The organism is Natrinema sp. CGMCC1.2065 (assembly GCF_051225675.1).
Classification (GTDB): Archaea; Halobacteriota; Halobacteria; order Halobacteriales; family Natrialbaceae; genus Natrinema; species Natrinema thermotolerans.
Genome location: NZ_JBPJSJ010000023.1, coordinates 1 through 54,412 on the forward strand (window position 1 = coordinate 1; position 54,412 = coordinate 54,412).

Here is a 54,412-nt window from a genome sequence, read left to right on the forward strand (position 1 = left end):
CGGTCGTCGGCGCGGGTGCCGTCGGCGCGACCGCGGCCTACGACCTCGCACGCGAGGGTGCCGACGTGACGGTCTACGACCGCGGGAGCGTCGCCAGCGGTGCCAGCGGCCGGGCGGCGGGGATCTGTTACGACGCGTTCGCGGACGGGCTCGACGCCGAGATCGCCGGCGACGCCATCGAGCGCTTCCGCGCGCTCTCGGGCGACGACACCTTCGAATTCGTCGAGTGTCCCTACGTCTGGCTCGCCCGCGAGGACGATCCCGAACGCGCTGACGCGATCCGAGAACAGGTCCGACGAATGCAGGAAAACGGCACCGTCGCGCTCGAACTCGAGGGCGACGCGCTCGCGGACCGGTTCCCCGCCCTGCGGACCGACGACGTTGCCGTCGCCGGGATCGCTGGCGCGGCGGGCTATGCCGATCCCGCCGAGTACACCGCCTGTCTCGCGGCCGCGGCCACCGGTGCGGGCGCGACCCTCGAGACCGAGACCCCGGTCGAGGTCCGGGCCGATCCGAGCCGGGTGATCCGTCCGGACGGCGACGTTCACGAGGTCGACGCAGTCCTCGTGGCAGCCGGGGCCCGGACCGGCGGATTGCTCGCGGACGCGGGTCTCGAGTTGGCCGTGAAACCCTATCGCGTCCAGGCGCTGCTCGGGGACGGCGACCTCGCGGAGCCGATGTGTTACGATGCGAGCGGTGACTTCTATCTGCGACCGCACGCCGGCGGCATTCTCGCGGGCGACGGGACCGAAGAACGCGAGGCGGATCCCGACGGCTACGACCGCGAGGCCGATCCCGAGTTCCGGACCGATCTCCGCGAGCGGGTCTCACACCGGGTTCCGGCGATCGATCTCGGAGGTGAGAACGCTATCACGCGCTCGTGGGCCGGTCTCTGTACGGCGACCCCGGACCGGGATCCACTGGTCGGTGCGGTTCGGGACGGGGTCTACGCCGCGACCGGCTTCCAGGGTCACGGGTTTATGCGCGCGCCGGCGATCGGGCAGCGACTCGCGGCCGAGATCCTCGGCGGCGACGGGATCGACGCGTTCGACCCGACTCGGTTCGACGGCGACGAAGAATTCGAGATCGCGGAAGGAATGTCGACGGAGCCGAACTGACTTAGTCGTCGACGGTGACCGGTTCGGTCTCGGGGTCCGTCTCCGCGGATCCGGTCCGGTCGGTCTGCTCGAGCGACTCGGGACTCGGCTCCGTCTCCTGTGACGGCTCTTCGAGCGACGATCCCTTCGGGATTTCGACGCTCAGCGTGCCGGTTTCGGTGAGTCGGGCGGTCCCGGCGTCGGGATCGACGACGGCGTCGCCGGGCAGTTCGGCGGCGCCGGATAACGACATCCCCCGGCCGGGGAACCGCATCTCGTAGCCCTCGTGGAATCCCCGGAAGCGATCGATCCGGATCTTGACGGTGCCATCGAGATATCGGACCTGCACGTCGTCGGGTTCGGCACCGGGTGCGTCGAAGACGACCCGATAGGCGTCGTCGTTCTCGAGGATGTCGACGGGGAGCGAACGGTGGTTCTGGACGCGGCCGCTCGCGCGCCCGATCTGTCGATACAGCGTGTTGCCGACCGATTCCCCGAGGTCTTCGAGGCTCACGGGACCTCACCCCGGGCGAGACGGCCGGTGCGGGCGGCGGTCGTGGGGACCGAGAGAAGGGACTGACAGTACGTGGGAGACATGGCCGTACGAACGGATACGTGAGCCCGTTTCATATCTCTTTTGCCCATGCCAAAAGAAACGTCAGACGCGCGGCTCGACACCGTCCCAGCAAGGCGACGGACGGACGCCACTCCCCCGTCAGAGTTCGACCCGCTCGAGGCAGTCGGTCCCCCCACAGACCGGACACGACAGGTCGGTGACCTCGAGGTCGTCGGGAACGTCGTAGGTGTAGTGGTTCTCGAAGATATCGAGAAAACAGTCGTCGTCGGTACACACGATCTCTTCCGTCGGCGGCATACCCGTCCGTTCGGTCGGGAAACTAATCAACATTGGCTTCACCCACGACGACTGCAGGCTCCGGTGGCTCAGTCCCTCTCGAGGGCCGGCCCGACGCCGGGCGCGAGTCGCGTGATGGCTGCCGGCCCGTCGGGGTTCCCGAGGACGAACCGCCCTCCTCGCGGACCGGCGGCGGTAGCGATCCGGCGGCGGCGACCGTCGACCGAGGGCGTGTAGTCACCGTTTTACCCCTCGAGGCGCTACCGGGAGCCATGACTGACCCCGAGACGCTGTCGGTGACGATCGTCGACGGCTACGTCGACGAGCCCGCACACTTCGGGGTGCCGCCGTACATCTCGACGTATCCCCGGTACGCGGCGGGTGCGCTCGTCGACGCGGGCGTCCCGCGCGAACAAATCACCTATCACACGATCGACCGACTCCGCGACGAGCCCGATTACTGGCGGGACGTCGACGAGGCCGACCTCCTGCTCTATCTGGGCGGGATGACCGTTCCCGGCAAGTACGTCGGCGGGACGCCGGCCGAACCCGACGAAGTCCGCAAACTGGCCTGGACCGCCACCGGCACGAGCCTGATGGGCGGCCCCGTCAAGTTCGGCGTCGGCGACGAAAACGCCGGTGCGACCGAGACCGAACGGCAGGACCTGGACTTCGATTTCGTCGCCAAGGGCGACGTCGAGGCCGCCGTTCACGACCTCGTCGAGAGCGGCCTCGAGGGCTTCAACAACCGGATGCGAGACATCGAGGAGGTCTCGCGGTGGGCACGGGAGGGCGCGTTCGTCGTCGAACAACACCCCAACCATCCCGACCATCTCATCGCCGAACTCGAGACCTCGCGGGGCTGTGCCTACCGGTGTTCGTTCTGTACGGAACCGCTCTATGGCAACCCCGAGTTCCGGCCGCCGCCGACCGTCGTCGGCGAGGTCGACGCCCTCTCAGACTACGGCGTCAGACACTTCCGGCTCGGCCGGCAGGCCGACATCCTCGCCTACGGCGGCGACGGCGAGGCGCCGAATCCCGACGCCCTGCGCCAGCTCTACGGCGGCATTCGCGAGGTCGCGCCCGACCTCGAGACGCTGCACCTGGACAACATGAACCCCATCACGATCGTCGAGTGGCCCGAGAAGAGCCGCGAGGGGATCCGGATCATCGCCGAACACAACACGCCCGGCGACACGGCCGCGTTCGGTCTCGAGTCGGCCGATCCGGTCGTTCAGGAGGAGAACAACCTCAACGTCACCGCCGATGAGTGTTTCGAGGCGGTCAAGATCGTCAACGAGGAAGCGGGCTGGCGACCCGGCGAAGGCCCCGGGGACGGCCCGAGCGTCGGTCGGGACACCCCGAACCGGCTCCCCAAGCTCCTGCCCGGCATCAACCTCCTGCACGGCCTCAAGGGCGAGCGCGAGGAGACCTACGAGCGCAACCGCGAGTTCCTCCAGCGGGTCTACGACGAGGGCTACATGCTCCGTCGGATCAACATCCGGCAGGTGATGGCCTTCGACGGCACCGACATGAGCGACACCGGGGCCGAGATCGCCAACGACCACAAACAGCTGTTCAAACGCTACAAGAAGCGGGTCCGCGAGGAGATCGACAACCCCATGCTCGAGCGGGTCGCCCCGCTCGGGACCGTCCTCCCCGACGTTCACCTCGAGTACCATCAGGACGGCAAGACCTTCGGCCGCCAGCTCGGCACCTACCCCCTGCTGGTCGGGATTCCGGGCGAGCGCGAACTCGGGCGGACGATCGACGTCGCGGTCGTCGACCACGGCTACCGCTCGGTGACCGGCGTCCCCCACCCGCTGGATCTCAACGCGGCCTCGATGGACGAACTCACCGCCATCCCCGGCATCGGGGACAGTACCGCCGGCGACATCGTCGTCGACCGCCCCTACGAGACCCTGTCCGATGCCGACTTCGGTACCGAGGTCGACCTCTCGCGGCTCGCGACGGTTCGCCCCCTCGAGCGCGCGGACTGATTCCGTGCGTCTGGGACCGTCACACACTCGCATGGTCCCTCGAACCCGCCGGTCGAACGGGTACACAAGCCTCTTTCCCCGTCAATCGACGGCTCGGTGTCGGTAGTTCTATTATGGATGGGTCTCTGCAATGAAATAGAGGGTCTACCTGTGGAGATATCTGAAAAGCTGCTGTGTCTGTTCAGTACGGACGTTTCGGAGGAAGAGGATCGCTACGTCATCGAAGTACCCCGTCAGGAGGTCGAAACCGGCGACATCGACCCCGGCGAGGTCTACCGCGTCGCGCTCATTTCGCGGGACGAGGCGGCCACCGAGGACGACTCGGGGACGGCGAGCCAGCCCCAGAGCGCACCGTCGGAGCCGCAGCCACCGGTCGACGTCGGGGAAACCCGCTACGTCGAAATCGAGGACATCGGCAAACAGGGCGACGGCATCGCCCGCGTCGAACGCGGCTACGTCATTATCGTGCCGGGTGCCGACGTCGGCGAACGGGTCAAGATCGAAGTCACCGAGGTCAAGTCGAACTTCGCGGTCGGCGAGATCATCGAGGACACCTTCTAGAAGCCACCTTTTTGTCCGGGTCCTCTCGCGCCTTCGGCGCGCTCGAACCCGGACAAAAAATCTGGACCAAAAAGGCCGAGCGCGAGCGCCGCTCGCGCTCGGTGAAACGGCGCGCGGAGCGCGCCGTACGCTCGAGCCATGTCGACACCGGTTTCGCTCCCGTTTGTCCTGTTGGCACCGTCCTTTCTACCGAGACGATTCTGGATTGCTACCGGTAGTACTAACCCCTTTCTGATTGGTATACTGAAATATGTGTGTGATCGAAACCGACGGGCTGACGAAGCGGTACGGCGACACCGTCGCCCTCGAGTCGCTCGATCTCCGCGTCGAATCGGGCGAGGTGTTCGGTTTCCTCGGGCCGAACGGGGCCGGCAAGTCGACGACGATCGATATCCTGCTGGATCTGATCCGTCCGACGTCGGGGTCGGCGTCGGTCTTCGGACTCGATCCCCGGACGGACGGCCCGGCGATCCGACAGCGGTGTGGCGTCGTCCCCGACGGCTGTTCGATGATGCCCGACTGGACCGGCCGCGACCACGTCGCGTTCGAGATCGAATCCCGCGGCGTCGACGACGATCCCGACGTTCTCCTCGAGCGGGTCGGGCTCGCCGACGACGCCGACCGCGTCGCGACCGACTACTCGCGGGGGATGACCCAGCGACTCCTCCTCGCGATGGCGCTCGCGGGCGATCCGGACCTCCTGATTCTCGACGAGCCGTCGACGGGGCTCGATCCCAACGGCGTCGAACTGATGCAGGAGATCATCCGCGAACGCGCCGACGCCGGAACGACGGTCTTCTTCTCGAGTCACCTGCTCGCACAGGTCGAAGCGGTCTGTGATCGCGTCGGCATCCTCCGGGACGGCGACCTCGTCGCCGTTGACAACCTCGAGACGCTCCGGTCGGACCTCGGGACGAGTACGACGATGCGGGTGACCGTCGAACGCGTCCCCGACGATCTGTCGCCGCTGTCGGCGCTCGAGTCGGTGGCGTCGGTTCGGACGGACGAGGGGACGATCGTCCTCGAGTGTTCCGAGAACGCGACGGTCGACGTGTTGACGACGCTGGAAGACCTCGGCGCCGGACCGCAGGACTTCGACCTCGAGACGGCGTCGCTACAGGACGTCTTCTCGGAATACACTGCCGCAGCGTAGAGCGGGAGCGTCGAAAGCGGAATTTCAGACGATGTCGACGGCCTCGAATCGCCGGGACGCGACGAGCGGCGGGACGACGAGCCAGAACACGAGTACAGGAATCGCCAGCCACTCGGACAGATACCACGGAACCGAACTGCCCAGTTCCATCGAAACAATGGTCGAGTCTGAGACGAATTCGGTATTGAGTTCTTGACTGATCCACGTCCCGTAACTGTGCGAGTTCGGGAGTCCGGCGATCCAGTTCGTCGCGACGAGGTACGCTCGGAACGGGACGAGACGAGTAACTAGGAGCGATACCGACTGCGGAAGGTCGCCGACGATCGGCGTCAGAATCGACGTAAACGTCATGCGCCAGAGCATCCCCGTGGCGACGAATATCGGGAGGAGGGCGGCAATCGCTCGGCGACCGGTCGCGACGACCATCGAGACCGTCATCGCGATCGAGAGCCAGACGAGAACGTAGAGGACCGACACGGCCACGAATGCGAGCGTCTCGAGGATCGGCGGGGGACCGAGAGCGACCGTACAGACAGCGAAGCCGGCACCCAGTGCGAGAACGAGCAGCGCCGAGAGCGCACCCGCGTGCCCGAGGAATTTTTGTCGCAGATACTCGCTCCGCGAGTACGGTAACTTCAAGAGAAGCGGGAGTCGGCCGGTGTTTCGATCGCCGGTGACCGATGCGTATCCGGCGAAAATACCGACGAAACCGCCGATAATCGAGCAAAACCATTGGAAAGCGATGAGTGGGTACCGTGATCCGAGGTACCGTTTTGCGTCGGCATTACCGAACGCCAACTCCAGTGATGACGCGACACCCAGGCCGAATAGCAGTAGTGGGAAGAGCCAGTATCGCGGCTTCGTGACGTACGTCCGGAACTGCTGTTTCGCGAGCGGAAACCGGTCCGCGATCGTTTCGTGCGTCGATCGCTCGGTGTTCGCAACGTTCCGTCGTCGGGGACCCATACGTGATAGCGGTGGCCGCCGCTACATAATGATTTCATTCTTTCATTCTGGGCCAGGAATTACTTCTCGAGCGGCGTCCCGTCCGCCCGCTTCGCACCTTCGGAGTCGTGGACGACGACCTCGCCTGGGTCGGGATCGACCGGCGCGTACTCGTCGCGGACGGCGATGGCTTCCTCGAGTTCCCGCACGGCCCGTTCCTTCAGCGCTCGAGCCAGTTCTTCGGCGTCGTCACGCGAAATGTCCCGACCCAGGCCCTCGCACTCGTGGGCGCGGACCATGCCGGCCTCGTCGACCGCTTCGCCCATGGGCTGGCTGGTGCCCGCGAGCGCGACGCTGAAGGGGTAGGTACGACAGATCAGCGGCCGGTCGTCGTGAGCGGTACACGCACCAGTGCCGGACTCGTCTTCCTCGTAGAACGTACAGTCGCCGCAGTCGTCAGTTTGGAGCGCCCACTCGAAGGTCTCGCCCTCGAGGCCGCCGTCGTCGGTCGCCGAGAGGCCGTACGGCATCGGTCGGGCGATATCGCGCCAGTCGTACTCCTCGTCGTACTCGTCGCTTTCCTCGAGATTCCGAACTTCGTCGGGAAAGACGGTCGCCGTGTGGTCGTCCGCGTCGTCGGCTTTGCAGCAGGCCCCACAGCGGGTACACTCGAAGCCGATCGACTCGATCGCGTCCGCGAGGTCGGCGATCGAGAGCTGGCGGGCGTCGTCGAGTTCGGCCTCGAGCGATTGCACGCTCGAGGGGAGGCGGTCGAAGCGGAAAAGTCAGTCGTCCGCGGACGGTGCAGCGCGCTCGCCGTCCCACTCGACCCGCCCCTCGACGGCGAGTTTCTCGAGGTGGGCCAGGACCGTCGCTCGCGCGAGGTCTTCCACCCCTGAGAGGTCCTTGTCGTAGGCCGCTTCGAGGATCCCCTCGAGCGTGTCCGCGCCGCCGGTGACGGCCTCGCGGACGCGTTGCTCGCGGTCGGCCCGGTGGGTAAGCAGTCGCTCGAGGGTCTCGCGGGGCGCGTCGATCTCGGGCCCGTGACCGGGATACAGCGCCGGCGGATCGGCCGCCCAGAGGCGACGGAGAGTCGTCACGTACGCGCGCATGTCACCCTCGGGTGCGCCGACGACGACGCTACCCTCGCGGACGGCACAATCACCACAGCAGATCGGGCCGCCGTGGCCGGCCTCGAGGGCGACGTGGTCCGGCGCGTGGCCGGGCGCGTCGAGAACGCGAACGCACTCCTCGCCGAGCGGAATTTCGGTCCCCGGCGTGACGGTGCGGTCGGGGGCGATCCCGGTCGCGTCGCGAAAGCGGTCGACGCGGCCGTAGCGGGCCCAGACCGTCGCGTCGGTTTCGGCCGCGTAGGCCGCGACGGCACCGACGTGATCGGGGTGGGTGTGGGTGACGAGGACGTGATCGACGGATCGGTCGCGGACCGCCCGGTCGAGGGCGTCGGTTCGAGCCGCGGGGTCGACGAGGATCGCCGACTCGGGGCTGGATTCGCCGTCCGAGGACGGTTTCGCTCCCTCGAGGAGGTACGCATTGGTGTCGCCGGACGGCGCGCGCGTCGCGACGGGGACGGACCACCGAGTAACGTGCATGTCAGGACAGTACGACCGGGTGAAAAAAGACGTATCGGCGGCGACCGGCACTCGATCCCTCTCCGCTCCCCCGAGCAGTGGAGACGTGGGCGGCGAGTCGGTCAGTGATTCAGGTAGTAGACCTGTTTGCGCGCGTCGCGGAAGCTGTATCGGGAGCCGACCAGTCCGACGTCCTCGAGGCGATTGAGGGCGTAGCGGACGGTGCGGTCGGGCAGCAGCGACTCCTCGGCGAGTTGGCCCTGCGAGAGCGGCGAGTCGGTCTCGAGAACTTTCGCAACGAGTTTCGCGCTCGGGGGCAGATCGCGGAGTCGGTCGCGGTATTCGTCCTCCGACAGCGTTTCTTCGGCAGCAGCGCCACGGTCCTCGGCTGTACTCATGCTCATACCCACTTGAGTGCAATCGCCAGTGGTAAAGCTTCCCTATATGTGGATACGAACAATGCAGTTTGTATAAGGCATATGAATGAGGTATTAACACAATATATTGTGCCCGGCTCCGATCGACCGCAGGCGGGTGGGTAACTGCCGTCGACACCGATTCGTCAGTCGACTCCAGTATCGTTTTATCCCATCGCGACAGTAGATTCGCTCAGTGTGAAAGGACAGGAGTGGTACCAAGCCGACGACATCGCCGAGGAATACGACGACAAGCGCTTCTCCCGGGGCGGCCAGCTGATCGACCGCCGGGAGAAGGAGGCCGTCCTCGAGGCCATCATGCCGGTCGAGGACCGCAAGGTCCTCGAGATCGCCTGTGGTACCGGGCGGTTTACGGTCATGCTGGCCCACCAGGGGGCCGACGTCGTCGGACTCGACATCTCGGCGGCGATGTTACAGCAGGGACGACGGAAGGCGAAACAGGACGAGCTTTCGGGAACGCTGGAGTTCCTCCGGGGGGACGCGGGGCGGCTGCCGTTCCCGGACGATCACTTCGATACCGTCATCGCGATGCGGTTTTTCCACCTCGCTGACGACCCCGAGGCCTTCCTCGAGGAGATGCGACGGGTGGCCCGCGATCAGATCGTCTTCGATACGTTCAATCGGTTCTCGAGCCGGAGCGTCTACAACTGGGCGCTGCCGATGGGGTCCCGACTCTACTCGAAGAGCGAAGTGGCGGTCCTGCTCGCGAAGACCGATCTCACGCTCGTCGACGTGGAAGACGACTTCCTCCTCCCCTACGGGTTGTATCGATCGATTCCGAACGCGCTCGCCTCGCCACTTCGGGCGATCGACGAGGCGGTTGGGAAGCTCCCGGTCACCGATCACTTCGCGTCGGTATCGTACTGGAACGCGCGCGTTCGGTGACGGCATCGGGGTCAATCCAATCTATTTACTATCAGGAGCCCGTACCGGGACGTATGGAGCTCTCGGTAGTCGTCTCGACGCTGAACGACCGGGAGCGGTTGCCGTCGTGTCTCGATGCCCTCGGGGGGCGAACGCCGTCGTCGACGGAAATCATCGTCGTCAACGGCCCGTCATCGGACGGGACCACCGGCGTCGTCCGTGATCGCGACGACGTCGACGTCCTCGTCGAGATCTCCGAGCGAAACCCCGGCGTCTCCCGGAACGCCGGCCTCGAACTCGCGACGGGAGACGCGATCGCCTTCCTCGACGGCGAGTACACGATCGATCACAGCTGGTATCCGGCCATCGAGGGGGCGATGGCCGACGAGACCGACGTCGTCACCGGCCCCATCACCGGCGGTTCCGATCGTGAGCGCGATCGCTCGCCCCGGCGGATCGGCGGCCGGACGGTGACGGAGTTTCACGGCGACAACGTCGCCTTCGAGCGATCCGTCCTCGAGGCATTGGACGGGTTCGACGAGTACCTCGTCCAGGAAAGCGAGTGCGACTGTGCCCACCGCGTTGCCGGCCTCGAGTACGAGGTCTCGTGGGACGCGGCGATGGCCGCCCGCCGTGAGGTCGGGACCGACGGCGGCCGGGCCGACCCCGACTGGGGGGCGACCTACCGCTCGCTGTCCTACCGACTCGCGAAGAACTACGGCCCCCGACCGAGCGTGTTCGCCCGGACCGTCGGGAGCGCGCTCCGGGACGGTGCCGGCGGCGTCCGTCGACTGGCCGCCGGCGAGGCGACGCCGACCGGCTGGGTCTCGGACGGCGTCGATGTCACCGAAAACATCGCACGCGGGCTCTGGGACGGCGTCCGCGCCCGCTATGCCGACCGCTCGAGCCGACGGAACCCCAACGGGCTCTCGGAGCGCCACGACCGGGCGGTTCGGGTCTACGACCGGCGCTGACGTGGTATCGCGGGCCCGCCTCACCACCTGTTATTCGCCGCGGAACTCGGGTTCCCGGCCCTCGAGTCGCGCCTCGAACCCTTCGCGGTAGTCGTGGGTGTCGTCTATTTCGTAGGCCAGTTGGCGCTCGTAGGCCAGCCCCTGCTCGAGGGGGGTCTCGAGGGCGGCGTTGAGGGCTTTCTTCGCGTTTCGAAGCCCGAGCGGCGCGTTCTCACAGAGGTCGTCGGCGAAGGCCTTCGCCCGCTCGTCGACGTCGTCGGTATCGACGACCTCGTGGGTCAGGCCGATGTCGGCGGCCTCCTCGGGGTCGATGAACTCGCCGGTCAGGACGATCTCTTTGGCCTTCGAGAGTCCGACCAGCCGGGGGAGCCGCTGCGTGCCCCCTGCATGGGGGAAGGTCCCCAGTTGGACCTCGAGCAGGCCGTACTTCGCGTTCCGGCCGATGATCCGGAAGTCACAGGGCAGCGTGAGTTCGAACGCGCCCGCGGGTGCGGCGCGTTTGATGCCGACCACGACCGGTTGGCGGGTCTCCTCGATCGTCTCGAGGACCTCGGGGAACTTGTTGCGGTCGATCTCGGCGTCGGGCTCGACCCGGTCGCGCATCATCTCGAGGTCCATCCCGGCACAGAAGACCGGCCCTTCGCCGAGCAGGGTGGCGGCACGGATGTCTTCGTCGGCGTCGACCCGCTCGAAGGCCGTGATGAGGTCGTCCATGAGCGGGACGGTCATCGCGTTTCGCTTGTCGGGTCGCGAGAGGTAGACATCGGCCCGGTCGTCGTGCCAATCGATCGCCGCGAGGCCACTGCCAACGGATTCCATGGGCGATGCATTGCGCGGGACCCGGTTAAGTGTGGCTGGGGCCGCACGTCCTGCCGATATCGTCACTCGAGTGCGACGCGATTCCCGGATCAGTCGCGCCCGAGGCGAGTTCCGCGACTCGAGTCCGCGGTCAGTCCTCGATGTCGTAGAGGTCCGTCGAGAGGTAGCGTTCGCCGGTGTCGGGGAGGACGACGACGATCAGTTCGTCGGGGTTGTCGGCGGCGTAGTCGGCGGCGGCCGCGATCGCTGCACCGGCGGAGATGCCCACGAGCAACCCCTCCTCGTGGCCGAGTGTCCGGGCCGCGGCTCTGGCGTCGTCGGCCTCGACGGCCCGGACCTCGTCGACGAGTTCGGTCCGGAGGATCTCCGGGACGAAGCCGGGGCCGATCCCCTGGATGTCGTGGCCGTCGGAACTGAGTTCCGAGAGGGTCGGCGACTCGGCGGGTTCGACCGCGACCGACGTGAACTCGGTCTTCCCCCGCTCTTCCTTGATATACTCCGAGACGCCCGTGATCGTGCCGCCGGTCCCGACACCGGCGACGACCGCGTCGACTGCGCCGTCCGTGGCCTCCCAGATCTCGGGGCCGGTCGTCTCCCGGTGGGCCGCCGGGTTGGCCTCGTTTTCGAACTGGCCCGCGAGGACGGCGTTCTCCCGATCGGCGACGATTTCCGCGGCCCGCTCGTTGGCGCCGCCCATCCCGTCCTCGGCGGGGGTCAGCTCGAGGTCGGCCCCCAGCGCCCGCAGGAGTTGGCGGCGCTCGGTCGACATCGATTCGGGCATCGTCAGCACACAGTCGTAGCCTCGAGCGGCCGAGACGGCCGCCAGCCCGATCCCCGTGTTGCCGCTGGTCGATTCGACGACGGTGCCGCCGGGCTCGAGAGCGCCCTCGCGCTCGGCGGCGTCGATGATCGCCCGTGCGATCCGGTCTTTGACGGAGTAGGGGTTGGCCGCCTCGACTTTCCCGACACAGTTGTCGGCGACGGCATCGAGTCGCAACAGCGGCGTCTCGCCGATCAGTTCGTTGACGGTCGCTGCGGCATCGATCTCGGCTGCAGCGGGAAGCGATGAGTCCATCACCCGAATCACTGGCGAGGACGCCAGTCCGCGTTATCCCGAACAGGTTCGTACGGGTTCGTGACTCGCGGCCCTGGCTCAAAGCCACGTTTGAGCTTGGGGCGGGCTTTTTTCCGTTTCCGAACGACCGTTCAGTATGGATCGACGACGATTCCTCGCGGCCTCGAGCGTCGGGCTCGTGGCCGCAGTGGCAGGGTGTACCGGAAGCGCGACCGAGGGCGACGACGACCCCGAACCGGGATCGACTACGGGCTCGGATGCGAACGGCACCGACGCCGACGGCGAGATCACGGTGAGTGCCGACGGCGAGGTCGAGGCCGAACCGGATCAGGCGACGGTCGATGTCGGGGTCACTGCGACCGGCGAAAGCGCCGACGCGGTCACCGACGAACTCGCCAGCGGTGCCGAACGGCTCCGCGAGATCTTCGACGACCTCGGCATCCCCGACGAGAACGTCGAGGAGGGGCGGTACCGCGTCCATCCCGCTCGCGGGCGCGAGACCGACGGGTTCGAGGGGTCTCACTCATTCGACGTGACCCTCGCGGACGTCGATCGGGTCGGCGAGGTCATCGACGCCGCGATCGAGGCCGGTGCCGACGACGTCGGCCGGGTCCGGTTTACGCTACAGGAAGAGACCCGATCGACGCTACGCGAGGACGCGATCGACGCCGCGCTGGAAAACGCCGACGCGGAGGCGGCACACATCGCCGACAACCGCGAGGTCGAGATCACGGGAACGGCGGCCGTTACGACCGGTGACGTGCAGGTGCATGCGGTCCGTACCGAAGCCAGCGACGACGCGGCCGGAGGTGCCGGCGGGGCCCCGCCGACCGAGATCGATGCCGATCCGGTCAGCGTGACCGCGAGCGTGACGGTCACCTACGACTTCGAGGCGTGACCGTTTCGGCGGGCCCGTCCGGCGGACCGCAACGTTTTCGGCCAGCCTAAAACCGAACGCTTTTTGAATAATTAGGCTCGCCTAAAACGTATGGATCCGACCCCACACGCGGACCGGAGCCGTCGCGCGTTCGTCGCGACGGGTATCGCGGCCGGCAGTGCGGCAGTAGCCGGCTGTATCGGCGGAATCGATTCCGAATCGACGAGCGATGGCGACTCCTATACCGTCTCGATGGCCCCGATGGGCGAGGTCGAGTTCGATTCCGTGCCGCAGGACGCCTTCGTTACCTTCCCGCAGTACGCGGACATGGCCGTCGCGCTCGGCCACGGCGACGCGGTCACCACCCTCTTTGCACCCGACATGTCCGGCGCGACGATGAACACCTACTACGACCGACTCGAGGGCGTGTCCTTCGAGTGGGAAGGACTCGAGAATCCCCTCGCGGAGGGACTCAGCGAAGAGCGACTCTACGCCCTCGACAGCGACGTTCACTTCCTCGATCCCTCGTACCCGGTCAAGAACAACGACGACTGGGATGCCTCGACCGTCGCGGACGTCGCCGATCAGATCGGCCCGTGGTTCGGCAACTTCCACAGTGGGGTCCACAGCGAGCCCGCGTCGGCCTACGCCGACAGCTACGAGTACTACACCCTCTGGGAGATGTTCGAGCGGGTCGCGGCGGTCTTTCGCGAGGAAGAACGCTACGAGGCGCTCGCCGAGGTCCACGCGGATCTGCGCTCGCAGATCGAGTCGAACCTCCCGCCCGAGAGCGACCGGCCGACGGTCGCCCGCGTCACGTTGGGCCAGGGTCAGTTCTACGCCTACCACCTCAACGCGCCCGGCTACTGGCAGGCCGACACCCGGCCGCTCGGGGCCCGCGACGTCTTCGCCGACCGGGACTGGGAGCGCGACTGGGGCACCGTCGGCTACGAGGCGATGCTCGACGCCGATCCCGACGTGATCCTCCACCTCTGGGGGATCACGCCTCGATACGCCATCGGCAACGTTCGCAAGCGACTGGAAAACGACTCCGCCGGCAGCCAGCTCACCGCGGTTCAGGACGACCGGGTCGTCCCCGGCGGAATGCGCTATCAGGGGCCGCTCATGAACCTCTTCCAGCTCGAGATGACGGCCAAGCAGCTCTACCCCGAGCGGTTCGGCGAGTGGCCCGGCTACGAGTCGGGCGAGTCCTACCCCGAGATTCCGGCCGACGAGCAGCTGTTCGACCGCCAGCGCGTGGCCGAAATCGTCACCGAGGGCGCGTAGGATGGGCACCGACGGCGACGACGCGACTGGCGGTACTGACCGCGAGTTCGACGCCGACGTGGCCGTCGTCGGCGGCGGGCCGGCCGGCTGCGCCGCCGGCGTCTTCACCGCGCGAGCGGGCCTCGAGACGACGGTCTTCGACCGCGGCCCCTCGTCGCTACAGCGGTGTGTCTCCCTCGAGAACTACCTCGGGTTCCCCGGCGGGATCGACGTCGGGACCTTCCTCGATCTCGCGCGAGATCACGCCGAGACGGCGGGCTGTCGGTTCCACGAGGACCTCGTCGAGTCGGTCGCGTTGCCGGCCGACGGCGGGTTTCGGCTCGAGACGCAGGCCGGCGACGCCTACCGGACGCGGTACGTGATCGCCGCGAGCAAGTACGACGGCTCGTACCTCCGCGGGCTCGACGACCCCGACGCGCTGTTCGTCACCGAGGAGCGCGACGGCGAGACGGTCGAGCGCTTCGACGGGACCTATCCCGACGACGACGGGCGGACGCCGGTCGACGGCCTCTACGTCGCCGGCCCGCTGGCCGGCGGTGGCGATCAGGCGATCATCGCGGCCGGCCACGGCGCGACGGTCGCCCGGTCGTTACTCCGGGACCGCCGCGAGGACGCGGGCTACTGGGGCCGGTTCGCCGAGTGCTACGACTGGCGACGCGATGCCGCGGACAGGGCCGAGGAGTGGGCCGATCCCGACCGCTGGGTCGAACTGTTCGAATCGGACGCTCCCGAGGAGTACGACCCGGCCGAGATCCGTCGCCTCGCCGAGGCCTACGCCGAGGAGCGCGACGACAGCTACGTCGACCCCGACACCGCGAGTCGGCGGGCCGACCGCGGACAGCGTCGGCTCGCGGCCGCGCTGGACGACGCGGTGCTGCTCGAGGCCGTCGACGACGAGACGATCCGCGAGTACGTTCGCGACGCGGACGGCGACGATCCGACGGAGGACTGACCGGAGACGGCCCGCGAGCGGCGATTGCGTGTTCCATCGTACGCTCGAGTGACCGGGTTCGCGTCGCTATCGATTTCGAAGGGGGACTGAAAAGCGGCTATCGAACGGAAAACGAGGGTCGCGGCCGTTAGTCGTCGGCCGGAACCGCCTGCGAGTCGGCTCGCCCGGAAGCCATGGCGAGGACGTCGTCGAAGAAGTCGAGGGTGTCGTGCGGGCCGGGGTTGGCCTCGGGGTGGTACTGACGGGTGATCACGTCGTACTCGACGCCGTCGATTCCTTCCGGCGTGTCGTCGTTGACGTTGATCTGGGTGACCTCGAGGTGCTCCCCGGGATCGGCGACCGTGTAGCCGTGGTTCTGGGTCGTCATCACGACCTGCCCGGACTCCAAGTCGAGGACGGGCTGGTTGACGCCGCGGTGGCCGAAGGTCATCTTCTCGGTCGACCCACCGAGGGCCTCGGCGACGATCTGCTGGCCGAGACAGATGCCGGCGACGGGCGTGTCCTCGACGAACGCCTCGACGAGGGTGATCGCCTGCCCGAAGTTGACCGGGTCGCCGGGGCCGTTCGAGATGAAGAGCAGATCGGGGTCGACGGCCTCGACCGCGGACACGTCGGCATCGTAGGGCAGCACGTGAACCGTCGCGTCGCGCTCGAGCAGCGAACTGATGATCGAGCCCTTCGCGCCGCAGTCGATCAGCGCGACCGTCTCGCCGTCGTTGTCCTCGCCGTGGACCTCGGGCTCGTCGACGCTGACTTGCGCGCCGATGTCGGTGTGGTCGCTCATCGCCTTGCAGGCCTCGAGTTGCTCGAGGGCGTCTTCCTCGGTGACGTCCTCGCCGACGGCGATACCGCATTTCATCGCGCCGCCGTCGCGGATGTCGGTGACGACGTCGCGGGTGTCGAGGTGGTCGACCGCCGGGATGCCCTCGCGCTCGAACCAGTCGACGATCTCGTCGGTGAACTCCTTGGCGATCGCGGCGCGGGGGTGGATGCGATCGTCCTCGAAGCGCTCCTCGCGGACGCCGTAGTTGCCGATCAGCGGATACGAGAACGTGAGGATCTGCTCCTCGTAGGAGGGATCGGTGAGACTCTCCTCGTAGCCGGTATACGCTGTCGTGAATACGATTTCGCCGCGGGCCGTCCCGTCGGCACGACCACGTCCCTCGAGTACGTGGCCGCCTTCCAGTGCGACGTAGGCTTCCGTCATTACGATCTACGTATCGGATGGACCGGCATAAGTGTTGTCTTCGAAGCTCAGTTACGATTTTCGTAATCGGTAAGTGCGGGTTCGCCGTAGGTACGCATCTCCATGGACGACCTGGACCGACAGATCCTCGATATTCTCCGGCGAGACAGTCGCACGCCCTACACGGAGATCGCCGACGAAGTAGGGACCAGCGAGGGGACCGTCCGGAACCGCGTCGAGCGGATGCTAGACGACGACGTGATCGAGCGCTTTACGATCTCGACCCGGACGGGCAACGTCCAGGCGATGATCGAACTCAGCGTCGCGGTCGATGTCGATACCAAGGCCGTCTCCGAACGGATCGCCGAGTGGGACGAGGTCGACTTCGTCTGGATGGTCTCTGGCGAACAGGACGTCGTCCTCGTGGTCGACGCCGCGGACACGCGCGGGGTCAACGATCTGATCACCAAGGCCCGCGACCAGGAGGAGGTCGTGAGTACGAAAACGCGGCTGATTCTGGACGAGGAACTCGGCTGAATTCGCCGCTCGCTTCGCTCCAGTCGGGAGCGGGCGACTCGAGTCGCGCCGGTGTTCCCGTTCGGTAGGCGAACTCCCTCGCTTTTTTGCCCGATGGGCCACATTCCGTTCTAATGACCACCGAGAAACGCTCCGGAAATCGAAACGAGTCGGTCGCGGCCGATCGAACGGGGGATTCGAATCGGGACCGATCGGTGGCCCTCGACGAGGCCGAAACGCTGTTTCACGCCGTCGAAGAGGCCGTTTTTCTGATCGATGTCGAACGGACGGAGCGGGATCTCGAGTTCAGGTTCCGACGCGTCAACCCAGCCTACGAAGCGGCGACCGGCCTGACCGACGCGTCGGTCACGGGGAAATCCCTGCAGGACCTGTTCGAGTTGTCCCCCGACGGCGACACCCTCTGTCGATACCGGGAGTGTGTCGAGGGCGAGGAGCCGGTTGACGTCAGCGCGACGCGTTCGTTGCCGGTCGGGCAACGAACCGTCGAGACGACGCTGCACCCGGCCGACTCGAGCGGTCCGGTCCGTCGGATCGTCGGCATCGTTCGTGACATCTCCGAACGGGCGACGACGGAGCGTGAACTCGAGCGGAACCGGGACCTCCTGACGAAAGCGGAGGGCCTCGCGGCCGTCGGCGGGTGGGAACTCGATCTCCGAACGAACGATCTCCGGTGGACCGACGGGACGCGAGCGATCTTCGAGGTCGACGACGACTACGAGCCCACGCTTTCTGACGCGATCGAGTTCTATCGGCCCGACGATCGGCCCCAGATTCGGGCGTTCGTCGAGGCATGTCGACGCGACGAGGAGTCGTACGACGGCGTCCTCGAGATCGTCACGGCCGAGGGGAACGAACGATGGGTCCGGACGGTCGGGGAACCGGTCACGGAGGACGGAACCGTCGTCGCGTTACGCGGCGCGATTCAGAACGTCACGGCGCGGAAGGAACGCGAGCGGGAGTTGCAGCTCTTCCGAAAAGCGGTCGAACAGGCCGGTCACGGGATCATCATCACGGACCGCAGCGGGACCATCGAGTACGTCAACCCGGCCTACGAACGGGACACCGGATACAGCCGCACGGAGGCCGTCGGCCTGAACCCGCGTATCGTCAAGTCGGGAAAGCACGACGAGGCGTTCTACGAGGACCTCTGGGACACGATCGGCTCGGGCGAGATCTGGGAAAGCGAACTCATCAACCGGCGCAAGTCCGGCGAACTGTACCACGTCGACCAGACGATCGCACCGATCACCGACGACGCGGGCGAGATCACGCATTTCGTGGCCATCGAGACCGATATCACGGCACAGCGGTTGCGGCGACAGCGTCTGGGCGTCCTCAACAGAATCCTGCGACACAACATCCGAAATGCGATGAACGTCATCAAAGGGAACGCGACCCGGCTCCGGACAGTGTCCGCCGAAGAGGACCGTCACACAGCCGTGACGGCGATCGAAGAGCAGGCGGCCGACCTCCTCAAGATCAGCGAGAACGCGGCCGCCGTTCGAGACCTGTTCCAGCGGGAACGAGACGCCGATGCGACCTGCGACGTCGGCACGATGGTCTCGAGGCTGGCGGCCGACTTCGACGAACAGTACCCGGACGCCGCTATCACGGTCACGGCCCCCGATTCCGTCCCGGTACAGGCCGACGACCGCCTGGAGATGGCGATCCGGGAAGCGATCCACAACGCCGTCAGTCACAACGACCGCCCCGTCCCGGACGTGACGGTCGGCGTCACCCCGCCCGAGGCGACCGACAGCGGTGACTGGGTCGACATCGTGATCGCCGACAACGGCCCCGGCATCCCGGCGGAAGAACGACCGATGATCGAACTGGGTCACGAGACGCCGCTCGTCCACGGCACCGGCCTCGAGCTGTGGCTCATCTACTGGGTGACGAAGAACGTCGGGGGCGAACTGCGGATCAGCGAGAACGAGCCGCGTGGCACGATCGTCACGCTCCGGGTGCCGCCGGCGACGTAGCCCGCCCGCGGTGGGGGCGACTGTGCCGCTGCGGTTCGGAGACACGAACCGTCAGCGAGGCGTTGCATGCGGCCTCGAGCGGGCCACCGGCGGTCCTCGAGCGGCGGTCAGACGACCTCCTGTCAGTCCTCCCGATCGGGCGTCAACAGGGCCGGCGGCAGCGAGCAGCCACAGGGTTCGACGGTGCCGGTTGACGGCCCCGTGGCGACGACGAACGCGACCGGCTCGCCGCAGGTCGGACAGTCGGGAAACGGCGTGTCGTCGCCGGCCTCGGGATCGCTACTCATCGGCCCGCCTCCGCGGGTTCTCGAGCGAGTGGAGACGGACTCGAACGCGGTCGTGACTGGCGATGCGACCGTCGTGCGGGACGTTTATATCCCGGTAGAACGAACTGAATCATGGCTTGCTAACCCTCTCGGGTTGGAAGCCGAGTCTCGGGTGCTAGGTCCACCCGGGACGTTTCGAGACGTCCCCTGTCGGAGATCGGCTTCCGTACTAATTGTTGGTCAGTGGTCACTTATATCTACTGCTGGCGTGGTGGAATCTGTCGGCGTTCGCTCGAGGCGGTCGGGCGGAAATAGCGCTCGAGAACCGATGTCTCCGAGGGGAAGTGTGCTGCTATCGTGGCAACACGGAGTAGCCACGCCCTCCCCAACCGATTCGCTCGCTCCAGAGTCGCTCGCTCATCCCTCGCACGGTTTCGAACTGTGCCTCACTTCCGCTCGGCACAGTTCAGCGAGCGCCACCGCATGGCGGTTCGTCGATCCGCTGTGAGAGAGCAGTCGCTACTGTTCGACTGTCCCCTCGTCCTCGCCGGGCGGTGTGCCCACGCCGGGCGTCGGGCGGTCGATCGCGTCGATCACGCCCTTGCGGTCGTGGATCGCACGGTAGGCCCGCCGCAGCAGGTTATCGAATCCCGATCGCGAGACCGTCGCGCTCACCCGGCCGTCGCGGATCGCCTCGACGATCGACTCGGGCGTGAGCCGGTCCGCCTCCACGACGGTGTAGGCCCGGCCCACCTCGAAGGGGTAGTGGGCGTCGCTGCCGCCGACCAGCGGCAGATCACGTTCGCCGGCCAGTTCCTCGACCAGCGGCTGAGACCGGGGGTGTTTGCCGTTGACCTCGATCGCGTCGAAGGGAACGTCCTCGAGTTCCCGCACCGTGCTGTTCCGGAACGGGTGGGCGACGACGGCGGCGCAGTCGCGGTCGTGGGCCAGCGCGACGGCCTCTTCGGGCGAGAGCGCGCCGGGTTTCGTCGCACGGGGCGGATCGGGGCCGACGACGAGGACGTGGCCCCGGTCCGTGGTGATCTCGATGCCCGGCAGCGTCGCCACGTCGGGGACGGGATCGAACGGCGTGTAGTAGTCGTGGTTGGTCGTCGCGACCCCGTCGAGGCCGCGCCGCGCGGCCATCTCGGTGAGGAGCCTGACGCCCACCGGATCGAACCGGTCGCCGAGCGCGCGGCGACCGTGGAAGAATCGCGTGTGCGCGTGGAGGTCGACGGTGTACACGGCTACGCAGACGCCGGCCAGACCCTTTTGCGCTCGGCCGGCGTCTCCCGCGGTATGCAATCGGAGGGGCCGGACGACGGTCGTTCGAGCGACCGCGTCCTCGTCTGCAACCCCGTCAGCGGCAGCGGGGACCACGTCGACACCGTCGCCGCGCTCGCGGACCGACACGGCTTCGAGATCCGGACGACAGAGGAGGCGGGCGACGCAACCCGACTCGCTCGCGAGGCCGCGCCCGACGCCGACCTCGTCGCCGCGGCCGGCGGCGACGGCACGCTTAACGCGGTCGTCAACGGCGTCGCAGCCGCCGACGCCCTCGGGTCGACGACGGTCGCCGTCGTCCCGGCGGGCACGGGCAACAACTTCGCGACGAACGTCGGGATTCGGGGGATCGAGCATGCCTTTTCGGTGATCGAAGAGGGCCGCCGCCGGGAGATCGACGTCGGCTGGGCCAACGACCGAACCTTCGTCAACTCCTGTGTCGGGGGGATCACCGCCGAGGCCAGCAGCGAGACGACCCCCGAGAGCAAGGCCGAACTGGGGGTGCTGGCCTACGTCAAGAATACGATCGAGACGGTCGGGGAGTTCGACTCGCTCCCGCTGCGCGTCGAGACGGCCGCGGGCCCGAACGGCGAACGGGCCCGCGCCTGGGAGGGCGAGGCGATGTTCGTCCTCATCGGGAACTGCCGGCGTTTTACCGGCGCACGGACCGCACAGGCCGATGTCGAGGACGGCCTGCTCGAGGTGACGATCGTCGAGGACGCCGCGACGACGGACCTGCTGAGCGGCGCGGCCCTCGAGGGGTTGTTCGGCGGCGATAGCACGCACATCGTCCGCCGACGAACGCCGACGCTGTCGATCGAGAGCCGTGCGGACGCCGTCGAGTACAGCCTGGACGGCGAGACCCTCGAGACCGAACGGCTGCGACTCGAGACCGAGCCCGGCGCGCTCACGATTCCAGTCGGGGAGACGTACCGGCCCGATCCCGACGGGGGCGAGCTATGGTCGCTCGAACCCGCCGGATAGGGAGCATATCGATTCGAAACGGCCGTCACGAGACGATACTGGTTTCAGGAGTCACGGTAATTGTGCGGATATGAGTACGCCGGAGGAAGACCTCCAACACGAGAACGCCGGACAGGACGTGATCGCCGTCGACGCCGACGATACCGAACTCGAACTGGTCAACCGGCTCGACGCCCACACCGGCGACGGGATTCGTCACCGGGCATTTACCTCGCTCGTCTTCGACGGGGAGGGCAATATTTTGCTCGCACAGCGCGCGCCGGACAAGCGCCTGTGGGGCACCTACTGGGACGGCACCGTCGCCTCCCACCCCGTCGAGGGCCAGAGCCAGGAGGAAGCGACCCGCCAGCGTCTCGAGGAGGAACTGGGGATCTCCCCGGACCAGTACGACGACCTGCAGCTGACCGACCGGTTCGAGTACAAGCGCTACTTCGAGAACGCGGGCGTCGAACACGAGGTCTGTGCCGTCCTGCAGCTGACGCTGTCCGACCGGAGCCTCGATCCCAACGAGGAGGAGGTCGCCGGCCTGATGTGGGTCCCGTACGAGCGACTCCACTCGAACCCGGAGTGGTACCGCCAACTGCGACTCTGCCCGTGGTTCGAAATCGCGATGCGACGGGACGTGCGATAACGAAACGCACGACGAAACACCCTCGAGAAACAGTACACGAGCGGGAGGTTTATAGGGGAGTGCCCACACATGGCGGATAGACTGCGATGGTGATGGGTACGCTCAGACGGCTTCTCCGGGGGAGTATCAGTACGTCGGCCGCGTCGACGGGGAAGTCGACTGCCGCGGCGGCGACGGCGGAGCCGTCGGCCGAGGCGAAGCGGCCCGCCGAACAGCTCGATATCTGTCTGTTGAGCTACCGCTCGAACCCCTACTCCGGGGGACAGGGCGTCTACGTCAAGTACCTGAGCCGAGCGCTGACGGAGCTGGGCCACTCCGTCGATGTCATTTCGGGCAAACCGTATCCCGACCTCGACGACGACGTCGGACTGGTGAAACTCCCCGGCGAGAACGTGGTCGACGAACTCGACCGGCTGGGGCAGTTCGAACCCTCCTATCTGCGGGAGCCGCTGGCGCTCTACGAGTGGCTGAGCGCGCTCACCGGCGGCTTTCCCGATCCCTACGCCTTCGGCCGCCGGGTCGTCGACTACTTCGAGACACACGATCCCGACTACGACGTGATCCACGACAACCAGTCGCTGTGTCACGGCCTCCGGACGCTTCGCGAGCGCGGGCATCCCGTCGTGGCGACGGTACATCACCCGATCACCGTCGACCGCGACGCCGCGCTTGCGGCCGCCGACGACTGGACAGAACGGCTCCTGATCCGACGGTGGTACCGGTTCCTGCGGATGCAACGCGAGGTCGTTCGGGAGCTGCCCCACGTCCTGACCGTCTCGGAGTCGGCCAAACACCGCACCGTCACCGACTTCGGAGCCGACCCCGACTCGATCCGGGTCGTCCACAACGGGATCGACACCGACCTGTTTCGCCCCGTCGACGGCGATCACGACCGCCCGCGCGTGATGACGACCGTCAGCGCCGACGTCCCGCTGAAGGGGGCCCGACACCTGCTCGAGGGGTTCGCGACCGTTCGGGAATCGATCGACGCCGAACTCGTCGTCGTCGGCGAGTTCGACGAAGGCGGCGACTGCGATCGGCTGGTGTCGGAACTGGGGATCGCGGACGCGGTCGAGACCCACAGCGAGATCAGCTACGAACGGATGGTCGAACTCTACGGCACCGCCGACGTCGCCGTGGTCCCCTCGATCTACGAGGGCTTTGGCCTGCCCGCCGGCGAGGCGCTGGCCTGTGGCGTCCCGGTGGTCGCCACCACCGGCGGCGGCCTCCCCGAAGTGGTCGGCGATGCGGGGGTCCTCGTCGAACCGGGCGATTCCGACGCTATCGCCGACGCCGTTCACGACCTGCTGGTCGACGACGAACGTCGACGGCAACTCGGCCAGCGTGGCCGGGAGCGCATCGTCGAGGAATTCGACTGGGAACGGGCCGCCCGCGAGACGGTCCGGGAGTATCGGGCCGCCATCGAAACCCGGTCGCGGGGTGTCTGAGATGGAGACGATCGACTTCGATCGGCTGACGCTGACTCCCGGTATGCGGGTCCTCGACGTCGGCTGTGGCGAGGGCCGTCACGTCAACGCCGCCGCCCTCGAGAACGTCGGCGAGGTCGTCGGGCTCGACCTCGAGCAGGCGAACCTCGAGGCGGCCCGCGACGATCACGACGAGTACATCGCGCCCGAGTCGGACGTGCCGGTCACGTTCCTCTCGGGGGACGCGCTCAGGCTGCCCTTCGAGGACGGCGCGTTCGACGTCGTTCTCTGTACCGAGGTCCTCGAACACATTCCCGACTACGAGGCGGCTCTCGACGAACTCCGGCGGGTCTGTGCGCCGGGCGGGACGCTGGCGGTCAGCGTCCCGCGGGCCGGCCCCGAGCGGGTCTGCTGGGCCCTTTCCGACGAGTATCACGAGGTCGAGGGCGGCCACGTTCGGATCTTCGACCGCGAGGAACTGCAGGCGGCGATCGAACGCCGCGGCTTCGAGCGGGTCGACGGCCACTTCGCCCACGCCCTGCATGCCCCCTACTGGTGGCTGAAGTGTCTCTGGTGGGACCGCGACCAACAGGGTGACGCGCCGCTGCCCCTGCGGGCCTACGACCGGTTCCTCGAGTGGGACGTCCTCGAGTCGCCCCGGCCCGTGCGGCTGCTCGAGCGCGGGCTCGACCCCGCGCTGGGCAAGAGCGTCGTCTACTACTTCGAACTGGAGGGGTCGGCGTGAGCAACGCCACGCTCGAGTCGCTTTCCGACTGGGGGCTCGAGCCCGCACTCGAACACATCGAGCGCGCCCAGCGCTCGGACGGGCTCATCCTCTGGTATCCCGAGGGGCCGGCCGATCCGTGGGACCACGTCGAGAGCGCGATGGCGCTGTCGATCGCTGGCCGCGAGCATGCAGCCCGTCGCGCGTACCGTTGGATCGCCGACGCCCAGCATGACGACGGGGCGCTGTGGGCGACTTACGGCGAGGCCGAGGACAACGACGGGGCCCACGCCGGCGACGAGCCGCGCAAGGAAACCCACCGCAGCGCCTACGTCGCCGTCGGCGCCTGGCACCACTATCTCTGTACCGAAGACCGGGCATTTCTCCAGGAACTCTGGCCGACCGTCCGGGACGCCCTCGCGTTCGCGTGCCGCCAGCAGGCACCGACCGGCGAGATCTACTGGACCGTCGGCCCCGACGGCGAGCCCTACGAGGACGCACTGATTTCGGGCTGTGCCTCCCTCTACAAGAGTCTGGCCTGTGGCGCGGCGATCGCGGACGTGCTGGGCCACGACGAGGCCGGCGAGCGCTGGCTCGCAGCCCGTACCGACCTCGGCGAGGCGATCCGAACCCGCCCCGACCGGTTCGACCGCACGTGGGAGAGCAAGTCCCGCTATGCGATGGACTGGTTCTACCCCGTCCTCTGTGGGGTGCTGACCGGGGACCCGGCACGGAACCGGCTCGAGGCCGGCTTCGATCGGTACCTCGAGGCGGGACTGGGCTGTCGTTGCGTCGCGGACGAGCCGTGGGTGACCGTCGCCGAGTCCTGCGAACTCGTCGTCTCGCTGGCCGCGGTGGGCCGAACGGAGCGCGCTCGCGAGATCTACGACTGGCTCTTCCAGTGGACCGACGATGAGGGGGTCTTCTGGACGGGCTACCAGTTCGAAGACGAGGAGTTCTGGCCGGGCGAGCGGCCGACGTGGACCGGCGGAGCGGCGGTGTTGGCTGCGGATGCGTTGTCGGGACTCTCCCCCGCCGCGGACCTATTCACCGACCCGCGACCGGAGTAAACGCGGTTCGGACGGCGCAGGCGAACAGTAGGCCGTTCAGTCTACGGAAATCACGTCTCCCCGCGATCGGCTAATCGATCCGCGGCGGCGCGCGCTGACGGTCGGCTGAGCGGTGCGAGGCCGACCGTAGTGAGGCCTCGATGGTGCGAACGGTGACTGAAGGATCCGTGAGCCGAGCGAAGCCGACCGACGACACTGCGCGAGGTTGTCGCGAGTGAAACGAGCGAATCGGCTGGGAAGGGTGTGGCGGCCCCCTGTTGCTACGATAGCAGTACGCCTCGAGTCGTCAGTACGCACTCTCCAACGGCGGTACTCGAGCGATCCCCGTATCGCAGATCACACACGATCGCAACCCGTTTGCCTCGGTAAACCGGTCGAACAGCCCGGAGAGCCGCACGTCGTGGCTGGCCAGGACCCCGCCGGACTCGAGATGCCCCAACGCCGTCTCGTACTCGAAGCGCATGTGGGGGAGCCGGTGGTCCGAGTCGTGCAGGAACAGATCGACGGGGCCGACCGACTCGAGCAGGTCGGGCAGCACCTCCCGTGCGTCGCCCCGATGGAGTTCCCATCGGTCGCGACAGCGATCCGGGATCAGGTGGCCGTACTCGAAGGGACCGGGCGGGCCGCCGGGCAGGTCCACCGAATGCAGGGTACCGCCGCCGTTCTGTTCCATCGCCGCCAAAATGTGTGCGTCGAACGAGCCGAACAGCACGCCGGTCTCGACGGCCGTCTCGACCTCGAGCGCGCGACAGACGACGTAGATCGTCACGCCGTCGCGCCAGTGGGTCGTGTCGGTGGCGACGCCGGCGTCGTGGATCTCGGTGACGCGGTCGGCGTAGGCATCGTGAAACCACTCGAGGTCGTCGTACTCGCGCTCGTATTCGCGGAGTTCGTCGGCCGAGGCCGGCAGCACGTCGGCCAGTCGGTCGGCCCGTTCGCGCGTCTCCCGGCCGTAATCGAGCCGGCGGCGCTCGAGGCCGAGCCGGGCCTTTCGGAGGGCATAGATCGCGTCTCGGATCGGGGTCCCGTCCATTATCGGTACCCCAGCGCCTCGAGGCGCGATTCGATCTCGCCGTCGTCGTCTCCGGCGGCCGAATCGCCCTCGCGGATCCCCGCCGGAAGGGCGGGGTCACAGGTCTCCCGGTCACGGCCCTCGCGGACGACCCAGGGGACCCGGCGCACGGCGGGGACGGGGGTACCCGGCGGGTGTGACCAGACGCCGAACTCGCCGAGGCCGTTGCCGTGGTCGCTGGTCAGTGCGAGCCGGCCGTCGCAGTTCTCGTAGAGTCGGGTCAGGTCGTCTAAGACCCACTCGAGGTTGTCCCGGTAGGCCGCCCAGACCGCCTCGCGGGAGAGGTCGCCCTCGCGGACCCGCAGCCAGGGGTCGTTCATCGAGTCATCGTCGTCGTCGGCCTCGGCGAAGGCCTCGAGCGCCTCTCGTTCCTCGGCGGTCAGCGATTCGGGGTCGAACTCTTCGTCATCGTCGTCGGCCTCGACGAACTGGCCCCAGTGTTCGATGTCGGCCGAGCCGAAGAACCAGTCCGGCTGGGACCGGAAGGGGGCATGGGGCTGCATGTAGTGGACGAGAACGCGATCGATCCCCAGTCGATCGCGGGCGCGCCAGACGGCGATCGCGGCGTCGGTCAGCGGCGCGGGCGGAATCGTCGAGATATCGTCGTCGACCCACTCGTCTCGCCAGGCCTCGTGGAGGACGCCGAAGTCGTCGGCCGAAAGCGGGAGGACCTCGTCGGAGGTCACGAGGATGTGGTCGCAGGGTTGCGAGGAAAAAGGGTTGCCGGTCACGTAGGCGGTCCGGGCCATCCGCTCGCGATGCTCGGGGGCGAAGGTCCGATCCATCCACTCTGCCGACTGGGAGCCGACCGACCACAGCGAGCCCACCCCCTCGGGCCCCGGCAGCAACTCGTGGCCGGCGGCCGCGGTTTCGCGCATGAGATCGTACCGGCAGCCGTCGAGGACACAACAGACGTCCCACTCACGTTCCCAGACGGCCGTCGACGGGACGAGACGGGAGATCGCGTGTCCGACGCGGCCGGTCGCGATCGATTCCGTCAGCCTCGTGAGATCCATTCGGTCGTCCCGTTCCTCGGGGCGATTCTGTTAGTAGCTTTTGATCGACGGCCGACCCGTTGTCGGCCGTGGGTCCGTCGGTCACCCCCGCGTGGCACGCGACCGTTGTAGTTTAGCGGAACGCGGCAATCATGCCACTCGGTAACAAGTCTTATTATCACGCTGTTCGTAGCGTTGCCTGAGGACCGACACCACGGTCCCGTCTGACGAAATGAGTTCCTCACCACAAACCGAGACGTACGAAGTCACGCTCTCCCGAGACGAGCAATGGGTCGCCCATCACGTCCTGTCGAACCGGCTTGACGAGGCTCTCGACGGCGACGAGACACCGCCGGAGTGGGTACTTGAGTCGATCGACGCGGTCGAAGCCGACGGCGAGACGCGACTCACCGGTTCCCAGGCCGACCGGCTCTATACCGCGTTGGCCTCGTACGTCGACCGCGAGGACGCTCCGGAACGGGACGTCAGCCACGGGGCGGCCGTCCTCGAGACCCTCGAGGGCGTTCGCGAGCCCTAAGGGACCGCTTTTTCAGGGGCGCGTCGTCGCCCAGACGGCAGTCACAGCGAGCAGAATAGCTGGAGCCAGCGGCAGGATTAGTAATGCGAACCGATATCCCTCCGCGCCGGGCGGGAAGAGATAGATCGCGGTCGGGGCGATCAGGAAGGCGAACACGAGGACGCCGACGAGGACCCAGCCGCGCCAGTCGAACTCCCGGTCGGCCGTCTCTGGGTGGGACGGGTCCCACCCATCGTCGTCGTCGGCCGACTCGTCGGTTTCCCCGTCGTCGGCGTCGAACGCCGCCGGATCGTGGACGTAGCCGCCGTCGTCGTTCGAACTCACTATCGGACCCTTTGACCGCATCGTAAAAGCCCTCACGGTTGGCCAACCGGGTCGGCCGTGATCGAGACGGGGTTTAGAGTTCGCTGTCCGGCCGAACGACGACCTTGCCAAAGCCCTCCCGGTTCTCGATGATCTCGTGAGCGCGGGCCGTCTCGCTCATCGGCAACTCCTCGCGGATCGCGGGTTCGAAGGTGCCGTCCCAGACCAGTTCCATCACGTCGTCGACCTGCTCGGGCGTGGCCATCGTCGAGCCGATGATCGTGAGCTGTTCCCAGAAGATCCGCGGGATGTCCGTCTCGGGGTTGCCCCCGCCCGTGCCGCCGCAGGTTACGAGCCGGCCGCCCTTGGTCAGGCTCTTCAGCGAGTCCCGCCAGGTGGGCGCACCGACGTGTTCGACGACCACGTCGACCCCGCGGCCGTCCGTCTCCGAGAGGACCCAGTCCGCGAAGTTCTCCTCCTCGTAGTTACAGACGTGATCCGCGCCGTGTTCCTCGGCGTACTCGAGTTTCTCCTCGGTGCTGCCGGTGGCGTAGACCTCCGCGCCGGCGTAGTCGGCGATCTGTAAGGCGGCGTGGCCGACCCCGCCGCTTGCCCCCAGCACGAGGACGCTCTCGCCGGCCTCGAGGTCCGCCCGCTCGATGAGCATGCGCCACGCGGTCTGGAAGACCAGACTGCTCGAGCCGGCGACCGCCCAGTCGACGCCCTCCGGGACGGGGATGAGGTTGTCCTCGGGAACGGCGGCGTACTCGGAGTGGACGCCCCGGACGTGTTCGCCGATGATGTGGAACTTCGGGTCGAGCGTCGGGTCGTCCATCCGGAGGTCGCCGACGCCGGCCGAGACCGCGACGCGGTCGCCTTCCTCGAACCGGGTCACGTCCTCGCCGACCTCCTCGACGACGCCCGCCGCGTCGCTGCCCGGAATGTGGGGCATCTCGAGGTCCAGTCCCGGCATTCCGCGGCGCGTCCAGATGTCCAGATGGTTGAGCGCGGCCGCCTTGACGTCGACCAGTACCTCGTCCCGATCGATCTCGGGGTCGGGGAACTCGCCGTACTCGATGACGTCGGTGTCGCCGTGTTCCGTGATTTGGACTGCCTGCATATACAGCAGCCAACGGAAACGGCGTGCATAACAGTTGGGCTACCAGCACTCCGGCGACGCCCCTTTGTTTGTACTGCAAAGTGACTTTGCAATGCAAACTACTTTCCGTGGGCCGTCCGTCGGGTCGACGCGAAGCCGATGGCGACCGAGACACCGACGACGGAAGCGGCGGACGGCGTGTCGACCGGGAGCCGCGGCGTCTGGTTCGCACAGGCCCGCGCGTTCACCGACCGGAGTCTCCGGGAAGTCCGGAACAGTGGTCTCATGTTGGCGTGGGTGATCGCGTTCCCCGCGATCACGTACCTGCTCCGGGTGACGCAAGGGACCGAGACGTCGGCCGCGGCCGACGCGAGCGTCGCGATCGGCACCGGCGTCCTCGGGGCGATGTTCGTCTCTCTGTTCCTCTTCGGGAGCCAGCTCGCGACGGACCTCGAGGACCGGCGGTACGCGGCCTACCGGTCGATGCCGATCTCGTCGTCGGCCGAACTGGCCGGCCGGATGGCGGCCGGGCTCGTCCTCGCCGCGGGGTCGTTCGCCGTCACGATCGTCGTCGCGGTCGCGACCGGCGCGGCATTCGGGCTCCGCGGGCCCGCGTCGGTGCCGGTCGTCCTGCTCGCCGGGGTGGCGACCTGTCTGTTCTGGATGGTCGTCGCCGTCCCGTTCGTGGTCGTCGCGGGGAACAAACGCGTCGCGTCGATGGCGACGACGCTCGTGGCCGTCATGGCGTTCGTCCTCACCGGGCTCAACGGGGTCGTTCCGGCACAGTCGCCGATCGACGGCCCGGCGTTGAACTACCTCCCGAACACGCTGGCGACGCGGCTGCTCGTAGCTCACCTCGTCCCCGCCGAGAACTGGACCGAACTCGGCGTCTCGCCGCCCCAACTGCCGACCGAACCGGCGTTCCTCGCGTTGCTGACCGGCTACACGCTGATCGCGGTCGTCGCCGGCTCGGTGCTGGTCACCCGGACCCTCTACGACCGGGGGTGGTGGACGTGACCGAACCGGTCGCGACCGCCGACGGCGTCAGCAAGTCCTTCGGCGACGACGGCGTCCTCGAGGCGGTCGATCTCACCGTCGAGGCGGGGGAACTGCTCGTGTTGATGGGGCCGAACGGGGTCGGCAAGTCGGTCCTGCTGTCGTGTCTCGCCGGCAGCCAGCGGCCGTCGGCGGGCGACGTCGAGGTCTTCGGCGAGCCCGCGACCGCCCGCGCGGACACCACGAGCTTCCTCCTGCAGGACGCGCTGGCGCTCGAGAAACTCACGGGCCGCGAGAACGTCGAGTTCTATCGGCGGCTCCACCCGCGGTTCACCGACGAGTGGCGCGACCACGTCGCGGCGCTCGGCATCGCGGACGACCTCGACAGGTCCGTCGCGGACTACTCCGGCGGGATGGTCCGGAAGCTCGAACTCGCGATCGCGGCCAGCATCGACGTGCCGCTGTACCTGTTCGACGAGCCGACGGCCGCGCTGGATCTGGCGACGGTCCCGACGGTCCACGAACTGTTCCGCGAGAAGCGAGCGGCCGGAAAGACCCTCGTCGTCACCAGCCATCGGCCGATGAACGCCGACGTCGCCGATCGACTCGCCTTCCTCGCCGGCGGCCGGATCGTCGCGACGGGCGCGCCCGAGGAGCTGCTGGCGTCGGTCCCGCCGGTCCTCGAGACCCGCGCGGCGAACGCGAGCGCGCTGGCCGCCGTCGCCGACGGCGAGCCGTTCGCGGTGGCCGGGAACGTTCGGGCGGTCGTCCCGAGCGAATACGGGGCCGCCGCCGATCCCGAAGGGGTCCTCGCCGACCTGGCGGCCGAGACGGGGATCGATCGGGCCGATCTGTCGATCGTCGAGCCGACCTACACCGCCCTGTTTAATTACTATACGAACGGTGTACCGACCACGAACGGACAGTAACGATGGCCCGGAACGTCTCGGACGACGTCGATCCCGACCGGCTCGAGGCCGAAATCGCGGAGATCAAGGGAGCCATGGGGCTCGCGTCGGACCACCCCTACTGGTGGCGGTTCTGGATCGTGGAGGGTGTTTGTACCGGGCTCCTCTTCACTATCGTCCAGTTCTGGCTCCGCGAGGGGTTTCGGCCGTGGATCGCCGTCGCGTTCGCCGGCGTCGTCGGCTGCTGTGAACTCGCGAAGCGACGCCTCCGGTCGAGCTACGAGCCGCCGGCCGCGGGGCTGCCGAGCCAGCGGCGCTGGTTCGTCGCGGTCCTCGCCGGCGTCATCGCCCTGGTCGTCGGACTTCGCCCGGTCTTCGAGTCGCTGGGCCCGACGAACGCGGTTCGGCTGGCGATCGTCGCCGCGGGCGCGGTCGTCGGCGTCGGCTACGTCCTCATGGGCCAGTTGCTCGCCGCGTACGACGTCAGGCCCGCCGACCGGTACGCGTTCGTCGTCGGCGGCGCGTGGATCATGGTCCTCTCGGCGGCCATCCCTTACATCCCCGCCTTCGAGGGCTGGGAGTACGCGGCGTTCGGCATCGGCATCGCACTGCATCACGTCGCGACCTACGTTGCTCTCTTCCGATACTGACATGGAATTCAACAAACTAGTCCACCAACCGACGCGACTTCGGATCTTCGCACACCTCTACGCGAACGGTCCGACGGGGTTTACCGCCCTCACGTCGACCCTCGAGGTGACCAACGGGAACCTCGCCAGCCACATCGACCGCATGGCCGAGGCCGACTGCGTCGCCGTCGAAAAGGAGTTCGTCGACGACACCCCCCAGACGACGTATCGACTCACCGACCGCGGCGAGGAACTGTTCGAGGACCACGTCCGCACCCTCGAGTCGCTCATCGCCGATCTCGACACCGACTCGGGGTCGGACCCGCCGTACGATCCCGACGCCATGCCGGACCGGGAGCGGGATCCGAACGGCGGGCCGGGGCCCGACCCCACGCCGTAACCCGCGTGCGTAGCTTTTACCCGCCGGCTTTCGAAGGCGGCGTATGGACGAGACGGACGCGGACGCAGCCGCGGACACGCTCTGTACCGGCGTCATCACGATCGCCTCGGACCGCGGGCTCGAGGAGGACGCGGCCGGGGAGACGGTCACCGATCTCCTCGAGGCCGACGGACACGAGGTCGCGGTACGGGAACACGTCAACTCGGATCACGATACGGTCCAGTCGATCGTCTCACGGCTGCTCGACCGCGACGACGTCGATATCGTGATCACGGCCGGCGCGACCGGTGTCGAGCCCGGCGATATCACGATCGAGGCGGTCGAACCGCTCCTGAAGAAGGAACTGGCCGCGTTCAGCGAACTCGTCACCGTTCTCGGCTACGAGCGGGTCGGCACGGCGGTCGTCGGCGCACGGACGCTCGCGGGCGTGGCCGACGGCACGCCGGTCTTCTGCCTGCCGGGGCACGTCGACGCGGTCCAGCTCGCCATCGAGGAGATCGTCCTCGCGGAAGCGTCCACCCTCGTCGAGCGCGCCGGGTACGAGGCGGCCGACGCCGACGAGGAGTCGTCCGATGCCGACGAGGAGCCGACCGACGCGAACGGGGCCGAACCCGCCGACGGAGGTGCCTGACGTGAGCGAACCGCTCGACAAGGCGGCCGTCCGCGAGCGGGTCTGGGACGATCTCGAGGACAGCGGCGAAGCGCGGTTCCCGTTCCCGCCCCACGGCCGGATCCCGAATTTCGCGGGGGCCGACGCCGCCGCCGACCGACTGGCCGAGCAACCCGAATGGGAGCGGGCGACGGCGATCAAGGCCAACCCCGACGCGCCGCAACTGCCCGTCCGCCGGCGGGCGTTACGCGAGGGCAAGACCGTCTACATGGCGGTCCCCCGTCTCCGTGACGAGGAGTGTTTCCTGAAGCTCGATCCGGACGGCCTCGCGGACTACGACGCGGCGACGACCGTCTCGGGCTCGTCGAAACACGGGGAACAGATCGGCCCGGACGAGGTCGATCGGGTCGATCTGATCGTCTCGGGAAGCGTCGCCGTCACCGAGAGCGGGGGCCGCATCGGCAAGGGCGAGGGCTACAGCGACCTCGAGTACGCCGTCCTCCGGGACCTCGGCCTCGTCGACGACGCGACGCCGGTCGCGACGACGGTCCACGAACGGCAGCTGATCGACGGCCCGGTCGAGATCGGGAGCCACGACGTCGCGATGAACCTCGTGGTCACGCCCGACCGCGTCGTTCGGCCCGAGACCGGCGACCAGCCGACCGGCATCGACTGGGAGCTGCTCGCGGACGAACGACTCGCGGAGATTCCGGTCCTCCGGCGGCTCGAGGATCGGTAGGCGGGTTCGGAGAACGGTCGGTGGACGCGTCGACGAAGGGGGATCCATCCCCGGGGCACGGCCGCGCCGTGCCCCGAATGCCAGGGTCGCAGGGTGTGACGCGAGCCGGTGGGAGGCTCGCGTCGGCGAGAATCGGTTGGCAGTGGTGGGGGAAGGGTGCTGTGGTGGGGTTGCTGGAAGTCGCGGGAACAGGTGGTGGGTGCCTTGGGGTCTGCCCGTCGACCTCCACGACGTGGTAGCGCCCGATCCCACTTGAACGGCGGTGATGGTATACCGCTCTTACGCCGAGTTTGACCGAATTCAACGCGGCTTTATCGGCTCGATATCCGCCGTCAGACGGTTTATACTGGGCGTCTCGGACGTAATGAAAGCGAACGCTGACGGTCGCCGGAACGGACGCTTCGCCGGCGTTCGGACGACGACGAATTCGGCTGCCATCGCCCCGGCTCCTCGTGACCGGTGTTCCGGCGGCTGCCTCAGTCGACGAGTTCCTCGACGACGATGTCGGCGTCCATCAACTGCGGGTCGATCGCGATGTCGAGTTGGCCCTTGACGAACTCCGGGACCGTCCGGTTGGCGTAGACGACGGTCCGGACGTCCTCGTTCAGATCGCAGACGATCGGGATCGTCGTCGCCTGCCCGACGTCGGTCAGGACGTAGAGGTCGGCCTCGACGACGCCGGCCTCCTCGAGTTGGGGACGGGAGACGACGCCCGTGACGCGGGTCACGTCGACGCCTGCGTTCTCGAGGGCCGCGCCGATGCCGTCCTCGTCGTCGCCGGCGACGACCGCGGTCGTGGCGCTCATTCGTACTCGATGGTCGCGGGCGGTTTGTGAGTCACGTCGTAGACGACGCGGGCGACGTTCTCGTGGGACCCCGTAATTCGGGACTGAATGCGCTGGAGGGTGTCCCAGTCGATCTCTTGGGCGCGGGCGGTCATTCCGTCGCGGGACTCGACCGAGCGCACCGAGACGACCCAGCCGTGGACGCGGTTGTCACCCTTGACGCCGGTGGCCTTGCCGATGACGGCCGCCAGCGCCTGCCAGGGCTCGTACTCCTCGAGTTCCTCCTCGACGACGTGGTTGGCCTCGCGGGCGACCTCCAACTTCTCCTCGGTGATCTCGCCGATGATCCGCACGGCGAGGCCGGGGCCGGGGAACGGCATGCGTTCGGAGACGACCTCCTCGAGGTCGAGCGCGCGGGCGACCTCGCGGACCTCGTCCTTGTAGAGGTCGCGCATGGGCTCGACAATGCCCTCGAAGTCGACGACCTCCGGGAGGCCGCCGACGTTGTGGTGGGACTTGATCGTCCCCTCGCTTTCGATGCGGTCGGGGTAGATCGTCCCCTGCACGAGGTAGTCCGCGTCGACCTCTTTCGCGACTGTCTCGAACTCCCGGATGAACTGCTCGCCGATGATGTGGCGTTTCTCCTCCGGGTCGGTGACGCCCTCGAGCGCCTCGAGGAAGCGGTCTTGGGCCTCCACGATCCGGAGACTGTCCATGTAGTCGAACGTCTCGCGGATCTCGTCGGTTTCGCCTTTCCGCATCAGGCCGGTGTCGACGTAGACGGCCGTAAGCTGGGTGCCGATCGCCTCGTACGCCAGCGCGGCGGCCGTCGAGGAGTCGACGCCGCCCGAGAGGGCGATGACGGCGTTTGCATCGCCGATTTCGTCTTCGATCTCTGCGACTGCGTCGGGAACGAACGTCTCGGTATCTACCATCAGTGGGTTACCTCTGTTTCCGCGTCGGTGTCGTCGTCTGCGGGGTCGGTGTCGTCGTCATCGGCCGGTCCCTCGAGAACGGCCTCGACCAGCCCCAGGAACGGCGGGCTCGGCTGGCCGGGTCGGGACGTGTACTCGGGGTGGAACTGCGTCCCGACGAAGAACGGATGATCCTCGAGTTCGAGGATCTCCATCCGGTTGCCCGCGGTTCCGGAGAACGTCAGCGGCTCGTCCTCGAAGGCGTCGAAGTACTCGGGGTTGACCTCGTAGCGGTGGCGATGGCGCTCCGAACAGGAGGTGTCGCCGTACAGGTCGTAGGCCAGCGTCTCGGGCTCGATGACGGTCGTGTGTTCACCCAGCCGCATCGTCCCGCCCATGTCCTCGACCTCGTACTGCTCGGGCAGGATGTCGATGACGGGGTGGGGCGTGTCTTCCTCCATCTCGGCGGAGTGGGCCCCCTCGAAGCCCAGCACGTTCCGTGCGTACTCGACGACGGCCATCTGGAAGCCCAGACACAGGCCCAGGAACGGCACGTCGTTCTCGCGGGCGTACTGGACCGCGCGGATCTTCCCTTCGGAACCGCGCATCCCGAAGCCGCCGGGGACGATGACGCCGTCCATCCCCTCGAGTTGGCCGTCGTGGCCCTCGCTCAGTTCGTCGGCCGCGACCCAGTGGACGTTCACGTCGACGCCGACCTCGAAGCCGGCGTGTTTCAGCGACTCGTGGATCGACATGTACGCGTCCTCGAGGTCGTACTTGCCGACCAGCGCGATGTCGACCGCACCGTCCTTCTCGCTCGTGACGATCTCGCGCCACTCGTTGGCACGTTCTCCTTCCGGCAGGGCCTCCTCGGCCAGCCCGAAGTGTTCGAGGACGTACTGGTCCAACCCTTCGTCCTCGACCATCAGCGGGACGTGATAGACGTCCTCGACGTCGGGGTTCGAGAACACTGCCTCGGTCGGGATGTCACAGAACAGCGCGATCTTCTCTTTGGTCTCGGGATCGAGTCGATCCTCACAGCGGCCGACGATCACGTCGGGCTGCAGGCCGATCGAGCGGACCTCCTTGACCGAGTGCTGGGTCGGTTTTGTCTTCTGTTCGCCGTTTTTCGAGTACGGGACGAGGGTCACGTGGGTGAAGAGGACGTTCTCCTCCGGCTCCTCGTGGGCGAACTGGCGCAGGGCCTCGAGGTAGGGCATCCCCTCGATGTCCCCGACGGTGCCGCCGACTTCGATGATACAGACGTCGGTGCCTTCGGCGGCCTCCCGGATCCGCCGTTTGATGTCGTTGGTGATATGCGGGATGATCTGGACGGTCTTGCCCAGGTAATCGCCGGCGCGTTCCTTCTCGATGACGTGCTGGTAGGTCTTCCCCGTCGTGATGTTGTGATCCGAGGTCATGTCGATGTCGAGGAACCGCTCGTAGTTCCCCAGATCGAGGTCGACCTCGCCCCCGTCTTCCAGTACGTAGACTTCCCCGTGCTGGTAGGGGTTCATCGTCCCCGCGTCGACGTTCAGGTACGGATCGATCTTCACTGCGGTGACGTCGAACCCGGCGTTTTTCAGGAGTCGGCCGGTACTCGCGGCCGTAATCCCCTTGCCGAGCCCCGACATGACGCCGCCGGTGACGAAGATGAACTTGTTCCCCAGCGAGGGGTCATAATGAGTGTCCGATTCCGTCGGCATACCGAGTGTGCGCGCGACCGCTTGAAAACGATTTCGGGAGCGAACCGCCCCGATAGGGGTTGTCACTCCCCATTGCCGTTGGAGACAGTCACTATCACGGCCACGACAGCCACGGTCGTCCACCGGCGACTCTCACCCGGGGGCTTCGTCCTGTACGTCGACGATCTCGGCCCCCTCGAGGGATTCGTTCCCGCCCTCCATTCGTATCTGGATCGTCCGTCCGGGGAGTCCCGGATCCCCTTCGTCGGCGTCCTGTAGCACCGACACGGCGGTGACGCCGTCGATCGTGACCGACCGGCGCTGGATGGGGTCGCCCTCGTACTCGACGGTGTCCCACGTCTCGACGTCGAACTCGTCCATCTCGGCCCCGAAGTAGTCGTCCGCATCGGGATTCACCGCGTCCTCGGTCTGGGACTCACCGGTCGTTCGGTTGTCGTCGAACTGGACCTCCTCGTGTTTGTACTGGTGGAGCTGTACGAGCATACGCTAGCCACGATCTGCAGTGTGGTAACTCTCATACTGGAACTCGCCGGGCGGTCTCGAGTCGCCGGTACGCCGTCGACGAGAGCATACAGCGGCGGGTGAGTCGAGACCGGCGGGCGTGTCATCGGACTAAGGGTACCGGTTTTATTTTATGCCCGGGAATCGAAATCGCGAACACCGTGGCATCATACGACCGGCACCGTCCCCTCGAAGTGAGCGACCCCGACATTGGCTTCCAGGCCGGGTTCGGCTTCTATCTCGGGATCGTCGTCACCGGGATCGTCGCGATCGCGGGGGTGTTCGCCGACGTGGGGACGGCGGCGCTGCTTGGCATCCTGCCGAGTACAGTGACTGCCGTCGCCATCGTCGGCCACATCTACGCCAGCCGGGCGCGGGGACTGCCCGAGCGTATCGGCCGGAGCCGCTGGCGACGACTCGGCTGTTACGCCCCGGCGGCGGCGTTTACGGCGCTTCTCTTTACCGCCGGGACCATGCCGATCGCCGACACCGGTCGGTTCATCGTCCTGACCGTCGCCGCGGCCGTTCTGGCCGGCGTCTCGGGCTTTGGCCTCGAGCGGATGGCGAAAAACCGGTACGTCGACGCGCTCACGACCGACGAACCCGCCGCGACGTGGACGTGGCAGCGAAGCGGCGGGTGGACCGGCGAGCCGGCCTACACCGTAATCATGGCGTTCATGATCCTCGCCGGACTGGTCAGCATCTGGCAGGGCGAGTGGTACCTCGGGCCGTTCTGGGTCGTTTACGGGGTTGTCATGATACTCTCGAGACGGTACGACTGGTACGACCTCGAGGAGACCGGCCGCTGGAACCCGCCGGAGATCCGCGTCCACGAGGCCGGCCTCGTCGTCGACCGGTCGTTCTGGAAAGGGTTCATTCCCTGGGCGACGGTCGACGGCGTCCGGCTGACCGACGACGAACTCGTCGTCGAACGGCGGCGCTTTGGCCTCGACAGTAGCGTCTTCGATCTCCGCTGTGACCGCTCGGCGATCGACGACGCCGACGCGGTCGTCGAGGCGCTCGAGCGCGCCCGCGAACGGGCCGCGCGTCGCGGTTCGCGGGTCGTCGATATGACGAACTGACACGAGTCACGGGTCGTCATCGGGCCATGGTATCCGCTCGCGGCCCCGCCGGAATCGAATTCCATGTCCCTGTCTCCGCCCGCAACTTCGTCGCGATTTGGAGCGACGACGAACTCACTGTCGCCGGGACCTGAAAGCGTAGCAGCCTCCGATCCGGCGGACTCGTATTCACCGCGGTGATGACCATAACGTTCGCCTGCGACCACGCGAAATTATCGGGGCGTTCCATGGACTGCTCATGGCTGGTTACGGTACGCCCCTGTTTTTCTCGCAGCAACTCGTGGACGGGAAGTGGGGAATCGAGTTCGACATGAGCGAGCGGTAGAGCCTGTCACGAATCAAGGACAATTGATCGGAACAGGTCAGTACAACTCGTACCGTACGAACCGGACCGTCGCGTAGCGATACGAGAGGATGCTGATCGCAGTACAACTCGTCAACAGGGCAAGCCCACCCCACGTTTGAATTGTGTCGGCAGGTACGGACGGTACGACGATCGTGAACGCTTCCGGAAGAAATACGAGGAGCAAGCCGACCAAACCACCGGCTCCGACGAGAAACGAGTAGAGCCCGAGTACGGTGAGGTGCGGAGTGACGACGGTCCGGCCGTCGGCCCGGGTCGATCGATGGGTTGCCGGTACCAGACAACCGAGACCGCTTCCAACTGCTGTCGCACAGATTGCAGACAGCACAGTGACCCCGGTCAGTATCGCTGTCTGTGGGATCGTAATCGGGCCTACGATGCCAGCCACTGCAAGCAGTATCGTTGCCGGTGGAAGCGTAATGACAAGCCCCGCGAGCATCCGACCGTCGACGAAGCACCGATCGGGAACGGTCGCGAGGACGAGCTGTGAGTACATCGGTCCGCTGTCGCCGATCGGGTTCAGACAAAAGAGCGCGCCAGCGACCCAGACGGTTGCCACCGAAACGATAGGCGGGCCAACGAGCAGCGCGACCGGAAGCGGTTCTCCAAGGAGCGAGACTCCTGTCGGGAGCAACACGAACGCAGCGACGAACACGTGTGCGAGACCAGCGGGGTTTCGAACACCGCGAAGTATCTGTATCCGAGCAACGCGAACTGACGGGTGACTCTTGAACGGGACGTGTCCCGTTGCGGCCGCTCGCGTCGGTTTGGCGCCGGCGGATCGCTGGGAGGATCGCCACCAGACTGCAGGCGCGACCGTTCGGACCGCGCCGAGGAGACAGAGCGGAAGCGCGACCGCCGTAGCGATCGAAAGGATGGACCCCACCGGACTGGCCGTCGAAACGGCGGGCGAACCGAGAAGCGCGAGGTTCGTATACACGGACAGGGGCGTCTGGATTGCCTCGAGGGAACGGACGGCTTCTGGAAATGATGCGAGGGGCGACGGAGTCCGCTCGAGACCGGCAATGACGACTGCGAGAACGACGGCAAGAAGACCGTATAGCACTCGATGTCCGATCCGTCGGACGACCGGCGTCACACCGAGCCCGAGTAGGTACCCGCCGAGGACACACGCGAGGAGAAACAATGCAACGGATATCCCGCCGGTGACGACGAGCAGTGGCGCGCCCATCCCGAACGCAAAGACGGTCCAGACGGCAGTTATCGGTACACCGAGGACGAACACGACGCGAACGCACTCGGCGAGTACCAATCCGGTGGCGACGTCCGGTGCGGGCGTGGCAAGCAGGACGAACGCTGGTTCGTCCGGATAGCCGATCTCTAGGGCCGTTCGAAGCACGGTGAGTCCGACGATGAGAATTGCTAAGAAGGACAGTTGGTTCCCGAGAAGGTCGGGAAGCGGGATCGGTGGCTCACCCGTCACCCATCTTCGGCCGTACCGATACACGAGGCGAGTACCGCGATACCAGACCGGCGTCGTAACGAGGAAACTCGCGACCAGTAACAACAACCGTCGGCGATCGGCTGTTAGCCGACGGATACTCCGACGGAGTGTCGTCGATAGGACGAGACGGACGTGATTATTCCCCATGCTCATCCGGCGTGTTCAGACCCGCTGCTTCGCCGAAGAGCGGAATTGCGACGACGATCCAAACGCCGGCACCGACGACGAGCAGCGCATCATCCGTGGTAATCGGTGCGAAGAGAACCACGAATCCTGCAGCCAGAAGGAAGCCGAAACCACCACCCGCGAGCGAGCGCGGTCGGTGATCGAAAAGTACGATACCGACTCCGTGGCAGAGGCCCGACAAAATGACGAAAACCCCTGCCACCGCGTACCAAGACGAAACACCGATCTCGACGAGTCCGTACAGTACGGTTCCGGAAAACGCAAGCAGAAGCGCGTTTCCGATGAGAAGTTTATTTGTCGTCAATAACGAGAGGCGCTCTTGAAACATTGTGTCCTATCTGTATTATACTTGGAAATGAATTAACAAATACATTTCGATCATTCGGCCGTACTCGATTCTGAACCGTCAGCAGAGGTCGAGTTCCGAATGAGAGCAGATATCTTCGGCAGGGGAATCACAGCCAACATGGCTGATCGCAGCACAAGCGGCCTGCGTGAATGCGAAGCACCCACCGCCCGCGATGTAACCGAGTCCAGTAAGAACGCCACAAATGAAAGCAGTTGATGCTCCGCATCCGATCCGACAGATTTGCTTCACCGCAGTTGTACATCCTGCACACCCGACATCAAACGCCACCGAGATTTCGCCCGATTCGGCGGCCGGACCGGCGGAGTCAAGCGATACGTCGTGTACCGTCTCTTCCATCGAGCGCGTCGACGACGCGTGCGGTAACTGTTCCCTCTACGTCGTCAATAGACTGTATATCGGCGGACGGTTGTTCGATCGATCTCTCGACGTACTCGAGCGACGCAATCGTCACTTCCGCTGAATCAAGCGATCGTCCGATCGTGAGATAGGCCTCGTCGGCGCTCGAACCCGCTATCGGGACCGAGACGAGTTCAAGTTGGTCCTTCCCATCGACCCTACCCGCAGTGATATTGTGGCCGGCGAGGGTATTACCCTCTTCACGAACCACCTCCTCGAGTTTCCGGAACTCGGGCGTGTCTTGGAGCCGTTCGTACACTTCCGTTGCTTCCGAATCAGTCAGCTTGTCGAAACCGTCTGGAGTCTCAGCACTAACGGAGCCGATACCGATCGTCGTTAGCGCTGCGGTTGCGGTCCCCATTCGAAGTACCTTTCGACGGTTGTACGTAGTATCGCTGTTCTGGTCTGCCATGGGTAACAACCCAGATCAAAGTATAATACAATACAGATTATAATTAATTGATGAGTGCTGGTTAAGGACATGACACATGTTTCAGAGGGTGAAAATAGGTTTTAATAGTTGAATCCCTGGGTTCGACCGAATTCGGCTACTGTGTACGAGATCATTTGAAGTCCATATTAAGAGGGAACGCGAGGTGATCCATGGCACTGTACATCATACAGTAGTGAAATTGCACCCAACTCGATTCTCAGATTATTTGGACAGGGGTTTCGAGTCGGCCTTCTTTTCCATCACGTATAATGTAAACCACCGTACGATCTTCTTATTTGTACTGTCGACACACACCTTCACTGACCAATCTTCGTCGTAAAATATTGCTAGCACATCATCTTCCGAAATAACTAGCCCTATCGAAAGGTTTCCAGGGTGTACATGCATTTCTTCCGGGGATACATCCACCAACCACCCACTATTCTCGATAGAAGTCTTAAAGCTCGAATTAAGTATCACAGCTACAGATTGACTTTCTTTGTACAGGTCATGATGAACCTCATCGAAGGTCGGATTTGCGATCGGGTCAACAATATACTGTGGCTCAATTGTGCGACGAGTTAACTGTTCTCGATAGTGGAACACCGGGGCGTGGGGTTGGTCGTCGGACGCGACCACGATATTGCTTTTCGAAAGCGGTCGCACGGGCGGTTCATTCCCCGGAGAGAATTGACGAAGGACAGGCTTTGCTTCGATAATCTGTTCTGTCTTTGTTATTGCTTCCATATATACTTCAAGTATGTGTGATCCTGCAGCAGTGAGGTCGTATTTGCCGTTGTTCTTTATCACCCACCCATAATTCTCGAAATCCGTAATAATTCTTTGAACAGTTGCTCGCGAGATAGAACACCGTTCGACGAGATCCGACGGAGTACTTGGGTGATCTGCGATCGTTCGTAACAGTTGAGGCCGGTTCGCAGACCTGGACAAGTACGCTATTTTTTCATTGGCTCCCTCCATTATTATAGCATACTATATGACAATTAATAAAATCTTCTACAATTGTATATATTTCATACACCATCCAATAGGAAGAGTCAGCCATACACTGCATTGATTAATCCATATACCTGTGTTTGCCTGGAACGAATGTGGCAAAATAAGTATTAGTTCTATCGAAGCGTGCTGAATTATTTGCCCCAGAACGGATCGCGGTTGCGCTGCTTGTCGAGGTACATGTTCAGCGCCTCGAGTTCGTCGCCGGGGATCTCGCTGGCGAGTTCCTGCTCTAAGATCTTCGCGTGTTTCTCGGGGATCTCGGCCCAGAGTTCGTCGTCCTCCTCGATCCCGCGGCCGACGGTGGGGCCGTCGATGGCGACCGAGACGCGGTTGCCCGCGCGGGCCTCGTCGACGTCCTCGCCCTGTTCCTGAATGCCCTTGACCTGCCCGACGCGCTCGGGTTCGTTGCCCTCGAACTTGACGACGTTGGCGTTGGTCTGGATCGTCCCCGAGTTCACCTCGACGCCGACGACCGCCGGATCGTTCTGGCGGAAGGTGTGATCCGGCAGGATCCGGAATCGGGCGGGCCGGGTGATGTTCTCGAGGATGGTGTCCTGCTGGGCCTGCTCGATGTTCTCGACGTACTCCTCGTAGCCCTCGACGAGCTGGTAGATGACCTCGTCGGTGAAGATCGAGACGTCCTCGATCTCGGCGCGCTGCTCGGCGTCGTCCAGGGCGTCGACGTTGAACCCGAGGATCACCTGCTGTTTCGGGTCCTCGGCCGTCGAGGCGACCGAGACGTCACGCGGCGCGACGTCGCCGACCTCCGCGCGGACGATCGGGACCTCGGCCTCGCCTAAGGCGTCGGCCATCGCCTCGAGGCTGCCCAGGGTGTCTGCCTTGACGACGACGCCTTCCTCGGCCGTGTCGACGGCGATGTCGGCCAGTTCGGCCTGAACCTCCGCGATGACCTCGTCGAGGTCGCGGTCGCGGACGACCCGGACCGGCGCGCCGGCCATCGCGTCCGTGAGGTCGGGCGCGGCGACCTTGATCCCGGACGCGGCCGACACCTCATCGACCGTTTCGAAGCGGCTCTCGGTACGAATCTCGGCCAGTGGCCGCGGCTGGAGCAGGGCCCGGACCTCGGTAACGATCGGCTCGTTTTGCCCGCCGACGACGAGCGTGTCGTCGGCCCGGATCGTCCCGTCGTACAGCACCGTGTCGATGGTCGTCCCGAACCCTTTCTCCTCTTTGACCTCGAGGACGGTGCCGACGCCGGGGCCGGCGACGTCGATCTCCATCTCCTCTTTCATGTAGCGCTGGGACAGTCCCATCATGACGGTCAGGAGGTCGGGGACGCCCTCGCCGGTCATCGCCGAGACGGGGACGACCCCCACGTTGCGCTGGAAGTTCTGGACCCGCCAGTAGAGGTCCGCGGAGAACCCCTCGTCCGAGAGGTTGCCGATGATCTCGTAGAGACTCTCGTCGAGTCGTTCGCGCACGCGATCCGTTTGGGATTCGTAGGTGTCGTTGATCGGCGTGTCCTCGTGTTCCTTCCAGCCCGGGACGGTGTCGATCTTGTTCGCGGCGACGATAAACGGCGTTTCCGAGCGCTTGAGGATGTCCAGGGCCTCGAGCGTCTGGGGCTGGAAGCCGTCGTTGACGTCGACGACGAGGATGGCGATGTCGGCCAACGCGCCCCCGCGAGATCGCAGCGTCGTAAAGGAGTGGTGACCCGGCGTGTCGATAAAGAGGAGGCCAGGGAGGTCGAAATCGTCCGGGTCGACGAGATCGCCCGCGATCGTCGAGATGATGTCCAGCGGCACGGCAGTCGCGCCGATGTGCTGGGTGATCGCGCCTGCTTCGCCCTCGATGACCGCGGAGCCGCGGATCTTATCGAGGAGACTTGTCTTGCCGTGATCGACGTGTCCGAGGACGGCGACGATCGGCGTTCTGAGGGATGTGGGGTCGCGTGTATCCGTGTCCGACATGATGAACCACCCGAGAAGGTCTTACCTAAATCGTCCGTAGCGCCGTAGTTAAACCCATCGTCATCCGCGTTCCGGACCGCCGCGATCGACCGCCGAGTCTCGGCGGTCGTCGGCTCGAGTCGAGGGCGGCCGCTCCGGCGGTCCGCTCGCCTCGAGAGCGGTCCCAATCGTTTAATACCGATTAGTAAGTACGGGCATGCATGAGCGATATACTCGCTGAAAACCTCTCGGGGAAGTCCGTCATGGGTTCCGACGGCACCGAGCTTGGATTGCTCTATAACATCACCATGGATCTCAAATCGGGCACGCTTCACGATCTCGTCATCGAGCCCGACGAGGAGCTGTCGACCCGCGCCGTCGACTTCGATCTCGACGAGGGCGGTCACTTCCTCGTTCCCGTCAACCGTGTCCAAGCGGTGAAAGACTACATCGTCGTCCAGCGCTAACGGTATGTACGTTCTCGACTCCTCGGCTTTTATCCACGATTTCCATACGACAGAACAGACTGCGACGATCCCGCTCGTCCGCGAGGAACTCGAAGACGAGAGCGCCTATCGCTACGACGCGATGGAGGGATCGGGCATGCATATCCACATCCCGAACGACGACACCACCGAAAAGGTCGAACGCGCGGCCCGGGAATCCGGGGATCTCGGCGTCCTCTCGGACACCGACGTTCGGCTCGTCGCTGCGAGTTTCGAACTCGACGCCACCTTGGTGACCGACGACTACGCGATGCAAAACGTCGCGGAGAAGCTCAACGTCGCGGTCGACGTGATCGCCCGGGAGGGAATCGACGAGCAGCGCCACTGGACCTACCAGTGTCAGGGCTGTGGCCGCGAGTTCGACGAGGAGAAAGAGCGGTGTCCGATCTGTGGGTCGGAACTGGCCCGGAAGAACCCCTCGTAGCCCGCGATCGTTTCGGTCGCGGTCGATGTCCCCGTAAGCGTCGGCAGTCCCGCGCTCAGGCGTGGATGAAATAGAGGTTCAGGAATGTCAACGCGTTGTACAACCCGTGGACCAGCGCCGGGATCAGGAGGTTCTCCGTTCGTTCGTAGATGACACCGAGGACGATCGAGAGCCCGAAGATCGTCCCCAGACTGGCGATGACCGCGCCCAGCCCGTTGGTGGCGTACGCGAGGACGTGGACCGCCGCGAAAATGACGCTTGCCACCGCGACGGCACCGAACCGCGAGAACGTCTCGTACAGCGACTTCTGGATCACGTTCCGGTAGAGGACCTCCTCGAACGGCCCGATGATCAGAATCGCGATCGGCACCATGAGCAGCATCAGTTCGGGGTTGTCCGCGGCCCGCTGGGTGGTCGAGTGGTCCGCGCTCTCGACGCCGGTCGACTGCATGAGCGTCGAGATGGCAAACAGCGCGCCGAAGAGGACGATGAGGCCGCCGACGGTCCAGGCGACCTCCCGCAGCGTGGGCCACCGGAGATCGATGAACGACAGCCCCCGGTCCGTCCAGCGAAGAAAGGCGACGACCACGATCGCCGTGCCGATGACCACGCCGAGTTGGGTGATGAGCTGGGTGGCCACGAGCCGCTCGATCTCCGGCAGCGTCTCGAGGAACGGATAGACCGGTGCGGCAAAGAGAATCATCAGTAGCTGCGGCAGGATGAGCCCGACGAGGCCGACCCCCGTCATGACGAGGGCCTGGCTGGTCCGGCGCTTGAGCCCGACGACGCCGATGCCGAAGAAGTCCGCGACCGCGACGCCGACGGTCAGCCCGGCGGTCACGAACGCCACGAACACGATCGGTATCGAGAGCAGCGACGTCGTGACCCCTTGATTCAACGCGTAGCCGGCGAGCAGGACGACGCCGACGCTCGAGCCGGCGGCGACCGCCGCGAGGAGCCGGGGTTCGCGCGAGCCGTGGCGGCGAACGAGGAAGGCGAGGACGGCGGCGACGGCCAGGCCGGTGCCGGCCCAGACACTGGGGTCGTCGACGCCGTTGCGAACGGGGACGAACATGGCGACCAACGTGAGCCCGGCCAGCAGGGTTCCGATACCCGGGATCGCGCCGGACGCGACCGGGCCGGCGTCGTCGGCCCGTGCAGTCTCGGTCATACGTGAGTGTTCGTCCGAGGGCCCATATGCACACCGCAACCGGACGACGGGTTCAGGTCGGCCCGGTCGGCTACCGCTCGACTCGAAGCTCGGTCTTCTCGGCGACCGCTTCCGCCTCCTCGAACTCGCCGCCGCCGAGTAGCCCGCGGGTGGCCTTCTTGGCCCATTCGACGGCCGGCTGCTCGAAGGTGTTCACGCCGTAGAGTTCCCCTGCGAGGACGCAGGCGGCCTCCATCCCGTAGAGGAAGCCGCCGAGTTCGTACTCGTCGACGGCCTCGAGTTCGACGCGGACGTTCGGCCGCCCGGCCGCCGCCAGGCTCGCCTCGGTGGCCTCGAACTCCGCCTCGAGGAGGTCGCCAAGCGTCGCGTCGCCCAGGTACGCGAGTTCCTCGACGTCGGTCGCGGGGATCGACCGGTCCGCGTCCGCGTCGGCCGTCACGAAGGTGACGAGCTTGTCCCGCGGGCCCGCCCGGTAGAGCTGCAGTTGGGAGTGCTGGTCGGTGACCCCCAGCGCCCGCACCGGGGTCTGACCGAGGTCGTCCTTTCCGAGGCTCTCGGCCCACAGCTGGGCGAACCACTCCGCCGAGGTCTCGAGCGATTCCGCGTACGGCATCACGGCGTTGATCCCCGCGCCGCGGCCGTCCAGCGCGTAGGTCGTCGCGCCGTAGGCGTAGGCCGGACACTCGAACAGCGAGCCCGAAAGCGACTCGCGCTCGGCGGCCGCGCCCGCGAGCAGCGCCTCGAGGTCGTGGCCACAGACCGCGGCGGCGACCATGCCGACGGCCGACAGCGCCGAGAAACGGCCGGGGACGCCGTCGGGGACTTTCAGCGACGGCAGGTCGTGGCGATCCGCGAGGTTCCGCAGCGGCCCCGACTCGCCGGTCGTGACGATCGTCCGCTCGGTCCAGTCGACGCCGGCGTCCTCGAAGGCCGCTCGGACGACGAGGAAGTTCGCCAGCGTCTCCGCGGTCGTCCCCGACCGCGAGACGACGTTGATCGCCGCGTTCTCGAGGGCGATCCCGTCGAGGCGACGCGATACCCACTCGGGGTCGACGTTGTCCAGAAAGACCGTCTCGGTGTCGGACTCGAGGGCGTTCACGATCGTCGCCGCGCCCAGCGAACTGCCGCCGATACCGACGGTGATCAGGGCGTCGGCGTCGGCGACCGGCTCGACGGCCGCCCGGATCTCGTCGGGGTCGGTCCGCTCGGGGAGGTTCAGCGCTTCGTAGCCGTGATCCGCGTTCGCCATGCCGCGCTCGATGCGCTCGTGGGCGGCCGCGACCTGTTCGTCCAGTCGCTCGAGGGACGCACGCGAGACGCCCGGCGAGGCGACCGACGCGAGCGCGTTCCCGATGTCGACGTTCATACTCGAGGAGGCGACCGCCGGGGCCAAAGGCGTTCCGAGACGGCCACGGACCGCACTGCGAGCGGCCGTTGGACTCGAGCCGACCGACCGGCTTTTTGCCCGTTCGCCGAGTCGCCCCGCGTATGGAGCGCAGCGAACTCGCCCCCCTGATCGATCACACGGTGCTTGGTCCCGAGACGACGCCGGCCGACGTTCGGCGGGTCCTCGACGAGGCGACCGAGTACGGGATGAACGCCTGTATCCCGCCGTACGCGGTCGAGATGGCCGCCGACTACGCCCCCGACGTGACCCTCGCGACGGTGGTCGGCTTCCCCCACGGCCAGCACGCGCCCGCGGCGAAACGCAAGGAAGGGGTCGGAGCCTGGCAGGACGGGACGGACGAACTCGACGTGGTGATCAACGTCGGCCGGCTGCAGGCCGGTGCGGACGAGGCCGTCGAAACGGCACTCGCCGACCTGGTCGCGGCCGTTCCGATTCCGGTCAAGGTCATCATCGAGGCCCCGCTACTGACCGACGCGGAGAAACGGCGGGCCTGCGAGGCCGCGGCCGCCGCCGACGCGGCGATGGTGAAAACTGCGACCGGGTTCGGCGGGGGCGGCGCGACCGTCGACGACGTCGCCCTCATGAGCGACTTCCTCCCCGTCAAGGCCAGCGGCGGTATCGGCAGCTACGACGACGCCGTGGCCATGCTCGAGGCCGGGGCGGAACGCATCGGGGCCTCGAGCGGGGTCGAGATTCTCGAGGGCGCACCCGAATAGTTCGTGGATCCTCGCTGGCTTCGCTGATCGCCCGTGCGAGAAGCCAAACGGTTTTGGTCGTCGCTCGAGCAACGCATCCCATGCTCGAGGGGGTACGTGCGCGACTCCGCGCGCTCGCAAGGCGGCTTCGACGACTGGAACGACGTGAACTCGAGGCCGCCGTCCGATGGCTCGAGCAGACGGGAAACCTGCTTCACCTGTCGGTGCTGGTCTTCGTCCCCCTGCTGATCGCCGCGGTGACGTGGCTGGCGAACGCGACCCCCGTGATCTCGTTTCTGCTCTTTCCGCCGCTTGCCTCGGGGACCTTCACCCTCTTTGCGGAGCCGGAAGGGAAGTACGCCTCCCCGGGGAAGTTCGTCGGCGGGATGACCGTCGGGGCCTGCTGTGGCTGGCTCGCGCTCGCGCTGACGGCGGCCGTCGGACTGGGTGGCGGCATCAGCGCCTGGGGTGCCGCACTCGGGGTCTTCTGTACCGGCGTCTGCACGTGGGCGCTCGATCTCGAGGTGCCGACGGCGTTCTCGACGGCCCTGCTCGTTCTCGTGACCGGCAACGCACAGGTGGCCTACGTCCTCGGGATCGTCATCTCGAGTTCGTTCGTCGCGGCCGCGTTCGTCGTCTGGCGCGACCGGTTCTACGAGCAACGCGCCCGCTATCTCTATCGGACGACCAGCGGCGACGATCACGTCCTCGTCCCGATGACCGACTGCGAGGAGACGGTCGCTCGCTTCGCCGCGTCGATCGCCGGGGCCCACGACGCCGGCAAGGTGGTCCTCTTCGACGTCGTTGAGACGGTCGACGACGAGCAACCGGACGCCTCGGCCGACGGCGACCCGGACGAACCGACGCCCGCCGAACGCGCGGCCACCGACGCCGGCCGCCGCCTCGAGTCGCTCGCGACTGACCTCCAGAGCGCATACGACGTCCCTTGCGAGGTCGTCGTCGCGGCCGACAGTGACCTCTCGTCGGGGCTCGTCCTCGAGACCGCGCGAGCGGAGAACTGCGATCTCATCGTCACGCCCTACGCCGAACGCGAGGGTGGCGGCCTCTCGTCGTTTATCACCGGGCTGTTCGAGGGCGAGATCGATACGATCGTCTTCCGCTCGAACGGCGTGCGGCGGACGCGCTGGCGGAGCGGCCTCGTCGCAGTTCGCGGTGCGGGCGACACCGCTCGCGCGATGCTCGATTTCGCGATTCGGGTGACCGAGTCCGGCCGGCCGATCAGCGTCTGTACCTGCATCGATCGGGAGTCGCGCCGTCGGGCGGCCGAGGGGACGCTCGCGGATCTCGTCGATGCCTTTGCCGGTCCTTTCGAAACCCACGTGGTCACCGCCGCCGTCGAGGACTACCTCGCCCGCATCGCGCCCCGCTATGACGTCTGTTTCGTCGGCTCGAGTACCGACCGCTCGGCGGCCTCCCGCTTTGTCTCCCCGCCGACGTTCCGGAAGCTCAGCGATCTGGAGGCGGACGTGGCGATCGTCCATCGGGGTCGCCGACGGTAGGTCACTCGCGCTCGAGAATGCGGTCGATCAGCACGCTCTCGTCGCTGCCAAGCGCCGATCGTACGAGCAGGTGCCCCCCAAGTACCGAGGGGCTGATCACCGCGTCCGCGCCGGCCCGGTCGAGTTTTTTCGTGTTCTCGCGGTCGGTCGCGGCGGCGACGATGCGGGTGTTCGGCGCGAGTTCGCGGGCCGTTAGGATCGCCAGCGCGTCCTCGGCGTCGTGGTTCGTGGCGACGAGGATCGCGGCCGCCCGGTCGATCTTTGCACGCCGGAGCGGCTCCTCGTCGCTGGGGTCGCCGGTGACGACCGAGATGCCGCGGTCGGTGAGGTCCGTCGCGACCTCACGATCGCTGGTCACGACGACGAACTTGCGGCCGCCGTCGGCCAGTTCGTCGACGATCGGTTCCGTCAGTTCGCCGTAGCCGAGGACGAGGATGTGGTCCTCGAGGAGTTGCAGCTGTGAGTCGGTCATCTTTCCGAGTGTCTTCGAGATGCGGTCCTGAATGAGCGGGCCGACCAGCGCCCCGATGGCGATACCGAAGCTGGCCACGCCGAGGATGAGGACGGACATCGTAAACAACATCCCCTCGATCGACTCCTGATTCGGCGTGACGTCGCCGTAGCCGACCGTACTCGAGGTGATCAGCGTAAAATAAAAGGCATCGAGAATGTTGTTGATCCCGTCGAAGTGTTCCCGCATGGCGTAGCCGCCGATGGTGCCGTACAGCTGGACGCCGACCAGTGCCGCGCCGGCCGCGATCTGTGTCGTCGTCAGCGAGAGCGGTTTGTCGAACCGGCCGCGGGTCAACAGGAGGGCCGGAATCGACACGATCGAGAGGACGACCAGCGGAACCGAGTACTGGCTCGACTGGAGGAGGCCCTGTCCCGCGGTCACCGGGAGCAACAGCAGCGTCGCCCACCAGCCGGCGCGGAGCCCGCGTCGGAGGGCAAGCGCACTGCCGACCATCATGAACCCGGTGAGCGCCCCGGTGAACGCGGCGGCGCTTTGAATCGCTTCGGGAACGTACCCGTGGAGCGGCCCCGGGTTCGGGGTCCAGATGTTGATGACCGCAGTGGCGACCGAGAGCAGCGCGACCAGCAGGACGAGGATCACGGTCGCCCGCGTCGTCAGCACGTGCTGCCAGTCGTCCGGGAGTCGCCCTCGAAGCGACCGGTCGTCGGCCATACACACCGGTGAGCGACGGCGTCAGTTAAACGTCTCCGTTCGGAATTCGGGGGATCGCCGCTCGAGCCGAAGACGGCTGCCGGTGCTAATTTAACCGCTCCGGCCCACTGGCCCACAATGCCATCCCTTCCGGTCGAAGTGTTGCTCGGTCTCTATCTCGGCCTCCTGACCGGTATCGTTCCCGCCTTCGTCGCCGGTTCGCTCGGCTTTCTCGTCCGGTATTTCACCGGCGTTACCCTGCCCGGGTTCGGTGTCGTCGTCCTCGCGCTGTCGATCGCCAGCGTCCAGGGCGGACTGCTCGGGCTCGTCGAACCCACCATCGCCCAGTCACCGCGGCTGCTCGTTGCCGTGCTGGTCGTCCTCATGCTCGCGCTGTACGCCCACAACCAGGGCGACAAGCTCGGTGCGGAACTCCCGCGTCGGCTCTCGCTGACCTCGCTGCGCCAGCGGACCCTCTCGGCCGACGTCGTCGAACTCGTCGGCTCGGTCGGCCAGGTCACGGTGCGTCCCACCGGTGAGATCCACGACATGGAAGGCTACCCGCCGCTGTCGGCCGACCTTCGCCGGACGTTGAAGGCAGGGTCGTGGCGGCTCCCCGCCGACCTCCCGCTCTCGGAACTCGAGGCCCGCCTCGAGGAGCGCCTGCGGACCGATCACGATCTCGCGGACGTCGCCGTCGCGATCGACGAACGGGCTCGGGCGACCATCACGGCCGCGCCGCCTTCGGGTGGTCTCTCCCGGCGCGTCCCGGCGGGCCGGCGGGCCGTCTCGCTGACGACGCTCGTCCCGACGGGACTCGCGGGCGGGGACGTGGTGAGCGTCCGCGTCGGCGACCGCTCGATCGGGGGGACCGTCGTCAGCGCCCGTACCGAGACCGACGACGAGATCGACGGCGACGACGGTTCGTCGGGGCCTGCCGACGCGGTCGCGCCCGACGGCGGCGCGGACCCCGATCCCACCCCCGCGGCGAAACCGCACGCGGCGACGGCCGGCGGCTCGGGCCGCGTGACGATTGCCGTCCCCCGTCGGGACGTAAAGCCGGTCCTCGAGGCCGAGTCGCCGCGGCTCGTCGTGCGCTCGCGGGGCACCAGCCGCGAGTTCGAGGCGCTCTCGCTGGTCAAACGCGAGGGGTACGCCATCCGACGACTGACCGTCGGCCCGATCGGGGCGACCGACGAGACGATCGCCGGGACCGACGTGACGGTCCTTGCGGTCCGTCGACAGGGCAGCGAGACCGGTGAACGTCGCCACGGCTGGGTGTTCGCCCCCGGGATCGAACGGCGGCTCGAGGCCGGCGACGAGGCGTTCGTCGCGGGTCCCGACGACGCGGTCGAGGCGTTCGCGGAGGCGATCGCGCAATGACTGCGATCGTCGCGGCGGCGGTCCCGACCGAGACGCTGCTCGAGGCGGTCGTCCGGATCCTCGGGTTCGCCCTGCTCGCGGCCGGCAGCGGGGCCGGCGTCGCCTTCGTCTATCGGTGGTACAGCGCCGACGGGATCCCGGAGGGCATCGCGGTGTTGTTCGGCGTCGCGCTCGTCGCGATCTGGCTGAACACTCAGACGGCGCTCCAGCAGGCGATCATCGGGAACACGGGCCTGCTCGAGCCCGGAACCGCGATCTACACGGTCGGTGCCTTCGCCGCCAGCGCGGTCGCGGCCGACGGCGGCCGGCGGCTGGGCGATTACCTCGCCCGGGACGTGTTCATGGTTGCGACCCCGCGGACGATCACCGAGGTCACCCAACTCGTCCGCTCGGCCGGCCGGGTCGTCACGGTCGAACTTCCCGACGAGATCGACGACATCGAGGGCTACGACCCGGTCGACGAGTCGGTGAAGGCCGACCTCGCCGGGCAGACGTTTCTCCTCCCCCGGCGGCTTACCGACGCGGAACTGCGCGAGCGGCTCGTGGCCCGCCTCGAGCGCGACTTCGGGATCGGTCACGTCGACGTCGATCTCGAGCCCGACGGCACGGTCGCGTTCCTCGCCGTGGGTAGCCGGCCGGCCGGTATCGGCCCGACGCTCGCGCCGGGGACCGTCGCCGTCGCGCTCGAGGGCGATCCCGCGGCCGACGCCAGCCCCGGCGACGCGGTCCGTCTCTGGGCTCGCGGCGAGGACGGCGGTGCCCGACGGATCGCGGGCGGGGAACTCCGCGGAACCGCCGGCGACGTCGCGACCGTCGCCATAGACGCCGAGGACGCCCGCGATATAGCACCCGATGGGGACTACCGGCTCGTGACGCTGCCGGGCAGTCCCGACGCCGAGCGCGACCTCGTCTCCCTCTTGCGGGCGGCCGACGAGACGGTCCGATCGATCACCGTCGAGGCCGACGACCCCCTCGTCGGACTGGCGGTCGACTCGCTGCCGGTACTGGTCCTCGCGCTCGAGCGCGAGGGTGACGGTGACGCCGAACACCGGCCGCTGCCGGCCGGGGACGTGCGACTCGCGGCCGGCGACGTCGCGTACGTCCTCGGCCGGCCGGACGCGCTTCGCCGGGTGACCGAACGGTCG

At 66.6% G+C, this 54,412-nt stretch carries 57 protein-coding genes and 2 pseudogenes; 30 read left to right on the forward strand and 29 right to left on the reverse strand.

Annotation, left to right across the window (positions count from 1 at the left end; all coding sequences use genetic code 11):
• A partial coding sequence (locus ACSBP4_RS17455) for an NAD(P)/FAD-dependent oxidoreductase (protein ID WP_435552979.1) occupies positions 1 to 1,118 on the forward strand: 1,118 nt, incomplete at its 5' end.
• 1 nt (position 1,119) lies between these two features.
• Here the strand turns inward: ACSBP4_RS17455 and ACSBP4_RS17460 are convergent.
• Together ACSBP4_RS17460 and ACSBP4_RS17465 are read right to left on the reverse strand one after the other, a co-directional pair.
• Entirely contained in the window at positions 1,120 to 1,611 is a 492-nt protein-coding gene (locus tag ACSBP4_RS17460; protein ID WP_049965071.1) for an Hsp20/alpha crystallin family protein, read from the reverse strand.
• A gap of 201 nt (positions 1,612 to 1,812) precedes the next feature.
• Positions 1,813 to 1,971, reverse strand: a complete 159-nt coding sequence (locus tag ACSBP4_RS17465; protein ID WP_162834890.1) for a DUF7559 family protein — start codon at positions 1,969 to 1,971, stop codon at positions 1,813 to 1,815.
• 251 nt (positions 1,972 to 2,222) lie between these two features.
• Here ACSBP4_RS17465 and ACSBP4_RS17470 point away from each other — a divergent pair, with 251 nt between their 5' ends.
• From ACSBP4_RS17470 to ACSBP4_RS17480, 3 genes are all read left to right on the forward strand, one after another.
• Positions 2,223 to 3,950 carry a radical SAM protein gene (locus ACSBP4_RS17470; protein ID WP_435552980.1) on the forward strand — a complete coding sequence of 576 codons (1,728 nt, stop codon included), beginning with the start codon at positions 2,223 to 2,225 and terminating at the stop codon, positions 3,948 to 3,950.
• A gap of 150 nt (positions 3,951 to 4,100) precedes the next feature.
• The gene (locus tag ACSBP4_RS17475) at positions 4,101 to 4,511 is read left to right on the forward strand and encodes a TRAM domain-containing protein (protein WP_006650007.1); all 411 of its coding nucleotides are present in this window, start codon (positions 4,101 to 4,103) and stop codon (positions 4,509 to 4,511) included.
• A 250-nt stretch (positions 4,512 to 4,761) separates the two neighbouring features.
• Entirely contained in the window at positions 4,762 to 5,664 is a 903-nt protein-coding gene (locus tag ACSBP4_RS17480; protein ID WP_435552981.1) for an ATP-binding cassette domain-containing protein, read from the forward strand.
• 24 nt (positions 5,665 to 5,688) lie between these two features.
• On the opposite strand, the gene ACSBP4_RS17485 is transcribed toward ACSBP4_RS17480, so the two are convergent.
• The 4 genes from ACSBP4_RS17485 to ACSBP4_RS17500 all read right to left on the reverse strand — a co-directional run bounded on the left by ACSBP4_RS17485 (position 5,689) and on the right by ACSBP4_RS17500 (position 8,602).
• The gene (locus ACSBP4_RS17485) at positions 5,689 to 6,630 is read right to left on the reverse strand and encodes an ABC transporter permease subunit (protein ID WP_435552982.1); all 942 of its coding nucleotides are present in this window, start codon (positions 6,628 to 6,630) and stop codon (positions 5,689 to 5,691) included.
• Between the two features lie 59 nt (positions 6,631 to 6,689).
• Positions 6,690 to 7,364: a YkgJ family cysteine cluster protein gene (locus ACSBP4_RS17490; protein WP_435552983.1), complete on the reverse strand. Its 675-nt coding sequence runs from the start codon at positions 7,362 to 7,364 to the stop codon at positions 6,690 to 6,692.
• A gap of 30 nt (positions 7,365 to 7,394) precedes the next feature.
• Positions 7,395 to 8,219: an MBL fold metallo-hydrolase gene (locus ACSBP4_RS17495; RefSeq protein ID WP_435552984.1), complete on the reverse strand. Its 825-nt coding sequence runs from the start codon at positions 8,217 to 8,219 to the stop codon at positions 7,395 to 7,397.
• 101 nt (positions 8,220 to 8,320) lie between these two features.
• Positions 8,321 to 8,602: a helix-turn-helix domain-containing protein gene (locus ACSBP4_RS17500; protein ID WP_006182618.1), complete on the reverse strand. Its 282-nt coding sequence runs from the start codon at positions 8,600 to 8,602 to the stop codon at positions 8,321 to 8,323.
• A 210-nt stretch (positions 8,603 to 8,812) separates the two neighbouring features.
• Here ACSBP4_RS17500 and ACSBP4_RS17505 point away from each other — a divergent pair, with 210 nt between their 5' ends.
• Both ACSBP4_RS17505 and ACSBP4_RS17510 read left to right on the forward strand, forming a co-directional pair.
• Entirely contained in the window at positions 8,813 to 9,520 is a 708-nt protein-coding gene (locus ACSBP4_RS17505) for a class I SAM-dependent methyltransferase (protein ID WP_006650011.1), read from the forward strand.
• A gap of 53 nt (positions 9,521 to 9,573) precedes the next feature.
• Positions 9,574 to 10,473 (forward strand): glycosyltransferase family 2 protein, encoded by a 900-nt coding sequence (locus ACSBP4_RS17510; RefSeq protein ID WP_006650012.1) that lies wholly within the window; start codon positions 9,574 to 9,576, stop codon positions 10,471 to 10,473.
• Between the two features lie 30 nt (positions 10,474 to 10,503).
• On the opposite strand, the gene ACSBP4_RS17515 is transcribed toward ACSBP4_RS17510, so the two are convergent.
• Together ACSBP4_RS17515 and cysK are read right to left on the reverse strand one after the other, a co-directional pair.
• Positions 10,504 to 11,292 carry an enoyl-CoA hydratase/isomerase family protein gene (locus tag ACSBP4_RS17515; protein WP_049965066.1) on the reverse strand — a complete coding sequence of 263 codons (789 nt, stop codon included), beginning with the start codon at positions 11,290 to 11,292 and terminating at the stop codon, positions 10,504 to 10,506.
• A 130-nt stretch (positions 11,293 to 11,422) separates the two neighbouring features.
• Positions 11,423 to 12,367: a cysteine synthase A gene (cysK, locus tag ACSBP4_RS17520; protein WP_435552985.1), complete on the reverse strand. Its 945-nt coding sequence runs from the start codon at positions 12,365 to 12,367 to the stop codon at positions 11,423 to 11,425.
• A gap of 136 nt (positions 12,368 to 12,503) precedes the next feature.
• On the opposite strand from cysK, the gene ACSBP4_RS17525 reads away from it, so the two are divergent.
• The 3 genes from ACSBP4_RS17525 to ACSBP4_RS17535 all read left to right on the forward strand — a co-directional run bounded on the left by ACSBP4_RS17525 (position 12,504) and on the right by ACSBP4_RS17535 (position 15,483).
• A complete protein-coding gene (locus tag ACSBP4_RS17525; RefSeq protein ID WP_049965064.1) occupies positions 12,504 to 13,265 on the forward strand; it encodes an SIMPL domain-containing protein in 762 nt (253 codons plus the stop codon).
• A gap of 90 nt (positions 13,266 to 13,355) precedes the next feature.
• The gene (locus tag ACSBP4_RS17530; protein ID WP_435552986.1) at positions 13,356 to 14,531 is read left to right on the forward strand and encodes an ABC transporter substrate-binding protein; all 1,176 of its coding nucleotides are present in this window, start codon (positions 13,356 to 13,358) and stop codon (positions 14,529 to 14,531) included.
• A gap of 1 nt (position 14,532) precedes the next feature.
• Positions 14,533 to 15,483, forward strand: a complete 951-nt coding sequence (locus tag ACSBP4_RS17535) for an FAD-binding protein (protein WP_435552987.1) — start codon at positions 14,533 to 14,535, stop codon at positions 15,481 to 15,483.
• Between the two features lie 127 nt (positions 15,484 to 15,610).
• Here the strand turns inward: ACSBP4_RS17535 and carA are convergent, their stop codons facing one another.
• Positions 15,611 to 16,690 (reverse strand): glutamine-hydrolyzing carbamoyl-phosphate synthase small subunit, encoded by a 1,080-nt coding sequence (gene carA / locus ACSBP4_RS17540; protein WP_435552988.1) that lies wholly within the window; start codon positions 16,688 to 16,690, stop codon positions 15,611 to 15,613.
• A gap of 102 nt (positions 16,691 to 16,792) precedes the next feature.
• On the opposite strand from carA, the gene ACSBP4_RS17545 reads away from it, so the two are divergent.
• Together ACSBP4_RS17545 and ACSBP4_RS17550 are read left to right on the forward strand one after the other, a co-directional pair.
• Positions 16,793 to 17,206 carry an Lrp/AsnC family transcriptional regulator gene (locus ACSBP4_RS17545; protein ID WP_006650019.1) on the forward strand — a complete coding sequence of 138 codons (414 nt, stop codon included), beginning with the start codon at positions 16,793 to 16,795 and terminating at the stop codon, positions 17,204 to 17,206.
• Between the two features lie 113 nt (positions 17,207 to 17,319).
• Entirely contained in the window at positions 17,320 to 19,188 is a 1,869-nt protein-coding gene (locus ACSBP4_RS17550; protein WP_435552989.1) for a PAS domain S-box protein, read from the forward strand.
• A 122-nt stretch (positions 19,189 to 19,310) separates the two neighbouring features.
• Here ACSBP4_RS17550 and ACSBP4_RS17555 read toward each other — a convergent pair whose 3' ends face one another.
• Both ACSBP4_RS17555 and ACSBP4_RS17560 read right to left on the reverse strand, forming a co-directional pair.
• Positions 19,311 to 19,475, reverse strand: coding sequence for a hypothetical protein (locus tag ACSBP4_RS17555; protein WP_162834889.1), 165 nt, complete (start codon positions 19,473 to 19,475; stop codon positions 19,311 to 19,313).
• Positions 19,476 to 19,973: 498 nt separating this feature from the next.
• A complete protein-coding gene (locus ACSBP4_RS17560) occupies positions 19,974 to 20,699 on the reverse strand; it encodes a PHP domain-containing protein (RefSeq protein WP_435552990.1) in 726 nt (241 codons plus the stop codon).
• 54 nt (positions 20,700 to 20,753) lie between these two features.
• On the opposite strand from ACSBP4_RS17560, the gene ACSBP4_RS17565 reads away from it, so the two are divergent.
• The 5 genes from ACSBP4_RS17565 (at position 20,754) to ACSBP4_RS17585 (ending at position 25,574) form a co-directional block, all read left to right on the forward strand.
• The gene (locus ACSBP4_RS17565) at positions 20,754 to 21,722 is read left to right on the forward strand and encodes a diacylglycerol/lipid kinase family protein (protein WP_435552991.1); all 969 of its coding nucleotides are present in this window, start codon (positions 20,754 to 20,756) and stop codon (positions 21,720 to 21,722) included.
• A gap of 70 nt (positions 21,723 to 21,792) precedes the next feature.
• A complete protein-coding gene (locus tag ACSBP4_RS17570; RefSeq protein WP_006182604.1) occupies positions 21,793 to 22,353 on the forward strand; it encodes an NUDIX hydrolase in 561 nt (186 codons plus the stop codon).
• 86 nt (positions 22,354 to 22,439) lie between these two features.
• The gene (locus tag ACSBP4_RS17575; protein WP_435552992.1) at positions 22,440 to 23,801 is read left to right on the forward strand and encodes a glycosyltransferase family 4 protein; all 1,362 of its coding nucleotides are present in this window, start codon (positions 22,440 to 22,442) and stop codon (positions 23,799 to 23,801) included.
• A 1-nt stretch (position 23,802) separates the two neighbouring features.
• On the forward strand, positions 23,803 to 24,525 hold the full coding sequence (locus ACSBP4_RS17580) for a class I SAM-dependent methyltransferase (protein ID WP_435552993.1): 723 nt from the start codon (positions 23,803 to 23,805) through the stop codon (positions 24,523 to 24,525).
• Positions 24,522 to 25,574 carry a prenyltransferase gene (locus ACSBP4_RS17585; RefSeq protein ID WP_435552994.1) on the forward strand — a complete coding sequence of 351 codons (1,053 nt, stop codon included), beginning with the start codon at positions 24,522 to 24,524 and terminating at the stop codon, positions 25,572 to 25,574. Before ACSBP4_RS17580 ends, ACSBP4_RS17585 begins: the two co-directional genes overlap by 4 nt.
• A gap of 286 nt (positions 25,575 to 25,860) precedes the next feature.
• On the opposite strand, the gene ACSBP4_RS17590 is transcribed toward ACSBP4_RS17585, so the two are convergent.
• Together ACSBP4_RS17590 and ACSBP4_RS17595 are read right to left on the reverse strand one after the other, a co-directional pair.
• Positions 25,861 to 26,607 carry a class I SAM-dependent methyltransferase gene (locus tag ACSBP4_RS17590; protein ID WP_435552995.1) on the reverse strand — a complete coding sequence of 249 codons (747 nt, stop codon included), beginning with the start codon at positions 26,605 to 26,607 and terminating at the stop codon, positions 25,861 to 25,863.
• Positions 26,607 to 27,662 (reverse strand): hypothetical protein, encoded by a 1,056-nt coding sequence (locus ACSBP4_RS17595; RefSeq protein ID WP_049965050.1) that lies wholly within the window; start codon positions 27,660 to 27,662, stop codon positions 26,607 to 26,609. Before ACSBP4_RS17595 ends, ACSBP4_RS17590 begins: the two co-directional genes overlap by 1 nt.
• A gap of 211 nt (positions 27,663 to 27,873) precedes the next feature.
• On the opposite strand from ACSBP4_RS17595, the gene ACSBP4_RS17600 reads away from it, so the two are divergent.
• The gene (locus ACSBP4_RS17600) at positions 27,874 to 28,179 is read left to right on the forward strand and encodes a hypothetical protein (protein WP_006650029.1); all 306 of its coding nucleotides are present in this window, start codon (positions 27,874 to 27,876) and stop codon (positions 28,177 to 28,179) included.
• Between the two features lie 12 nt (positions 28,180 to 28,191).
• Here ACSBP4_RS17600 and ACSBP4_RS17605 read toward each other — a convergent pair whose 3' ends face one another.
• Positions 28,192 to 28,503, reverse strand: a complete 312-nt coding sequence (locus ACSBP4_RS17605) for a hypothetical protein (protein WP_006650030.1) — start codon at positions 28,501 to 28,503, stop codon at positions 28,192 to 28,194.
• Between the two features lie 73 nt (positions 28,504 to 28,576).
• Complete coding sequence (locus tag ACSBP4_RS17610; protein WP_435552996.1) at positions 28,577 to 29,602, reverse strand: zinc-binding dehydrogenase; 1,026 nt, start codon at positions 29,600 to 29,602, stop codon at positions 28,577 to 28,579.
• 138 nt (positions 29,603 to 29,740) lie between these two features.
• Between ACSBP4_RS17610 and ACSBP4_RS17615 the strand changes: the two genes are divergently transcribed.
• The 6 genes and pseudogenes from ACSBP4_RS17615 to ACSBP4_RS17640 all read left to right on the forward strand — a co-directional run bounded on the left by ACSBP4_RS17615 (position 29,741) and on the right by ACSBP4_RS17640 (position 33,863).
• Positions 29,741 to 30,598: an ABC transporter permease gene (locus ACSBP4_RS17615; protein WP_435552997.1), complete on the forward strand. Its 858-nt coding sequence runs from the start codon at positions 29,741 to 29,743 to the stop codon at positions 30,596 to 30,598.
• Positions 30,595 to 31,506 (forward strand): ABC transporter ATP-binding protein, encoded by a 912-nt coding sequence (locus ACSBP4_RS17620; RefSeq protein ID WP_435552998.1) that lies wholly within the window; start codon positions 30,595 to 30,597, stop codon positions 31,504 to 31,506. Before ACSBP4_RS17615 ends, ACSBP4_RS17620 begins: the two co-directional genes overlap by 4 nt.
• 2 nt (positions 31,507 to 31,508) lie before the next feature.
• Positions 31,509 to 32,135, forward strand: coding sequence for a hypothetical protein (locus tag ACSBP4_RS17625; protein WP_435552999.1), 627 nt, complete (start codon positions 31,509 to 31,511; stop codon positions 32,133 to 32,135).
• A gap of 1 nt (position 32,136) precedes the next feature.
• Positions 32,137 to 32,427 (forward strand): annotated as a pseudogene (locus ACSBP4_RS17630) (transcriptional regulator); the annotation flags it as partial.
• A gap of 130 nt (positions 32,428 to 32,557) precedes the next feature.
• On the forward strand, positions 32,558 to 33,145 hold the full coding sequence (locus ACSBP4_RS17635) for a MogA/MoaB family molybdenum cofactor biosynthesis protein (RefSeq protein ID WP_435553000.1): 588 nt from the start codon (positions 32,558 to 32,560) through the stop codon (positions 33,143 to 33,145).
• Complete coding sequence (locus ACSBP4_RS17640) at positions 33,087 to 33,863, forward strand: 5-formyltetrahydrofolate cyclo-ligase (RefSeq protein ID WP_435553001.1); 777 nt, start codon at positions 33,087 to 33,089, stop codon at positions 33,861 to 33,863. The genes ACSBP4_RS17635 and ACSBP4_RS17640 overlap by 59 nt, the downstream gene beginning before the upstream one ends.
• Positions 33,864 to 34,339: 476 nt before the next feature.
• Here the strand turns inward: ACSBP4_RS17640 and ACSBP4_RS17645 are convergent, their stop codons facing one another.
• The 4 genes from ACSBP4_RS17645 to ACSBP4_RS17660 all read right to left on the reverse strand — a co-directional run bounded on the left by ACSBP4_RS17645 (position 34,340) and on the right by ACSBP4_RS17660 (position 37,751).
• The gene (locus ACSBP4_RS17645) at positions 34,340 to 34,669 is read right to left on the reverse strand and encodes a DUF7126 family protein (protein ID WP_049965043.1); all 330 of its coding nucleotides are present in this window, start codon (positions 34,667 to 34,669) and stop codon (positions 34,340 to 34,342) included.
• Positions 34,666 to 35,583 (reverse strand): glutamine-hydrolyzing GMP synthase, encoded by a 918-nt coding sequence (gene guaA / locus ACSBP4_RS17650; RefSeq protein WP_006650039.1) that lies wholly within the window; start codon positions 35,581 to 35,583, stop codon positions 34,666 to 34,668. The genes ACSBP4_RS17645 and guaA overlap by 4 nt, the downstream gene beginning before the upstream one ends.
• On the reverse strand, positions 35,583 to 37,268 hold the full coding sequence (gene pyrG, locus ACSBP4_RS17655; RefSeq protein WP_006650040.1) for a glutamine hydrolyzing CTP synthase: 1,686 nt from the start codon (positions 37,266 to 37,268) through the stop codon (positions 35,583 to 35,585). The genes guaA and pyrG overlap by 1 nt, the downstream gene beginning before the upstream one ends.
• A gap of 132 nt (positions 37,269 to 37,400) precedes the next feature.
• On the reverse strand, positions 37,401 to 37,751 hold the full coding sequence (locus tag ACSBP4_RS17660; RefSeq protein ID WP_049965041.1) for a hypothetical protein: 351 nt from the start codon (positions 37,749 to 37,751) through the stop codon (positions 37,401 to 37,403).
• A gap of 179 nt (positions 37,752 to 37,930) precedes the next feature.
• On the opposite strand from ACSBP4_RS17660, the gene ACSBP4_RS17665 reads away from it, so the two are divergent.
• Positions 37,931 to 38,851, forward strand: coding sequence for a PH domain-containing protein (locus ACSBP4_RS17665; RefSeq protein WP_435553002.1), 921 nt, complete (start codon positions 37,931 to 37,933; stop codon positions 38,849 to 38,851).
• Positions 38,852 to 39,213: 362 nt separating this feature from the next.
• Here the strand turns inward: ACSBP4_RS17665 and ACSBP4_RS17670 are convergent, their stop codons facing one another.
• From ACSBP4_RS17670 to infB, 7 genes and pseudogenes are all read right to left on the reverse strand, one after another.
• Entirely contained in the window at positions 39,214 to 40,659 is a 1,446-nt protein-coding gene (locus ACSBP4_RS17670; RefSeq protein ID WP_049965039.1) for a hypothetical protein, read from the reverse strand.
• 157 nt (positions 40,660 to 40,816) lie between these two features.
• The gene (locus ACSBP4_RS17675) at positions 40,817 to 41,194 is read right to left on the reverse strand and encodes a hypothetical protein (RefSeq protein WP_049965038.1); all 378 of its coding nucleotides are present in this window, start codon (positions 41,192 to 41,194) and stop codon (positions 40,817 to 40,819) included.
• Positions 41,195 to 41,272: 78 nt separating this feature from the next.
• On the reverse strand, positions 41,273 to 41,572 hold the full coding sequence (locus tag ACSBP4_RS17680; protein ID WP_435553003.1) for a halocin C8-like domain-containing protein: 300 nt from the start codon (positions 41,570 to 41,572) through the stop codon (positions 41,273 to 41,275).
• Entirely contained in the window at positions 41,541 to 42,044 is a 504-nt protein-coding gene (locus tag ACSBP4_RS17685) for a hypothetical protein (protein WP_435553004.1), read from the reverse strand. The genes ACSBP4_RS17680 and ACSBP4_RS17685 overlap by 32 nt, the downstream gene beginning before the upstream one ends.
• A gap of 243 nt (positions 42,045 to 42,287) precedes the next feature.
• A complete protein-coding gene (locus ACSBP4_RS17690; protein WP_435553010.1) occupies positions 42,288 to 42,875 on the reverse strand; it encodes a hypothetical protein in 588 nt (195 codons plus the stop codon).
• 3 nt (positions 42,876 to 42,878) lie between these two features.
• A pseudogene (locus tag ACSBP4_RS17695) lies at positions 42,879 to 43,046 on the reverse strand (MarR family transcriptional regulator); the annotation flags it as partial.
• A 170-nt stretch (positions 43,047 to 43,216) separates the two neighbouring features.
• The gene (infB, locus tag ACSBP4_RS17700; protein ID WP_435553005.1) at positions 43,217 to 45,016 is read right to left on the reverse strand and encodes a translation initiation factor IF-2; all 1,800 of its coding nucleotides are present in this window, start codon (positions 45,014 to 45,016) and stop codon (positions 43,217 to 43,219) included.
• A gap of 200 nt (positions 45,017 to 45,216) precedes the next feature.
• Here infB and ACSBP4_RS17705 point away from each other — a divergent pair, with 200 nt between their 5' ends.
• A complete protein-coding gene (locus ACSBP4_RS17705; RefSeq protein WP_006182585.1) occupies positions 45,217 to 45,462 on the forward strand; it encodes a PRC-barrel domain-containing protein in 246 nt (81 codons plus the stop codon).
• Between the two features lie 4 nt (positions 45,463 to 45,466).
• Positions 45,467 to 45,925 carry an NOB1 family endonuclease gene (locus tag ACSBP4_RS17710; protein ID WP_006182584.1) on the forward strand — a complete coding sequence of 153 codons (459 nt, stop codon included), beginning with the start codon at positions 45,467 to 45,469 and terminating at the stop codon, positions 45,923 to 45,925.
• Between the two features lie 55 nt (positions 45,926 to 45,980).
• On the opposite strand, the gene ACSBP4_RS17715 is transcribed toward ACSBP4_RS17710, so the two are convergent.
• Both ACSBP4_RS17715 and ACSBP4_RS17720 read right to left on the reverse strand, forming a co-directional pair.
• Positions 45,981 to 47,096, reverse strand: a complete 1,116-nt coding sequence (locus ACSBP4_RS17715) for a lysostaphin resistance A-like protein (RefSeq protein ID WP_435553006.1) — start codon at positions 47,094 to 47,096, stop codon at positions 45,981 to 45,983.
• A gap of 70 nt (positions 47,097 to 47,166) precedes the next feature.
• Positions 47,167 to 48,462: a glucose-6-phosphate isomerase gene (locus ACSBP4_RS17720; RefSeq protein WP_435553007.1), complete on the reverse strand. Its 1,296-nt coding sequence runs from the start codon at positions 48,460 to 48,462 to the stop codon at positions 47,167 to 47,169.
• Positions 48,463 to 48,584: 122 nt separating this feature from the next.
• On the opposite strand from ACSBP4_RS17720, the gene deoC reads away from it, so the two are divergent.
• Positions 48,585 to 49,220, forward strand: a complete 636-nt coding sequence (gene deoC, locus ACSBP4_RS17725; protein WP_049965033.1) for a deoxyribose-phosphate aldolase — start codon at positions 48,585 to 48,587, stop codon at positions 49,218 to 49,220.
• 80 nt (positions 49,221 to 49,300) lie between these two features.
• Entirely contained in the window at positions 49,301 to 50,719 is a 1,419-nt protein-coding gene (locus tag ACSBP4_RS17730) for an HPP family protein (RefSeq protein WP_006650047.1), read from the forward strand.
• A 1-nt stretch (position 50,720) separates the two neighbouring features.
• Here the strand turns inward: ACSBP4_RS17730 and ACSBP4_RS17735 are convergent, their stop codons facing one another.
• Complete coding sequence (locus tag ACSBP4_RS17735) at positions 50,721 to 51,905, reverse strand: NAD-binding protein (RefSeq protein ID WP_049965031.1); 1,185 nt, start codon at positions 51,903 to 51,905, stop codon at positions 50,721 to 50,723.
• Positions 51,906 to 52,022: 117 nt separating this feature from the next.
• Here ACSBP4_RS17735 and ACSBP4_RS17740 point away from each other — a divergent pair, with 117 nt between their 5' ends.
• Together ACSBP4_RS17740 and ACSBP4_RS17745 are read left to right on the forward strand one after the other, a co-directional pair.
• Positions 52,023 to 53,267, forward strand: a complete 1,245-nt coding sequence (locus ACSBP4_RS17740) for a potassium transporter TrkA (RefSeq protein ID WP_435553008.1) — start codon at positions 52,023 to 52,025, stop codon at positions 53,265 to 53,267.
• Positions 53,264 to 54,412: TrkA C-terminal domain-containing protein (locus ACSBP4_RS17745; RefSeq protein WP_435553009.1), on the forward strand; the 1,149-nt coding region annotated here is incomplete at its 3' end. The genes ACSBP4_RS17740 and ACSBP4_RS17745, both read left to right, overlap by 4 nt.

Bases quoted from the DNA above. Each gene is read 5' to 3' on its own strand.
- ACSBP4_RS17625 (WP_435552999.1), top strand. From the start codon at position 31,509: ATGGCCCGGAACGTCTCGGACGACGTCGATCCCGACCGGCTCGAGGCC.
- ACSBP4_RS17645 (WP_049965043.1), bottom strand. From the start codon at position 34,669: ATGAGCGCCACGACCGCGGTCGTCGCCGGCGACGACGAGGACGGCATC.
- ACSBP4_RS17710 (WP_006182584.1), top strand. From the start codon at position 45,467: ATGTACGTTCTCGACTCCTCGGCTTTTATCCACGATTTCCATACGACA.
- ACSBP4_RS17590 (WP_435552995.1), bottom strand. From the start codon at position 26,607: ATGGACGGGACCCCGATCCGAGACGCGATCTATGCCCTCCGAAAGGCC.
- ACSBP4_RS17525 (WP_049965064.1), top strand. From the start codon at position 12,504: ATGGATCGACGACGATTCCTCGCGGCCTCGAGCGTCGGGCTCGTGGCC.
- ACSBP4_RS17600 (WP_006650029.1), top strand. From the start codon at position 27,874: ATGAGTTCCTCACCACAAACCGAGACGTACGAAGTCACGCTCTCCCGA.
- ACSBP4_RS17610 (WP_435552996.1), bottom strand. From the start codon at position 29,602: ATGCAGGCAGTCCAAATCACGGAACACGGCGACACCGACGTCATCGAG.
- ACSBP4_RS17480 (WP_435552981.1), top strand. From the start codon at position 4,762: ATGTGTGTGATCGAAACCGACGGGCTGACGAAGCGGTACGGCGACACC.
- carA (WP_435552988.1), bottom strand. From the start codon at position 16,690: ATGACGGAAGCCTACGTCGCACTGGAAGGCGGCCACGTACTCGAGGGA.
- ACSBP4_RS17465 (WP_162834890.1), bottom strand. From the start codon at position 1,971: ATGCCGCCGACGGAAGAGATCGTGTGTACCGACGACGACTGTTTTCTC.
- ACSBP4_RS17515 (WP_049965066.1), bottom strand. From the start codon at position 11,292: ATGGAATCCGTTGGCAGTGGCCTCGCGGCGATCGATTGGCACGACGAC.
- ACSBP4_RS17500 (WP_006182618.1), bottom strand. From the start codon at position 8,602: ATGAGCATGAGTACAGCCGAGGACCGTGGCGCTGCTGCCGAAGAAACG.
- ACSBP4_RS17570 (WP_006182604.1), top strand. From the start codon at position 21,793: ATGAGTACGCCGGAGGAAGACCTCCAACACGAGAACGCCGGACAGGAC.
- ACSBP4_RS17535 (WP_435552987.1), top strand. From the start codon at position 14,533: ATGGGCACCGACGGCGACGACGCGACTGGCGGTACTGACCGCGAGTTC.
- ACSBP4_RS17685 (WP_435553004.1), bottom strand. From the start codon at position 42,044: ATGGCAGACCAGAACAGCGATACTACGTACAACCGTCGAAAGGTACTT.
- ACSBP4_RS17740 (WP_435553008.1), top strand. From the start codon at position 52,023: ATGCCATCCCTTCCGGTCGAAGTGTTGCTCGGTCTCTATCTCGGCCTC.
- ACSBP4_RS17675 (WP_049965038.1), bottom strand. From the start codon at position 41,194: ATGTTTCAAGAGCGCCTCTCGTTATTGACGACAAATAAACTTCTCATC.
- ACSBP4_RS17730 (WP_006650047.1), top strand. From the start codon at position 49,301: ATGCTCGAGGGGGTACGTGCGCGACTCCGCGCGCTCGCAAGGCGGCTT.
- ACSBP4_RS17510 (WP_006650012.1), top strand. From the start codon at position 9,574: ATGGAGCTCTCGGTAGTCGTCTCGACGCTGAACGACCGGGAGCGGTTG.
- ACSBP4_RS17555 (WP_162834889.1), bottom strand. From the start codon at position 19,475: ATGAGTAGCGATCCCGAGGCCGGCGACGACACGCCGTTTCCCGACTGT.
- ACSBP4_RS17530 (WP_435552986.1), top strand. From the start codon at position 13,356: ATGGATCCGACCCCACACGCGGACCGGAGCCGTCGCGCGTTCGTCGCG.
- ACSBP4_RS17595 (WP_049965050.1), bottom strand. From the start codon at position 27,662: ATGGATCTCACGAGGCTGACGGAATCGATCGCGACCGGCCGCGTCGGA.
- ACSBP4_RS17565 (WP_435552991.1), top strand. From the start codon at position 20,754: ATGCAATCGGAGGGGCCGGACGACGGTCGTTCGAGCGACCGCGTCCTC.
- ACSBP4_RS17680 (WP_435553003.1), bottom strand. From the start codon at position 41,572: ATGGAAGAGACGGTACACGACGTATCGCTTGACTCCGCCGGTCCGGCC.
- ACSBP4_RS17495 (WP_435552984.1), bottom strand. From the start codon at position 8,219: ATGCACGTTACTCGGTGGTCCGTCCCCGTCGCGACGCGCGCGCCGTCC.
- cysK (WP_435552985.1), bottom strand. From the start codon at position 12,367: ATGGACTCATCGCTTCCCGCTGCAGCCGAGATCGATGCCGCAGCGACC.
- ACSBP4_RS17575 (WP_435552992.1), top strand. From the start codon at position 22,440: ATGGTGATGGGTACGCTCAGACGGCTTCTCCGGGGGAGTATCAGTACG.
- infB (WP_435553005.1), bottom strand. From the start codon at position 45,016: ATGTCGGACACGGATACACGCGACCCCACATCCCTCAGAACGCCGATC.
- ACSBP4_RS17660 (WP_049965041.1), bottom strand. From the start codon at position 37,751: ATGCTCGTACAGCTCCACCAGTACAAACACGAGGAGGTCCAGTTCGAC.
- ACSBP4_RS17615 (WP_435552997.1), top strand. From the start codon at position 29,741: ATGGCGACCGAGACACCGACGACGGAAGCGGCGGACGGCGTGTCGACC.
- ACSBP4_RS17735 (WP_049965031.1), bottom strand. From the start codon at position 51,905: ATGGCCGACGACCGGTCGCTTCGAGGGCGACTCCCGGACGACTGGCAG.
- ACSBP4_RS17580 (WP_435552993.1), top strand. From the start codon at position 23,803: ATGGAGACGATCGACTTCGATCGGCTGACGCTGACTCCCGGTATGCGG.
- pyrG (WP_006650040.1), bottom strand. From the start codon at position 37,268: ATGCCGACGGAATCGGACACTCATTATGACCCCTCGCTGGGGAACAAG.
- guaA (WP_006650039.1), bottom strand. From the start codon at position 35,583: ATGGTAGATACCGAGACGTTCGTTCCCGACGCAGTCGCAGAGATCGAA.
- ACSBP4_RS17470 (WP_435552980.1), top strand. From the start codon at position 2,223: ATGACTGACCCCGAGACGCTGTCGGTGACGATCGTCGACGGCTACGTC.
- ACSBP4_RS17640 (WP_435553001.1), top strand. From the start codon at position 33,087: ATGCCGACGAGGAGCCGACCGACGCGAACGGGGCCGAACCCGCCGACG.
- ACSBP4_RS17720 (WP_435553007.1), bottom strand. From the start codon at position 48,462: ATGAACGTCGACATCGGGAACGCGCTCGCGTCGGTCGCCTCGCCGGGC.
- ACSBP4_RS17635 (WP_435553000.1), top strand. From the start codon at position 32,558: ATGGACGAGACGGACGCGGACGCAGCCGCGGACACGCTCTGTACCGGC.
- deoC (WP_049965033.1), top strand. From the start codon at position 48,585: ATGGAGCGCAGCGAACTCGCCCCCCTGATCGATCACACGGTGCTTGGT.
- ACSBP4_RS17550 (WP_435552989.1), top strand. From the start codon at position 17,320: ATGACCACCGAGAAACGCTCCGGAAATCGAAACGAGTCGGTCGCGGCC.
- ACSBP4_RS17705 (WP_006182585.1), top strand. From the start codon at position 45,217: ATGAGCGATATACTCGCTGAAAACCTCTCGGGGAAGTCCGTCATGGGT.
- ACSBP4_RS17715 (WP_435553006.1), bottom strand. From the start codon at position 47,096: ATGACCGAGACTGCACGGGCCGACGACGCCGGCCCGGTCGCGTCCGGC.
- ACSBP4_RS17485 (WP_435552982.1), bottom strand. From the start codon at position 6,630: ATGGGTCCCCGACGACGGAACGTTGCGAACACCGAGCGATCGACGCAC.
- ACSBP4_RS17545 (WP_006650019.1), top strand. From the start codon at position 16,793: ATGGACGACCTGGACCGACAGATCCTCGATATTCTCCGGCGAGACAGT.